General features: G+C 70.4%; 51 protein-coding genes, 3 tRNA genes and 1 pseudogene (1 of these 55 cut by a window edge). 20 read left to right on the top strand and 35 right to left on the bottom strand.

What is annotated here, in order from left to right; translation table 11 throughout:
- The 14 genes in view from FN821_RS12495 to FN821_RS12430 are tightly spaced (at most 18 nt apart) and all read right to left on the bottom strand, a layout consistent with a single transcriptional unit that may run on beyond the window.
- On the bottom strand, positions 1-1,106 hold the 5' portion of the coding sequence (locus FN821_RS12495; RefSeq protein WP_131171660.1) for a phage tail protein. Its footprint begins 478 nt before the window's first position; 1,106 of the gene's 1,584 nt are visible here — the first part of the coding sequence; its start codon is at positions 1,104-1,106; its stop codon lies off the left edge, out of view.
- Positions 1,103-3,079, bottom strand: coding sequence for a putative baseplate assembly protein (locus tag FN821_RS12490; protein WP_131171661.1), 1,977 nt, complete (start codon positions 3,077-3,079; stop codon positions 1,103-1,105). Before FN821_RS12490 ends, FN821_RS12495 begins: the two co-directional genes overlap by 4 nt.
- Before the next feature lie 2 nt (positions 3,080-3,081).
- Positions 3,082-3,498, bottom strand: a complete 417-nt coding sequence (locus tag FN821_RS12485) for a GPW/gp25 family protein (protein ID WP_131171662.1) — start codon at positions 3,496-3,498, stop codon at positions 3,082-3,084.
- A gap of 1 nt (position 3,499) precedes the next feature.
- Positions 3,500-4,252 carry a hypothetical protein gene (locus FN821_RS12480; protein ID WP_131171663.1) on the bottom strand — a complete coding sequence of 251 codons (753 nt, stop codon included), beginning with the start codon at positions 4,250-4,252 and terminating at the stop codon, positions 3,500-3,502.
- 11 nt (positions 4,253-4,263) lie between these two features.
- Positions 4,264-4,806 carry a phage baseplate assembly protein V gene (locus FN821_RS12475; protein ID WP_131171664.1) on the bottom strand — a complete coding sequence of 181 codons (543 nt, stop codon included), beginning with the start codon at positions 4,804-4,806 and terminating at the stop codon, positions 4,264-4,266.
- On the bottom strand, positions 4,803-5,975 hold the full coding sequence (locus tag FN821_RS12470; protein WP_131171665.1) for a phage late control D family protein: 1,173 nt from the start codon (positions 5,973-5,975) through the stop codon (positions 4,803-4,805). Before FN821_RS12470 ends, FN821_RS12475 begins: the two co-directional genes overlap by 4 nt.
- On the bottom strand, positions 5,972-6,664 hold the full coding sequence (locus FN821_RS12465) for a CIS tube protein (RefSeq protein WP_131171666.1): 693 nt from the start codon (positions 6,662-6,664) through the stop codon (positions 5,972-5,974). Before FN821_RS12465 ends, FN821_RS12470 begins: the two co-directional genes overlap by 4 nt.
- Positions 6,661-6,849, bottom strand: a complete 189-nt coding sequence (locus tag FN821_RS12460; RefSeq protein WP_131171667.1) for a hypothetical protein — start codon at positions 6,847-6,849, stop codon at positions 6,661-6,663. The genes FN821_RS12465 and FN821_RS12460 overlap by 4 nt, the downstream gene beginning before the upstream one ends.
- Complete coding sequence (locus tag FN821_RS12455) at positions 6,849-7,361, bottom strand: phage tail protein (protein WP_206662017.1); 513 nt, start codon at positions 7,359-7,361, stop codon at positions 6,849-6,851. Before FN821_RS12455 ends, FN821_RS12460 begins: the two co-directional genes overlap by 1 nt.
- On the bottom strand, positions 7,361-9,418 hold the full coding sequence (locus FN821_RS12450; RefSeq protein WP_131171669.1) for a phage tail sheath C-terminal domain-containing protein: 2,058 nt from the start codon (positions 9,416-9,418) through the stop codon (positions 7,361-7,363). The genes FN821_RS12455 and FN821_RS12450 overlap by 1 nt, the downstream gene beginning before the upstream one ends.
- Positions 9,418-9,861: a phage tail protein gene (locus FN821_RS12445; protein ID WP_131171670.1), complete on the bottom strand. Its 444-nt coding sequence runs from the start codon at positions 9,859-9,861 to the stop codon at positions 9,418-9,420. The genes FN821_RS12450 and FN821_RS12445 overlap by 1 nt, the downstream gene beginning before the upstream one ends.
- A gap of 16 nt (positions 9,862-9,877) precedes the next feature.
- The gene (locus tag FN821_RS12440) at positions 9,878-11,947 is read right to left on the bottom strand and encodes a phage tail sheath C-terminal domain-containing protein (protein ID WP_131171671.1); all 2,070 of its coding nucleotides are present in this window, start codon (positions 11,945-11,947) and stop codon (positions 9,878-9,880) included.
- 18 nt (positions 11,948-11,965) lie between these two features.
- A complete protein-coding gene (locus tag FN821_RS12435) occupies positions 11,966-12,991 on the bottom strand; it encodes a carboxypeptidase-like regulatory domain-containing protein (protein WP_131171672.1) in 1,026 nt (341 codons plus the stop codon).
- Complete coding sequence (locus tag FN821_RS12430) at positions 12,988-13,608, bottom strand: Pvc16 family protein (RefSeq protein ID WP_131171673.1); 621 nt, start codon at positions 13,606-13,608, stop codon at positions 12,988-12,990. Before FN821_RS12430 ends, FN821_RS12435 begins: the two co-directional genes overlap by 4 nt.
- A 198-nt stretch (positions 13,609-13,806) precedes the next feature.
- On the opposite strand from FN821_RS12430, the gene FN821_RS12425 reads away from it, so the two are divergent.
- Positions 13,807-14,634: an AfsR/SARP family transcriptional regulator gene (locus FN821_RS12425; protein WP_131171674.1), complete on the top strand. Its 828-nt coding sequence runs from the start codon at positions 13,807-13,809 to the stop codon at positions 14,632-14,634.
- Positions 14,631-15,653: a pirin family protein gene (locus FN821_RS12420; RefSeq protein WP_131171675.1), complete on the top strand. Its 1,023-nt coding sequence runs from the start codon at positions 14,631-14,633 to the stop codon at positions 15,651-15,653. Before FN821_RS12425 ends, FN821_RS12420 begins: the two co-directional genes overlap by 4 nt.
- Here the strand turns inward: FN821_RS12420 and FN821_RS12415 are convergent.
- Genes FN821_RS12415 through bcp form a run of 4 tightly spaced genes read right to left on the bottom strand, consistent with a single transcriptional unit; the run spans position 15,650 to position 19,380 of the window.
- On the bottom strand, positions 15,650-17,512 hold the full coding sequence (locus FN821_RS12415; protein WP_131171676.1) for a Na+/H+ antiporter: 1,863 nt from the start codon (positions 17,510-17,512) through the stop codon (positions 15,650-15,652). The genes FN821_RS12420 and FN821_RS12415 overlap by 4 nt on opposite strands.
- A gap of 14 nt (positions 17,513-17,526) precedes the next feature.
- On the bottom strand, positions 17,527-17,985 hold the full coding sequence (locus tag FN821_RS12410) for an NAD(P)/FAD-dependent oxidoreductase (protein WP_131171677.1): 459 nt from the start codon (positions 17,983-17,985) through the stop codon (positions 17,527-17,529).
- Positions 17,982-18,896 carry an NAD(P)-binding protein gene (locus FN821_RS12405; protein WP_165489264.1) on the bottom strand — a complete coding sequence of 305 codons (915 nt, stop codon included), beginning with the start codon at positions 18,894-18,896 and terminating at the stop codon, positions 17,982-17,984. Before FN821_RS12405 ends, FN821_RS12410 begins: the two co-directional genes overlap by 4 nt.
- Positions 18,897-18,903: 7 nt before the next feature.
- Entirely contained in the window at positions 18,904-19,380 is a 477-nt protein-coding gene (bcp, locus tag FN821_RS12400; RefSeq protein WP_131171679.1) for a thioredoxin-dependent thiol peroxidase, read from the bottom strand.
- A 65-nt stretch (positions 19,381-19,445) separates the two neighbouring features.
- Here bcp and FN821_RS12395 point away from each other — a divergent pair, with 65 nt between their 5' ends.
- A complete protein-coding gene (locus tag FN821_RS12395; protein WP_131171680.1) occupies positions 19,446-19,733 on the top strand; it encodes a DUF3618 domain-containing protein in 288 nt (95 codons plus the stop codon).
- A gap of 53 nt (positions 19,734-19,786) precedes the next feature.
- Here the strand turns inward: FN821_RS12395 and FN821_RS12390 are convergent.
- From FN821_RS12390 to FN821_RS12380, 3 genes are all read right to left on the bottom strand, one after another.
- Positions 19,787-19,862, bottom strand: a tRNA-Lys gene (locus FN821_RS12390).
- Between the two features lie 50 nt (positions 19,863-19,912).
- Positions 19,913-20,683, bottom strand: coding sequence for a type 1 glutamine amidotransferase (locus FN821_RS12385; RefSeq protein ID WP_131171681.1), 771 nt, complete (start codon positions 20,681-20,683; stop codon positions 19,913-19,915).
- On the bottom strand, positions 20,680-21,834 hold the full coding sequence (locus tag FN821_RS12380) for a Mur ligase family protein (RefSeq protein WP_421958043.1): 1,155 nt from the start codon (positions 21,832-21,834) through the stop codon (positions 20,680-20,682). The genes FN821_RS12385 and FN821_RS12380 overlap by 4 nt, the downstream gene beginning before the upstream one ends.
- 421 nt (positions 21,835-22,255) lie before the next feature.
- Between FN821_RS12380 and FN821_RS12375 the strand changes: the two genes are divergently transcribed.
- Both FN821_RS12375 and FN821_RS12370 read left to right on the top strand, forming a co-directional pair.
- On the top strand, positions 22,256-22,798 hold the full coding sequence (locus FN821_RS12375) for a type IV toxin-antitoxin system AbiEi family antitoxin domain-containing protein (RefSeq protein WP_131171682.1): 543 nt from the start codon (positions 22,256-22,258) through the stop codon (positions 22,796-22,798).
- Positions 22,799-22,893: 95 nt separating this feature from the next.
- Complete coding sequence (locus FN821_RS12370) at positions 22,894-23,625, top strand: nucleotidyl transferase AbiEii/AbiGii toxin family protein (protein WP_131171683.1); 732 nt, start codon at positions 22,894-22,896, stop codon at positions 23,623-23,625.
- A gap of 188 nt (positions 23,626-23,813) precedes the next feature.
- On the opposite strand, the gene FN821_RS12365 is transcribed toward FN821_RS12370, so the two are convergent.
- Positions 23,814-23,889, bottom strand: a tRNA-His gene (locus FN821_RS12365).
- 77 nt (positions 23,890-23,966) lie between these two features.
- Entirely contained in the window at positions 23,967-24,593 is a 627-nt protein-coding gene (gene orn, locus FN821_RS12360; protein ID WP_131171684.1) for an oligoribonuclease, read from the bottom strand.
- Positions 24,594-24,690: 97 nt separating this feature from the next.
- Between orn and ppk2 the strand changes: the two genes are divergently transcribed.
- Positions 24,691-25,632 (top strand): polyphosphate kinase 2, encoded by a 942-nt coding sequence (ppk2, locus tag FN821_RS12355; protein ID WP_131171685.1) that lies wholly within the window; start codon positions 24,691-24,693, stop codon positions 25,630-25,632.
- On the opposite strand, the gene FN821_RS12350 is transcribed toward ppk2, so the two are convergent.
- The gene (locus tag FN821_RS12350; protein ID WP_241660118.1) at positions 25,629-26,852 is read right to left on the bottom strand and encodes an MFS transporter; all 1,224 of its coding nucleotides are present in this window, start codon (positions 26,850-26,852) and stop codon (positions 25,629-25,631) included. The two genes, ppk2 and FN821_RS12350, sit on opposite strands and share 4 nt — an antisense overlap.
- A gap of 71 nt (positions 26,853-26,923) precedes the next feature.
- On the opposite strand from FN821_RS12350, the gene FN821_RS12345 reads away from it, so the two are divergent.
- The 6 genes from FN821_RS12345 to FN821_RS12320 all read left to right on the top strand — a co-directional run bounded on the left by FN821_RS12345 (position 26,924) and on the right by FN821_RS12320 (position 33,600).
- Positions 26,924-26,996 (top strand) — tRNA-Arg (locus tag FN821_RS12345).
- Positions 26,997-27,118: 122 nt separating this feature from the next.
- On the top strand, positions 27,119-27,859 hold the full coding sequence (locus FN821_RS12340) for a suppressor of fused domain protein (RefSeq protein WP_131171686.1): 741 nt from the start codon (positions 27,119-27,121) through the stop codon (positions 27,857-27,859).
- A 35-nt stretch (positions 27,860-27,894) separates the two neighbouring features.
- Complete coding sequence (locus tag FN821_RS12335) at positions 27,895-29,328, top strand: PrsW family intramembrane metalloprotease (RefSeq protein WP_165489265.1); 1,434 nt, start codon at positions 27,895-27,897, stop codon at positions 29,326-29,328.
- 12 nt (positions 29,329-29,340) lie between these two features.
- A complete protein-coding gene (locus tag FN821_RS12330) occupies positions 29,341-31,356 on the top strand; it encodes a GTPase domain-containing protein (protein ID WP_131171688.1) in 2,016 nt (671 codons plus the stop codon).
- Positions 31,349-32,968: a GTPase gene (locus FN821_RS12325; protein WP_131171689.1), complete on the top strand. Its 1,620-nt coding sequence runs from the start codon at positions 31,349-31,351 to the stop codon at positions 32,966-32,968. Before FN821_RS12330 ends, FN821_RS12325 begins: the two co-directional genes overlap by 8 nt.
- Positions 32,969-33,072: 104 nt before the next feature.
- Entirely contained in the window at positions 33,073-33,600 is a 528-nt protein-coding gene (locus tag FN821_RS12320; RefSeq protein ID WP_131171690.1) for a single-stranded DNA-binding protein, read from the top strand.
- Positions 33,601-33,905: 305 nt separating this feature from the next.
- Here FN821_RS12320 and ettA read toward each other — a convergent pair whose 3' ends face one another.
- Positions 33,906-35,588 (bottom strand): energy-dependent translational throttle protein EttA, encoded by a 1,683-nt coding sequence (gene ettA / locus FN821_RS12315; RefSeq protein ID WP_131171691.1) that lies wholly within the window; start codon positions 35,586-35,588, stop codon positions 33,906-33,908.
- Between the two features lie 131 nt (positions 35,589-35,719).
- On the opposite strand from ettA, the gene FN821_RS12310 reads away from it, so the two are divergent.
- Complete coding sequence (locus tag FN821_RS12310) at positions 35,720-36,250, top strand: DinB family protein (RefSeq protein WP_131171692.1); 531 nt, start codon at positions 35,720-35,722, stop codon at positions 36,248-36,250.
- 62 nt (positions 36,251-36,312) lie between these two features.
- Positions 36,313-36,849, top strand: coding sequence for a DUF308 domain-containing protein (locus FN821_RS12305; protein WP_131171693.1), 537 nt, complete (start codon positions 36,313-36,315; stop codon positions 36,847-36,849).
- Positions 36,850-36,862: 13 nt separating this feature from the next.
- Here the strand turns inward: FN821_RS12305 and FN821_RS12300 are convergent, their stop codons facing one another.
- The 4 genes from FN821_RS12300 to xdhA all read right to left on the bottom strand — a co-directional run bounded on the left by FN821_RS12300 (position 36,863) and on the right by xdhA (position 41,729).
- The gene (locus FN821_RS12300; RefSeq protein WP_165489266.1) at positions 36,863-37,768 is read right to left on the bottom strand and encodes an NTP transferase domain-containing protein; all 906 of its coding nucleotides are present in this window, start codon (positions 37,766-37,768) and stop codon (positions 36,863-36,865) included.
- 121 nt (positions 37,769-37,889) lie between these two features.
- Positions 37,890-38,426, bottom strand: coding sequence for a xanthine dehydrogenase subunit XdhC (gene xdhC, locus FN821_RS12295; RefSeq protein WP_131171695.1), 537 nt, complete (start codon positions 38,424-38,426; stop codon positions 37,890-37,892).
- Entirely contained in the window at positions 38,423-39,322 is a 900-nt protein-coding gene (gene xdhB, locus FN821_RS12290; RefSeq protein WP_131171696.1) for a xanthine dehydrogenase subunit XdhB, read from the bottom strand. Before xdhB ends, xdhC begins: the two co-directional genes overlap by 4 nt.
- Positions 39,315-41,729 carry a xanthine dehydrogenase subunit XdhA gene (gene xdhA / locus FN821_RS12285; protein ID WP_131171697.1) on the bottom strand — a complete coding sequence of 805 codons (2,415 nt, stop codon included), beginning with the start codon at positions 41,727-41,729 and terminating at the stop codon, positions 39,315-39,317. The genes xdhB and xdhA overlap by 8 nt, the downstream gene beginning before the upstream one ends.
- Before the next feature lie 413 nt (positions 41,730-42,142).
- On the opposite strand from xdhA, the gene guaD reads away from it, so the two are divergent.
- The 3 genes from guaD to FN821_RS12270 all read left to right on the top strand — a co-directional run bounded on the left by guaD (position 42,143) and on the right by FN821_RS12270 (position 46,043).
- Complete coding sequence (gene guaD, locus FN821_RS12280; protein WP_131171698.1) at positions 42,143-43,501, top strand: guanine deaminase; 1,359 nt, start codon at positions 42,143-42,145, stop codon at positions 43,499-43,501.
- 120 nt (positions 43,502-43,621) lie between these two features.
- The gene (locus FN821_RS12275; protein WP_131171699.1) at positions 43,622-44,908 is read left to right on the top strand and encodes a guanine deaminase; all 1,287 of its coding nucleotides are present in this window, start codon (positions 43,622-43,624) and stop codon (positions 44,906-44,908) included.
- Positions 44,909-45,017: 109 nt separating this feature from the next.
- On the top strand, positions 45,018-46,043 hold the full coding sequence (locus tag FN821_RS12270; protein ID WP_131171700.1) for a hypothetical protein: 1,026 nt from the start codon (positions 45,018-45,020) through the stop codon (positions 46,041-46,043).
- Between the two features lie 49 nt (positions 46,044-46,092).
- On the opposite strand, the gene FN821_RS12265 is transcribed toward FN821_RS12270, so the two are convergent.
- From FN821_RS12265 to FN821_RS12255, 3 genes are read right to left on the bottom strand one after another with little or no spacing between them, the layout of a single operon-like run.
- Entirely contained in the window at positions 46,093-46,641 is a 549-nt protein-coding gene (locus FN821_RS12265; RefSeq protein WP_131171701.1) for an NUDIX hydrolase, read from the bottom strand.
- The gene (locus FN821_RS12260; protein ID WP_131171702.1) at positions 46,638-49,484 is read right to left on the bottom strand and encodes an FAD-binding and (Fe-S)-binding domain-containing protein; all 2,847 of its coding nucleotides are present in this window, start codon (positions 49,482-49,484) and stop codon (positions 46,638-46,640) included. The genes FN821_RS12265 and FN821_RS12260 overlap by 4 nt, the downstream gene beginning before the upstream one ends.
- A 5-nt stretch (positions 49,485-49,489) precedes the next feature.
- Positions 49,490-49,948, bottom strand: a complete 459-nt coding sequence (locus tag FN821_RS12255) for a MarR family winged helix-turn-helix transcriptional regulator (RefSeq protein WP_131171703.1) — start codon at positions 49,946-49,948, stop codon at positions 49,490-49,492.
- A 123-nt stretch (positions 49,949-50,071) separates the two neighbouring features.
- On the opposite strand from FN821_RS12255, the gene FN821_RS12250 reads away from it, so the two are divergent.
- Genes FN821_RS12250 through FN821_RS12240 form a run of 3 tightly spaced genes read left to right on the top strand, consistent with a single transcriptional unit; the run spans position 50,072 to position 53,583 of the window.
- The gene (locus tag FN821_RS12250) at positions 50,072-51,892 is read left to right on the top strand and encodes an AMP-dependent synthetase/ligase (protein ID WP_165489267.1); all 1,821 of its coding nucleotides are present in this window, start codon (positions 50,072-50,074) and stop codon (positions 51,890-51,892) included.
- The gene (locus tag FN821_RS12245; protein WP_131171704.1) at positions 51,893-52,741 is read left to right on the top strand and encodes an acyl-CoA thioesterase; all 849 of its coding nucleotides are present in this window, start codon (positions 51,893-51,895) and stop codon (positions 52,739-52,741) included.
- Between the two features lie 29 nt (positions 52,742-52,770).
- Positions 52,771-53,583 (top strand): shikimate dehydrogenase family protein, encoded by an 813-nt coding sequence (locus tag FN821_RS12240; protein ID WP_165489268.1) that lies wholly within the window; start codon positions 52,771-52,773, stop codon positions 53,581-53,583.
- Here FN821_RS12240 and FN821_RS12235 read toward each other — a convergent pair.
- The 3 genes and pseudogenes from FN821_RS12235 to FN821_RS12225 all read right to left on the bottom strand — a co-directional run.
- Positions 53,580-55,253, bottom strand: coding sequence for a glycoside hydrolase family 13 protein (locus FN821_RS12235; protein ID WP_241660119.1), 1,674 nt, complete (start codon positions 55,251-55,253; stop codon positions 53,580-53,582). The two genes, FN821_RS12240 and FN821_RS12235, sit on opposite strands and share 4 nt — an antisense overlap.
- Before the next feature lie 28 nt (positions 55,254-55,281).
- The gene (locus FN821_RS12230; RefSeq protein WP_131171706.1) at positions 55,282-55,596 is read right to left on the bottom strand and encodes an alpha/beta hydrolase; all 315 of its coding nucleotides are present in this window, start codon (positions 55,594-55,596) and stop codon (positions 55,282-55,284) included.
- Positions 55,597-55,728: 132 nt separating this feature from the next.
- Positions 55,729-55,905: pseudogene (locus FN821_RS12225) on the bottom strand (MBL fold metallo-hydrolase RNA specificity domain-containing protein); the annotation flags it as partial.
- Between the last annotated feature and the right edge of the window lie 118 nt (positions 55,906-56,023).

Genomic DNA, 56,023 nt, shown 5'->3' with positions numbered 1-56,023 from the left:
TGCTCCAACACGTTCGTCCGGCGGCCAAGCCACAGGCCCGCATGCCGGGCGACGCCGTCCGGGGTGCCCCGGCGCCGATAGAGGTCGGCGGCGGCGGCGATCAGCCGGCGCTGCCGGGTCACGGGGAGGGCCGTGATGTCGTCCATGCCGACCCAGCCGCCCAGCCAGCCGAGGAAGTCGCGACGGTCGTCGGCGTCCGCCGAGCGCGGGTCGAGCTCGTTCGGCAGCCGGTCAAGCAGCAGCGTTACCGAGTCGCGGACGGTGTCGGTGAGGGCCAGGAACCGCTCCAGGAAGTCGGACTCGCCGGCCGCGAAGATCGTCGGCAGGTAGCGCAGCGAGGTGTTGCGCGGCAGGTGGACGGCCGCCTCGGTGAGCTCGGGCGTCCGGGTGCCGTCGCCGCGCAGCACCAGCCGCAGCCAGAGGTAACGGCCCGGGGCCGACATCACGAGGGTGTCCCAGGCGCCCGGCTGGGCGGCCGTTCCGGACGCCTCGTCGCGCGGCGTCCCCAGCTCGCCGAGGACGCCGGCGCTCACCCAGCCGGACCCCCCCAAGGCCAGTTCGGCCGCCGTCAGGTCGGCGTCCGTGGTGAGCGTGGCCACCTCGACCTGGAAGCCCTGCGGGACGACCCCCGACAGCCCGATCCGGTGCCAGCGGGTGCCCGGCAGGCCGGAGTCGAGGGCGACGGTCGCGAACGTGCCGACAACTGGGTTGACGATCGGGCCGGGGTCGGGGCAGGGCACGTCGTCGAGGTCGCGGTCGAACGCCAGCTTGGGCGCCAGGACGTGGACGACGCGCGCGGCGTCCACGACGCCGACGCAGCCGCCGGACAGCGCGACGAGACCGGTCGGACGCCACGCCGGGTCGGACGCCGTCGCCAGGATCTGCCCGGTCCCGGCCAGCAGGACCACGCGACCGTCGGCGTCCAGGACGACGCGGCAGCAGCCGGGCAGGTCCAGCGAGAGGACCGGCGGGCAGTCGAAGATCGAGCGCGGCGCCGGACGCGTCAGCCGCAGGACGCCGTCGGCCACCTCGGTGTCGACCACCAGCAGCGGCTCGGCCCGCCAGCCGGGCCGGCGCGCGAGGAGGAAGAACGGCTCGGCGGTCATGCGTAGGCCACCGTCAGGGCGGGGTCGAGCGGCCGGATCAGGTCGCCGCGGTCCAGCTCGACGTCGCGGCAGTAGGGCTGCCGTTCCTCGTCGAGCTCGACGGTCAGCTGGTTGTCGCGGATTCGCTGCACGCCGGGCACCGTCAGCACCACCCGGAACAGGTCGGACGAGAACACGGTCCCGCCGAACGGCCAGCCCTGCCCGGTCGGACCGCCGGTGAGCGGGTGCAGCCACCCGGTCAGGGCGTCGGCGACGCCCCGGCGCACCGTGGCCAGGTCGGCGTCCGGGGCGATGACCAGGTCGGCGACCACGCGGACGTCGCGGTAGCGCGTCGCCGTCGCGAACACCTCGGTGGTGATCAGGCGGTGGGCGTCCAGCCAGGCGCAGACGGCGGCCAGCGTCGACGGCACCGGCGTCGGGGACGCCCCGGGCGCGTTCGGCACGACCAGCACGGTCACGGCGCCGGGCACCTCGATGCCGGGGAACGACGGGTGCACCAGCGGCAGCGCGCAGGCTCGGGCGACGTTCGCGGGCGCGGTCCGGGCGAGCAGCTCGAAGTCGTCGGCGGTCACCGCGCGGCCCTTGGCCTTGAGCTCGGCGGGGGCGCGCAGCTTGGCGGCGTCCACGGTTTCGCCGTCGGCTCCACCGGCGGACGCCAGCGCGTTGGTCACCTTGCCCAGCCCGGGCACCGCGGTGACCAGGGTGGTGACGGTGGCCGCGCCGAGGTTGGTGCGGCCCCCGCCGCCGGCCCGCCAGCTGCGGGCGACGATGTTGGTCATGGGGGCGGCCGGGTTCGCGGTCGGGATGGCGCCGCGGCGTCCGTCGCCGAAGCGCACCTCGCCGGTGGCCGGGTCGAGGGTGTAGACGAGGTCGTCCGGGCCGTGGACGCCGAGGTCATCGGTCTGCTGCCAGACCCGCCAGCCGCTGCCCTCGTCGACCTCCAGCCGCAGGCCGGTCACGGTGACCACCGAGCCGTCGGCGTTGCGGACCGTCAGGGGCCGATCGAGGGGGACGACCGGCGTCTTGGAGAGCGTGAACGGCCCCTGGTTGGCGAGGCCGTTCGAGCCGCCGAGCACCTCGTCGCGGACCGTTACGGCGGCCGTCGCCGGCACCGTGTTGATCGCAAGGCGGTCCAGCTGCGGGCCGCGCTCGTAGGCGCCGGTCAGCATCCGGACGCGCAGCCAGTACAGCGGCGTCCCGACCTGCCCCAGCGTGGCCTTCGCGGCCTTGACGCCCGGGCCGAACAGCACGAGGCGTCCGGACGCGGTGAACGCGGCCGTCTCGTCGCGCTCGACGCCGAGCGGCTGCCAGCCGACGCCGTCGAAGTACTCGTAGGCGAACGTCGCCGGCGGTGGCACCTTGGCCGCGCCGCACTGGGCGACCGGACGCCCGCGTCCGGCGGCCACGTACGCCATCAGCGTGATCGGGTTGGCCGTGCAGACGGCGGCGGTGCCGAGGCCCAGCAGCAGGGACGCCCCCGGCTTGGGGTAGGCGCCCAGCGGCTCGAACAGCTGGCTGGCCGTGGCGTTGGCCGTCGTCACGTCGCGGTAGGCGAAGCCGTCGAAGGTCTGCAGGGCGGTCAGCGGGGCCGCGATCGCCGTGAACCCCTCGGCCAGCTCGAAGACCACGGGCTTGCCGTCGGCGCCCGGTCCGGACGCCTGCGTCCCGGTCGGCACCACGACGTCGACCGTGGGCTTGGCGGTCGTGAAGGTGAGGTCGACGGACGCTGGCGTCGCGGGCGCGGTCTGGATGCCGAGCAGCTGCAGGAACTTGACGAAGCTCAGCTCGGGGGTCTGGTTGACCCGGTAGACCAGCAGGTCGGTGAACCAGGCGAACAGCTGCAGCAGCGTGATGCCGGGGTCGGCGTCGTTGTGGTTGGTCCACTCGGGCAGGTAGCGGGGGATCAGCGAGCGGGCCTGGGCGACCAGGTCGTCGTAGCGCCGGTCGTCGAGGTTGGGTGCTACTAGCGGCATGGTCAGGCCCCCGTCCGGCCGAAGCCCTCGGTGACGTAGAACGGGTACACCAGGTTGTTCAGCGTGTTGTTGTCGCGCACCCGGTAGTCGATGGAGATCAACAGCACGTTGTCGAGGTCTCCCGCGCTGGTGACCCGCACGTCGAGCACCTCGATCCGCGGCTCGAAGCGCAGCAGCGCCTCGTGGACGTGGTGGGCCACCTCGGCGTGGGTCGCGGCCGAGTTCGGCGCGAACACGAGCGTGTTGATGCCGCAGCCGAACTCGGGGTTCATGACCCGCTCGCCCGGGGCCGTCGAGAGCACCAGCCAGATGGCCTCGGTGATCGACTGCTCCGCCGAGCTGAGGCTCAGTCCGCCGTGCGGTCCTACCCGCACCGGGAACGCGATCCCGGTGCCGAGGAAGCTGCGGTTGTCGGCCATCTCAACTCCCCACGATCGCGTCGATGGCGTCCACGGCCGACCGAAGGACCGTGATGACGGCGTCCAGCGCCTCGGTCGACTCGGGCGGGGCGCCGCCGGTCTCGAGTTTGATGTCGAGCTGCATCCCGGCGATGCCGGCGATGGTCGTGACCAGGGCGAGGATGCCGGCGATCGGGTCGATGGACGACGTCAGCGCCGCCGCCTGCGCGTTCGCGTTCTTCTGCGCGCAGTCGAGGGTGGCGAGCAGGTCGGGGTTGCCCTCGGCCTCGCCGAAGCGCAGGGCCAACCCGTTCATCAGGTTGCGCAGGGTCTCCAGCTGGCCGAGCAGGCAGTTCAGCACCGACCGGATCAGCCGCAGGATGTCCATCACCATCAGCGGCACCTTCGCGAACGCCACGAAGCAGGCGCTCACGTCGAGCGCCGCGTCGAGGAACTCCGGCATGGCTTCGCCGATCTTGATCGGGTCGAGGCTGGGCACCGCCTTGATGATGTCGATCAGCGGCTTGAGCAGCTTGAGGATCTTCATCGGGCAGTCGAGGGCGGCGAGCAGCGGCGCCATCTGCAATAGCAGGTTGAAGTTCATCGAGCAGTCGTTGGGGATGCCCTTGCTCATGTCGACAAAGGCGTTCATCGAGCCGCCGAACGGCAGCTCGACCTTCAGCGGGGTGGCGTGCGGCAGCTCGATGACCGAGCACGACAGGGGCTCCAGCGCGGTCTGCAGCGCGGGGCTGACCGGGATATCGATGTTGACCATGTCCGCCCTCCTCAGACCGGATTCGCGTTGGGAGTGACGACGCGTCGGACGCCGTTGCTGGTGAGCACGATCGTCGCGGCGTCCAGCTCGAGGACGCCGACCGAGTGGATCGTGACCTTGCCGTTGGCCAGCACGATCGAGTTGCCGGACGCGTCCTCGATGGCCAGCGCGCCCGCGTTGCCCCCGGAGGTCGGCGTCGAGTCGATGAACCGGATCGTGTGGCCGTTCAGCGACCGGATCATCCGCTCCCGGACCGCCGTGGACGGGGCGGCGTCCACCCCGTTCCAGAGGAAGCCCAGCACGATCGGGTGCGAGGGGTCGCCGCGGTCGAAGCCCACGACGCACTCGTCGCCGACCTCGGGGATGAACCAGCAGCCGCGGTCGTTGCCGGCCATCGGGGCCGCGATCGGGGCCCAGTTCGAGGGGGTGTCGTCGCCGAGCCAGGCCAGCCGGACGCGGACCCGGCCCTGGCCCTCGGGGTCGTCCACGTCGATGACTTGGCCGAGGACTAGGCCGTCGAGGCGTCCGGCGGTGTGGGTGGGGGTGCTGGTCATGTCGTCCCCGCCTGCCTGCCCTCCATGCGGGCCTTGAACTGGGTGCGGTATCCCGAGTCGTTGATCGTGTGCTTGGTCCAGGTCACGAGGTACGTGCCGGACAGGTGCGGGCCGACGCGTCCGAGCTGGACGTTGCGTCCGGCGCGCAGGTCGGGCAGCCCGACCACCGTCCCCTCGACCTCGATCAGCCGGGACGCGTTGTGGGTCAGCAGGTCGGCGGCCTTCTGCTGCGCCTGCGCCTCGGTCGAGACCACGTGGTCGGTGACGACCTCCTCGCGCCCGGTGGCCCGCGCCAGGGCCCGCACGGTGTCCGGGACGTCCACCTCGTCGATGGTCTTCGAGCCCGAGACGGCCTGCTTGGTGGTGCGGTTCCAGCCCAGCACGGTCATCTTCTTGACCTGGCGGGACGTCGAGATGGTGGCCTTCAGGCGGGTCAGCGTCTTGCCCCACTCCAGCAGGTAGGTGACGTCGCGCAGTTGGTCGGAGGGCCCGAAGTACAGCTGGGGCTGATCGTCGACGAGCTGGTAGACCACCTCGTAGCCGTTGCGCCGGGCCAGGCTCATCAGGAAGACGATCGGGTAGGCGTTGTTCATGAACACGTGGTCCTGGGGCTGCTCGCGGCCCTTGGCGGCGGCGTTGGTGACGACGCGGGTGATCCCGGCCAGGCCGGGGTGGCCGGCGGGGGAGCCCGGGGGCTGGCCGAAGTCTTCGGCGATCTCGGAGTCCTTCTTGGGGGCCTCGTTCCCGGACGGCCACGACCACGTGTACTGGGTGTCGCGGAACCGGTCGAGGATGTTGAGCCCGCGCACCGTCGCCAAGGTGGCACCGCTCTCGGGGAACTCGACCTCCAGCGCGGTGAAATACCCCGTGGTCATCAGCCGCAGGTCGCCGCTGTAGCCCATCCGCAACTCGACGCCGTTGCCGGGCTGCACGTCGGCCCAGCGCGCCTCGTCCGCGCCCTCGCCCACGAACGTCGGCCGCAGGTGGTCGGTGTCCCAGTTGTTGAAGCTCAGCGTGAACGAGTCGATGGCGTCCAGCGAGTCCTCGTAGACGACCTCGGTGAGGTCGCGCACGGTCTCTCGGCCGGCGGGGCGTCCGTTGACCTTGAGCTCGAACGCCGGCACGTAGAACGCCTGCCCGGTGCGGTTGAGGGGGATCACGGCGGTCATCGGCCGGCCCCCTTCGGGATCCTCAGGATGCGTCCGGGGGCCAGCGACAGCGGGTCGGTGACGCCGTTGGCGTCCGCGATCAGCCGCCACGAGCGGTCGTCCGCGTACTCGCGGTAGGCGATCGAGGTGATCGTGTCGGACTCCCGGACGACGCACGCCTTGGTGTGGTCGGCCGACTGGAAGCCCAACTCGGCCAGATGCAGGGTGAGCGGCTTGTACTCCTTGAGCTCGACCGTGAGCTTGGCGCGCAGCGGCTTGCCGTCGGGGGAGAACAGCGTGAACTGCTGCCGCACCGATGTCACGACGCAGCGGAAGCCGTTGTCGCGCCGCTTGCCTGGGAACGATGTCCCGCCCCACAGGAACAGCAGCACCGGCGGTGCGTGGGTGGCCTGCTCGGCCTTGATCAGGGCGTAGAACTTGTCGGTCTGCTCGGTGACGGCCTTCACCGACGAGCCGGTCGTGCCGTCCTCGGTGGAGTCGAAGAACAGCTCAAGGGTGAGGGTCTCGGCCTGCCCGCGCACGTACTGCAGGAGCGGGGTGTCCAGGCCCGGGATGCCGATCTCGGCGACCTGGGCGGCCTTGCTGAAGTTCAGCTCGGTCGGGTTGAACTGGACGCGCAGGGACGGGCCGCCGGACGAGGCGTCCGGGGTCGGCAGCCGGACGAAGGTGGCCTTGGCCAGGACGGTCATCGCGCGTCCTCCCGCACCGAGTTCCACACGGTCGCGTCGGCGCGACGGGCTGCCTCGCTGGACTGCCGGGACTCGAGCCGGCGCAGCACCTCACGGGCGATGACGTCGACGACCTCGGGGCTGACCAAGGTCCGGTCGTCGACCGCACGGACCTCGGCGTCGAAGGTGCCGATGTGGACGTCCATCACGACCCCCCGAACACGGAGGCGACGGTGTTCAGGAACTCTCCGACCGCCCCGCCCGCCTGGGTGAACAGGCCCTCGTGGGCGATCTCGACCTCCTCGACGGCCAGCGTCGAGGTGTTCGCGTTGAAGGCTGGTCCGGCCCACCGGACGGGCAGCCCGCGCCGGAACCGCCAGGTCCGGACCGCGTTGCCGGTCTCGTCCAGCAGCTCGATCACGCCGTCGCGGCGCTTGCCGCGGCCGAGGATGAACTGCTCGTGCCAGCGCCACAGGTCCTCGGTGACCAGGCCGCGGCGCAGCCGCAGGTTCGGGTGGGTGATGCGTCCGGGGAAGCGCAGCACGGCGTCGTTGCGGCCGCCCTCGCGGTATTCGTCGACGGCCAGGGACGCCTCGAGCCCGGTGCACTCGCTGAAGCCGCCCTCGACCGGTGGCGAGAACGCGCCGACCATGGCCGAGACGGGCTTGGCGGTCTCGATCAGCTTGATCGAGAAGTTGAAGGCGCCGAGCAGGGCCATCACGCACCCCCCGCCGGGACGAGTGTCGGCAACTCGGCGATCTCGAGCCGATTGCCGGTGCGCGTGACGCGGGCCAGCACGAACTCGGCGGGGCGCGCCAGCGCGACGCCGACCAGGATCACCAGCCGTCCGGACGCCGCCGCCGACTGGTCCACGGCCAGCGCGAACGCCTCGTCCGGGGTGGCGCCGGCCAGCCCGCCGGCCTCCCAGACGTCGGTCAGCAGGCCTGCGATCGCTTGGGAGACCAGGGACGCCAGCGCCGCGTCGTTGGGCTCGAACGGCACCCAGGCCAGGTAGAGCCGGAGCGTGCGACGCAGGAAGATCATCGCCCGCCGCACCGACACGAACCGCCACTGCGCGTCGGCCGACAGGGTCCGGGAGCCCAGCGGGACCAGGCCGCGGCCGGGCAGCGCGCGGACGACGTTGATGCCGTCGTCGTTGGCGACGGCGTGCGCGGCGGCGTCCAGGGGGAGGGTCACGCCGTGCGCCCACGGCAGCGTCCGGTTGGCCGGGGAGAGCCAGGGCCCGAACGCCGCGTCGCACGCCGCGATCAGCCCGGCCAGGTGCCCGGACGCCGGGATCGCCCGCACGGCCGCGCTGTTGGCGGGCTCGACGACGGTGACCCAGGGCGCCGTCGTGACCGCGTAGGAGGAGGAGTGGCGGGCCGCCCAGCCGCGCAGGGCGGCGAGGGTGGTGGCGGTGTGCGGCGGGTCGAGCAGGGCGATCCGCTCGGTGTTGCGCTCGCAGTGCTCGATCAGGGCCCGCTGTGCGGCCACGACGTCCTCGTCGCCGAAGGACGCGCCCGCCTCGATCAGGGTCGCCTCCAGGGGCGCGAGGGCGGCGGCGTCCGGGGTGCCGCAGGGGTCGCAGGGGTCGACCGGCGGCGGGGGATCGATGACCCGCGCCGGGGTGGGGGCGGCCACCAGGTCGGGGATCGCGATCACGCCCGGCTCCTCGACCTCGACCAGCGTGGCGAGCCCGCGGGCCACGTCGGCCAGTTCGTCGCCGATCAGGTCGGCGGTGGTGAGGGCGGCCGTGCCGTCGCGTCCGCCGGCGAGCCGCGCGCGGGTGGCGTCCGGCTGCCGCGGGGCGGCGACCGTGCAGCGCACGAAGCGGGACGCCGTGAGCGCGGCCTCGGCGAAGGCCGGGTGGCTGGGCTCGGACGACAGGTCGGGCCAGGTCTCCACGACCGCCCCGCGGCGCAGCACGGCGAGGGCGAACGTTGCGGCCTCGATGGTGAACGGGCTGGTCAGCACGAGGGTCCCGGGGAGCGGGGCCGTCCAGCTGAGGAGTCGCTGGGCGGCGTCCACGGCCGCCACGACGGCGTCCACCCCGACCGGCCCGCCGCCGGCGTCCTGGGTGATCCGGCAGGCGTCCCCGACCCGGAAGCCGGAGGCGTCCTGGACGGCGGTCACCAGCGACCCGCTGGGCTGCCCGGGCCTGGTCGCGGTGGCCACCCGGCGTCCGGGGCCGCTGACGACCTCCAGTTGGTCGCCCCAGGCACCCGGCGAGGACGCCGTCACCGTGATCGCCGGCAGGCCGCCGGCCGTCAGGCCCACGGCGGCGGCCGAGGCGCCGGTCGCGACGTCGAGGGTCAGCGCGAGGTTGAGGTCGGGGTGCAGGGGACGGTCCCAGGTGACCCGTCCGGTGCCGGCGTCCACGGCCGTCACCAGGTAGTCGCGCGCGATGCCGGGCTGGGAGAGAGTGGCGACGGCGCCGACGACCAGGCCGTCCAGCGCGGCCACCACACTGGACGCCCGGTCGGCCGGCTGGATGCCGGTGGTCGTGGTGGTCCGGACGGGCGCCGCCGCCCGCACCACCCAGGCCGGGCCGCCTCCCCCGTCGAAGTAGGCCTTGGCCGCGTAGGCGCCCAGGCCGTTGGGCACGAACTCGCCGAACGTCTCGGCGAAGGCGCGCCAGGAGCCGACGCGCGTCGGGGCGTCCACCGGGCCGCGCTCGGTCACGCAGACCAGAGCGACGACGTCGACCCGCGTCGGGGCGAGGGCCGGCGGTGGCTCGACGAACTCGATGTACGCACCCGGCGCGCGGCCGTCCATCAGACCAGCTCGATCTTCTCGACGGCCAGCTCGAGGGTCTCCACCGCCACCTCGTTGGTGGTGGCGTTGAAGGCGGGCCAGTCGAGCTTGCACGGCCAGGCCTCGTAGAAGTTCCAGCGCACCGTGTCGTTGTGCTCCTCGTCCAGTAGGACGATCGCCCCGTTGCGCCGGTCGGCGATCCCGTTGACGAGCTGGCGGTACCAGGTCCACAGCTCGGTGTTGGTGGTGATGCCGCGCTTGAGAACGATGTTGGAGTACTTGCGCAGCCCGAACAGCTTCTTCGGGTGCAGGTCGCGGCTGTTGCCGTCGCGGTACTCCGCGATGTCGATGTTGGTCGTCAGGCCGGTCACTTCGCGGAAGGCGGCCACCACATCAGAGGTGCCCGTGATCTCCACGCGGAAGTTGAAGCCCCGGAACGGGTCGACGCGATCTCCGGTTGGCATGGGGGACGCCCTCCTCTCACAGTTCCTGGACGGACGAGCCGCCCAGCCATTGACCGATGCGCAAGATCACGAACTCGGCCGGTCGCACCGGCGCGATGCCGATCTCGGCGACGAGGCGTCCGTTGAGGATGTCGTCGTCGTCCATGGTCGAGCGGTCGCAGTTCACGAAGAACGCCTCCTGCTGCTTGGCGCCCATCAGGGCGCCGTCGCGCCAGACGCCGGTCAGGAAGATCGAGATCGAGTCCTTGACCCGCTGCCACAGCCGCTGGTCGTTGGGCTCGAAGACCACCCACTGGCAGCCCTCCTGCAGCGACTCCTCGACGAAGATGAACAGCCGCCGGACGTTGACGTAGACCCAGTCGGCCTCGCTGGTCAGGCAGCGGGCGCCGTAGATCCGGAGCCCGCGGCGTTGGGCGCGCAGGTCTCGGAGCACGTTGATGCCGCGCGGGTTGAGGATCTCCTGGGCGCCGTTGGAGACGAACGTCTCGAGGTCGGTGATGCCCAGCAGCACCTCGTTCGCGGGCGCCTTGTGGACGCCACGGGTGTTGTCGACGCGGGCGTAGACGCCGAGGACGTGCCCCGAGGGTGCCACCACGCGTGAGCCGCCCGACAACGGGTCGGTCACCACCACCCGGGGGTAGTAGATCGCGGCGTACCGGGTGTCGAAGTTGGCCGCGTGTGTCTGCATCGCGTCGAGCGTCGCCGGGGTGTTGGAGCTCCCGTGCGGCGGGTCGAGGACGGCGAACCGATCCATGAGCCGGGTGGCCTGCTCGATGAGCGCCCCCTGGACGGCCACCGTCGTGACGCCCGGGGCCGCCAGCAGGGCGACCTCGTCGACGTCCTCGAGGGCCAGCAGGCCGGTCTTGAGGTTGGGTCCGCCGTCGGTGCCGATGTACTCGGCGTCCGTCGCGGCCACCGTCCCGTCGCTGCCGCCGGCCAGGGCGTCCGCGAGGCCGTCTGCGGGGGCCGGGAACCGGAACGGGTCGTCGGCGGGTGCGGCGACGCCCGGGTCCACGGTGGCCAGCGTGGACGCCGAGAGCGCGGTCACGTAGTACCGGCCCGGGATGTTCGCCAGGGTCAGCCCCGGGAACCGCTCGGTGACCGTCGTGCCTTCGACTGGGTCGCTGTAGGCGAGTGTCAGGTCGAACTCGCACGTCGAGATCGCGGTCTCGGTCAGCGGTACGACGGGGTTCCAGGCGCCGGCGGCGATGTTGGCGCCGTCCAGCACCAGCGAGCCGCCGGCGATCGCGGTGACCTTCCGGTAGACCCGCTGGGCGGACGCCGGACCGAATGTCACCTCGACCCACGCTCCGACGTAGAAGCCCGCGGTCGTGGTCACCGGGACGACGGTGTTGCCGCCGGCGATCAGGGCGTGCTTGACGACGCCACGGCCCGCGGAGCGGTAAGCGACGGACGCCCGCAGGTCGCGTCCCCACGTGCCCTTGCTGGTGGCGATCAGGCCGAAGGACCCCGGCTTGGCCGCTCCCGGATCAGCCAGGGCGGACGGCACTCCTCCCGCCAGCGTCCCGACGTCGGTGAGCACCATGGTGTAGCCGGACGCGAACGCCACGGTCAGCGCGGCCACCGTCACCTCGGAGGTCGCCAGGTTGACCGCGGTGAGGGGGAGATCGGCGCTGGTCGTGGTGATGCCGTCCTTGACCTGGACCAGCCGCACCTTGCTGCCCACCCGCAGCCCGCGGACGGTGCCCAGGGCCAGGACCGTGGCCCCGACCAGGGCGTCGCGGCGCAGCCGGGTGACGACGCCGCCCGCCAGGGTGGCCTTCGTCACGGACGCCGTCGCCGGGGCCACCCGGCTGACGTAGAGGCGGCGTCCGCCGTTGCCGAAGAAGCCCTTCACCGCGTACGGCAGGTCGGACTGGTCGGCGTAGACGCTGCCGAAGTCGAACGGGCCGCCGAAGGCGCGAACGAACTCGGAATAGTTAGTGACCAGGGTCGGGGGGCCGGCGGTCGGGCCGCGCCTGGTCAGCCCGATCATGCCGGTCGTGGTGGTGCCGACGCCGGCGATGGGCGGCGGCCCGGAGGAAACCTCCTCCACGAACACGCCGGGGGCGAGGTACTCGGGCATGGCGGCTCCTTTCTCGGGTCAGGTCCGTAGGGCGACGTCGATGACGAACGGGTTGGTGGGCGCGAGCGGGTGCTCGGTGGGGCCGTCGGTGAGGAACCCGGCGGCCGAGACGGTGAGGCGAAGGGCGGCGACGCCGCGGACGCCGGGCTGGCGCCAGCGGCCGTCCGGGTCGGTGGTCAGGCCGAGGGTGCGGTACTCGGTGGCGGCGCCGTCCACGACCTCGACGGACGCCCCCGCGAGCGCGGCGGCGACGGGCCAGACGGCGTCCCCGGCCAGGGCGTCCCGGGTCAGGGTGGTGGCGGCGCCCGGCGCGCCGGGCGTGACGATCGCGACCGCCGAGCCGTCGGCGGGTGAGGTGCGCAGCGGGCGCCGCAGCAGGGCCAGGGTGCCGGTGACGGCGTCCACGATGGTGTGCTCTCCGGTCGCCAGCCGCAGGACGGTTCCGGCGCCGATCCCGGCGGTGGACGCCAGCGTCACGGTGGCGTCGCCGGCTCGGGCGGCCTCCGTCAGGCTCGTGGTCGGGACCGCGGGCAGCGGGCGCAGCCGCACGGTGGTTCCCGCGGGATGGGCGGACGCCAGCGGGACGCCGACGGCGACGACCGGGGCCGTCGGCGTCCCGGACAGCGTGATCGAGGCGCCCACGACCGGACCGTGCGGGAAGGCGGACGCGGTCACGCGGCCGGCCAGGGCGATGGTGGTCGACGAGACCGGCAGGGGCGCCGCCCGGTAGGGGAGCGCTGAGGCGGCCGGAATCCTGATCCGGGCGTGCTGCTCGGCGCGTCCGGGCCGGGTCAGGACGACGTCGACGAACTGGTCGGTGGTGGACAGGTGGGGCCAGGCGCGCTCCGGCAGGCCGGTGAGGACGAGGGTCCCGCGGGTGACGTGCGCACCCACTCCGGCGGACAGTGAGCGGGCGGACGCCACGGGCGGGGGGCGTCCGGTCCACTCGTCGGCGAGCGGGACCAGCGCCAGGGCGCCGGTGTGCCACGGCTCGGCCGGGACGACCCGGAAGGTGCCTGTGTCGGTGACGACGAGTTGTGTCATGCGGTGGCCCCAACGATCTGCGCGAGGGGGATGGTGGCGTCCAGGACGGGGGCGGAGGCCAGGTCGTCCAGGTGGCTGTCGATGACGACGCCGGCGACCCGCAGCCCGACCGACGGACGCGCGTTGGTCTGCTGCCCCGACCACAGCAGGTTCAGCTCGTAGGCACCGTGCAGGTCGAGCCCGAGGGTCAGCACCGTTCCCGAGGACGCCAGCGTCCCGGCCAGTTGGGCGCCGGTGAGTCGGCGGTGGTCGGACAGCACCTGGAGGACGCGCCCCAACAGCAGGTTGGCGACGGCCGCCTCACCGTTGATCGGGACCACGCTGACCGCCAGCTCGACCGGCAGCGGCCGGTGCGACTCGCGGTCGGACGAGGGGCGGGGCGGCGTGGCGTTGAGCAGGTCCGCCGCGACGTCGACGCGGTGCAGCCAGACCGCGACGGCGCTGGACACGTTGGCGAGTTCCACCTCGCGCGGCGAGTTCACCCGCACCGGGACGCCGGCGAGCCCGGCCTCCCCGGAGTTGGTGATGTGGGCGCGCAGCAGGGCAGCGAGGGACTCCATCGCGTCCCTGATCGCCCCGTAGCCGGCCATGGGCACAGAGAAGTCGGCCGTCGTCACCGGACCGTTGCGCAAAGTCGTATAAATCGCCTTCCGTCAGGTTCTCGAACGCCCTTAGATTGGGCCTGGTCAGGGGGTGGCGGATCAGGGGGACCGCGGTCTTTGGCGTTGTCCGGTCGAGGGGGGACCGCGTGGCGGACCGGTGACGGCCCCGTGACGCGAGGGACACGAGACATGAACGGCTGACAGGTGGTGGACATGGCGATTCCCGTTCGACCCAGCCCGGTCGTCGGCTCACGCCGCCCTCGGGCGGGGCCGCTGTACGAGGTCAAAGTGTTGGGGGACTTCGAGGTCACCAGGCGGGGGACTGTGGTGGCTCTACCGGAGTCGACCTGGCGCCTGGTGGCGCTGCTGGCGATCTCGGGGCAGGCGTTGCGTCGCCACCGGGTGGCTCTGACGCTGTGGCCTGACGTCGACGACGAGCGGGCCCAGGGCAACCTGCGCTCGTGCCTGTGGCGGCTGCGCAAGGTGGCGCCCGGCCTGCTCGGGTCGTCGTCCGATCTTCTGGGCCTGGACGCCGGCGTCCGGGTCGATCTCGCGGACCTGACCTCACTGTCAACGCGTGTCGAGGCCGGTGATCCGCTGGACGCCGCGATGCTGCAGGGATTGCAGGTGGACGCCGATCTGCTGCCCGACTTCGACGACGACTTCGTCGACGAGAACCGGGAACTGGTGCGCCAGCTGTGGCTGCGCACGGTCGAGGCGGTCGCTCAGCGGCTCCTCGACGGCGGGGCGGTGGGTCCGGCGCTGCGGCTGGCCCTGGTCGTCGTATCGCAGGCCCCGATGCGCGAGACTGCGCACGAGTTGATCCTGCGCGCGCACCTGGCCGAGGGCAACACGTCCGAGGCGCTTCGCCACTACCGGGCCCTGTCGAACACCCTGTGGGCCGAACTCGGGATCCGGCCGTCCGGGCGGATGCGGGCCACCATGGCGCCCTGGACGCACGCCGAGGAGCGTGCGGAATATTCGGCCTCCCCGGGCCGTTCCACGAGATGCTTGAACGTTAAAGGAAAGGGCATTCCGTGAGCCGCCTGATCCAGGCCTTCGACATTGCCGCACCCCAGTGGCCGACGGTCGACCCGTTCCTGTTCGTCGCCCATCACCTGGACGCCTATCCGGCGGCCGACGGCCAGACCCAGGGCCCGCCGCGCGCGTTGCTTAGGGGCCGCGACCTCGGCATGGACTTCGCCGGACGCGAGGGCTGGAACATGTACCACGGCGACGTGGTCCCGGGCTTCCCTCAGCACCCGCACCGCGGATTCGAGACGGTGACCCTGGTCGAGGAGGGGCTCGTCGACCACACCGACTCGGCCGGCGCGGTGGCCCGCTACGGCGCCGGGGACGCTCAGTGGCTGACGGCGGGCTCGGGGGTCGCGCACGCCGAGATGTTCCCGCTGACCAGGGCCGACGGGCCGAACCCGCTGCACTTGTTCCAGATCTGGCTCAACCTGCCGCTCGCCACGAAGGACGCCCCGGCCGACTTCTCGATGTTCTGGGCCGACCAGTTGCCGATCGTCGAGACCTCGGACGCCGCCGGCCGCCTTAGCCGGGTCAAGCTCGTCGCGGGCCGCTTCGGGGAGGCCACGCCTCCGGCGCCGCCGACGGCGTCCTGGGCGGCGAGACCCGAGTCCGACCTGGCCATCTGGCACGCGACCCTCGACCCGGACGCGGTCCTGACGCTGCCGGTGTCGGCCGGTCCCGACACCATCCGCGTGCTGTACCCCTACGAGGGCACGCTCACCGTCGACGGCGAGACGCTGGCCGGCCGGGGTGCCGTCGTGGACGCCGCGACCCCGCTCGAGGTCACGGCCGGCTCGGCCGGCGCCCGGTTGCTCGTGCTGCAGGGGCGTCCGATCGGCGAGCCGGTCTACCAGCAGGGGCCGTTTGTGGCGGCGTCCAAGGACGGCCTACGGGCCGCCTTCGCCGACTACAACGCGGGCAGGTTCGGCCGGTGGCCGCATGCGTCGGACGCCCCGGTCCAGCCGCACGGGACGGGGCGCTTCGCCCGCTACCCGGACGGCCGCGTCAGCACCCCGGCGCGCTAACCGGGCAGCGCGTCCACGTAGCACCAGCGCCACTCCTCGCCGGGCTCGAACGAGCGCATGACAGGGTGCCCTGTCTGCTCGTAGTGCCCGGTGGCGTGGCGGTCGGGGGAGGAGTCGCAGCAGCCGACGTGCCCGCAGTCGAGACAGATCCGCAGGGCGACCCAGTTGGTCTTCCCGTCGGCGAGGCACTCGGCGCAGCCCTCGGGCGTCAGCGGGACGACTGAACGGCCGTCGTCGGCGTCCCGGAGGTGCTCACAGTCGCCCCGGTTGCGCTCGGGGGTCCGTAGGACGCCGCGGGCCGCGATCTGCCGCTGGTGGAGCGTCGTCAGCATGGACTCCTCGAGGTCGGCGTCCCCGAGCGCCTCGTCCAGCACTTCGCTGGAGACGTTGCCCGTGTCGCGGATCTTGAGCAGCTTGCCCCGCTCGGCCTCCAGCATCGCCATGCGGAGGCGCCGGTAGGCGTCCGTGGGGCTTTCGACATCGGCGGTGGTGCCGAGCCGCTCCCACGCCGCGTGGCGCCGGCGCTCGCCGACGCTGCGCAACGCGCCGACGACCTCGGTCGGGACGCCAGCCACCTCGAGCGCGTCGAGCGCGTGATCGCCGGCCGCGACCGCCCTCTCGATCACGGTCGCCCGCTGCAGTGCCTCTTCGCGGGGGTCTTCGCCGCGGATGTCCATCCGGCGGGCCACCCAGGGCAGCGAGTACCCCTGCAGCAGTAGCGTCCCGGCCACGACCACGAGGGCCAGGAGCACCAGCAGGTCGCGCGCGGGGGCGTCCTCGGGAATCGACAGGGCGGCCGCCAAGGTGACCACGCCGCGCATCCCCGCCCAGCCGGTGACGGTGGCCGCGCGGGCCGCCTCGCTCCACGGGAACGATCCGCGCCACAGCGGGATCGTGAGGTACATGAACGCCAGCCGGACAGCGATCACGGTCGCCAGGAGCGCGGCGCCCACGCCGACCACGACGGCGAGCCCGATGCCTTCGTCCTGCACGCGTTCGACGATGCCGTGCGCCTGCAGGCCGATCAGCAGGAACACGCCGTTCTCGAGGATGAACTGGATCGTCGTCCAATTGATGCGCTCGGCCAGCCGCGAGCGAGCGGACTGGAACGAGTGCGCCTTGTGGCCCAGCAGGACGCCGGCCGTCACGACTGCCAGCACGCCGGACGCGTGGACGGCTTCGGCGGGCAGGTAGGCGATCCAGGGGCAGATGAACGAGACGGCGACATCGCTGACCGACGACTGGATCATGCCCCGCACTCGCCGGATCACCCACATCGCCACCAGGCCGATCGCGATCCCGCCGCCGGCCGACCACAGGAACTGGACCCCGACGTCGCCGGCGGTCACGGCCGCGCCGAGTCCGACGAGCCCGAGCTTCACGATGACGAGGGCGGTGGCGTCGTTGAAGAGCGACTCGCCTTCCAGCAGTGTCACGATCCGGCGCGGCAAGCCGATGCCTTTGGCGACCGCGGTCGCGGCGACGGCGTCCGGGGGAGCGACGACCCCACCGAAGGCCAACGCGAGCGGCAGCGGGATGCCCAGCAACTGCCAGAGCAGGACGCCGACAGCCGCCGCGGTCACCACGACGAGCGCGACCGAGAGCATCGCGATCGACTTGAGGTTGGCGCGCAGGTCGATCAGAGACGTCCGGATCGCGGCCGCGTACAGCAGCGGGGGCAGCAGCCCGAGCAGCACGATCTCGCGGTCGATCTCGATGACGGGGAAGCCGGGCAGGTAGCCGATGACGATGCCGACCAGCGTCAGCAACAGGGGGGCCGAGGTGCCGAGGCGTCCAGACACCCCCGAGACGGCGACGACGACAGCAACGATCCCGACGACGAAGAGGGCTGCTTCCACGCGGCGATTCTGCCCTAGTCGCCGAGGAAGGCGTGGACCAGCCCGACCACCGACGATCCTTCGCCGGTCGCGGCCGCGACGCGCTTCATGGAGCCGGACCTGATGTCGCCCGCTACGAAGACGCCCGGCACGGCCGTCGCCAGCGGCGCCGGGGGGACGCCGTCGGTCCAGAACCGTTCGGGGACGTCGCGTCCGGCGAGGACGAAGCCGTACTCGTCGCGGCAGACGTCCTCGGGTAGCCACTCGCAGTGCGGCTCGGCGCCGAGCAGCAAGTAGAGGCCGGACGCCTCCACGCGCGCGGTCGACTCGTCGTTGAGATCGCGCAGGACGAGCCACTCCAGGACGCCGTCGCCGCCCCCGTCGATGACCTCGGTGCAGGGGCGGACGACGACGTTGTGGCGTCCGGCCAGTTCGTGGATCAGGTAGGTCGACATGGTCTCGTCCAGGCTCGGACGCCGGATGACGACCGTCACGGACGCCGCGAACCGCGACAGTGCACCGCGGACGGGCCCGCACTGTTGCCGCCGCCCACGACGACGACGTGTCGTCCGCGCATCGAGCTCGTGCCGGCCTGTCCGCCCACGGCGTCCGCCTCGATCACGACGGTCGACAGGCCTTCGGACGCCCCATAGACGGCGGCCGCGAGGCCGGCGGGCCCGGCGCCGACGATCAGCAGGTCGGCCACCTCGTCGCCGTCGGGGGCCGTGCTGCGCGCCGCCCGCTGCATGAGGCCGGCCAGGTCGGCGGTGGACGGGCACGGCAGGATGGCGCCGCCGACCAGCTGCACCAGCGGCAGGGCGGCGTCCGGGCCGACCTCGGCCAGCATCTCGGCGGCGACCGGCGAGTCGGTGGGGTAGACGCGGTGGGGTACGCCGCTGCGGTCGAGGAAGTCGATGATGCGGGCGGAGTCGGCGCTCGGGGCGTCCATGAAGATGCGGACGACGTCGATCGAGACGGCCCCGCTGACCCAGGTCCACTCGGACAGTTGCTCCGAGATGCCTCCGTGGAATTCCTCGTCGCGGGGACCCTTCGGAATGACGAAGTAGCCGTCGATCTGGCCGGACGCCTGGGCGTCCATCAGGTCGCCGACGGCGTCCGCGAACTGCTCGGACGGGACAAAGACGAGCCGGCGCGCGGTGGACAGGGTCGAGGCCAGCTTCCGGAAGACGTCGACGGCCGTGAACTCGCCCAGGCGGTACTCGCAGGCGATGACGGCCACCTTGTGCTGGGCGGCGAGCAGGTTGAGCAGCACCGGCTTGGCGGCGTCCAGGTCGGGCGCGACCAGGTCGTAGTCGCGCGCGTAGCGCGCGGACAGTTCGTCCAGCAGGACGCCCCTCGAGGCGTCCGCGATGACGACGATGGCGGGGCGAAAGTCGGCTCCCACGTGTCGCCTAGAGGCCGAGGTCGCGGAACAGCTTGGCGACGTGGCCGGTGGCCTTGACGGCGTACTGGGCGACATCGATCGTGCCGCGGCCGTCGGCGTCCACGGCGACGACGAACGTCGAGCGGATGACGCCCACGACCTCCTTGCCGTAGAGCTTCTTGGGTCCGTAGGCGCCGTAGGCGGTCATGACGGAGCGGTCGGCGTCCGAGAGCAGCCGGACGCTCAGGTCGTACTTGTCGCGGAACTTCGCGAGCTTCTCGGGGGCGTCCGGGGAGATGCCCAAGACGGTGAGGCCGGCGGCGTCCAGGGACTCGCTGGCGGCGGTGAAGTCGACGGCCTGCGTGGTGCAACCGGGCGTCAGGGCGGCCGGGTAGAAGTAGACGATGACGCGGCGTCCGGCGAAGTCGGACAGGCTGACGGGTGCGTTGTCGGCGTCCGGCAGCGTGAACTCGGGTGCGGGATCTCCCACCATCAGCTGGGCCATGGGTGCAACCATAGTGCGCGGGCGACTAGGCTCGTCCACGCAGTGTCGCCGAGAAAGGACCCGTCGTGGCCGCTACCCGAACCAAGGCTGAGATCGAGGCTGAGATCGCCGCTGCGCGCTCGCGGTTGGCCGGCAACGTCGAAGATCTGATCACCGCAGTGCACCCGCAGGCGGTCAAGACGCGGGCGGTCAACGACGCCAAGGACTTCGTGGCCGGCGAGCTGAACACGGCTCGCTCCCAGTTCGTCGACGACTTCGGAGCCGTCAAGTGGGACCGCATCGCCTACCTCGCCGCCGCCGTCGTCGGCACGTTCGCATTCATCGGAGTCGTGCGCTCCATCGTCCGGCGCTGACGCCCCTTCAAACAACGACAAGGCCCTTCGCGATGCGCGAAGGGCCTTGTGCTTGGTACACCGCCAGGGACTCGAACCCTGAACCCGCTGATTAAGAGTCAGCTGCTCTGCCAGTTGAGCTAGCGGTGCGTGCCCGGACGATGTTAGTGCATCAGTGCCGACAGAAGAAAATCGGACGCCTACGCGCGGGTCCGCCGGACGAAGGCCATGCGCTCGGCGCGTAGTCCGTCGTGCTCGGGCTGGGGTCCGGGGAGCGGTTCGAGGACGCGTCCGGTGGCCAGGTGCAAGAGGTGATCGGCCAGTTCTGGGTTGCGGGCCAGGACCGGACCGTGGGGATAGGTGCCGATCACGCGACCCTGGACCGCGCCCTCGGTGCCCTCGTCGGCGTTGCCGATGCCCACCTCGACGCGGGCCAGCGGGGCGGCGTCCGGGCCCAGGGTGGTGAAGCCGCCGTGGTTCTCGAAGCCGGTGAGGTAGGTCTGGGTGCCGTCCGGCTTGGTCCAGCGGGTGAGGATCTCGCCCACGGCGCGGCGGCTGCCGCGGCGGGTGGTGACGTCGAGGACGCCGAGGCCCTCGCGGACCTCGTCGTTCTCGCCGATCGTGAAGGTGTGCCCGCAGATCTGGTAGCCGGCGCAGACGGCGAACAGGACGGCTCCGTCCGCGAGGGCCGAGAACAGGGCGCCGTCGGCCTTCAGCTCTCGGACGGCTGTCGTCTGGGCGTTGTCCTCGCCGCCGCCGAGCAGGTAGATCGCGCCGTCGGCCGGGAGTCGCTGACCTGGCTCGACGAAGATCACCTCGGAGTCGATGCCCCGCCAGGCCAGGCGCTGGTGGAGCACCTTCGCGTTGCCCTGGTCGCCGTAGATGCCGAGCAGCGACTGGTAGACAACGACGATCTTCACCGGTCCTTGGCCGTCGCGAAGGGCGGGTCCCTGAGCTTGTCGAAGGGTCATCGCAGGCCGCCCATCTTGAGCAGTTTCTGGAAGGGGGTATACGTGGCGATCACGTCGACCGTGCCGGGGCCGGTGGCGGCGCCGAGCGCTTCCGTCAGGTCCGGGATCACCGAATGCTCGACCTCGGCATAGGTCAGCCGCACGGCCAGGTCGTAGGCCCGCGGGCCGGACGCGACGACGCGGCGTCCGCGGAGCTGTTCGAACTCGACGTCCCAGAGCCACGACACGTCCTTGCCGTCCGCGGCGACCGAGTCGATCATCAGCACGCAGGGGTCGGTGGTGAGCAGCGGCAGCGATTCCGCCCAGCCGGCCGGGTTCTTGGACAGGATCAGCCGGTAGCTGGACCCGCCGATCGTCGCCACAGAGAAGCGTCCGGCGGGGGCCTTGACCGACCGGAACCCCCGCAGCGCGGTCTCCGCGTCGACTCCCAGTTCGGCGACGGCGGCCAGAGCCATGGCGGCGTTCGCGATGTTGAAGACGCCGGGCACGTTGAGCTGGGGATCGATCGCGGTGCCGTCCGGGAGCCGGATGAAGCCGTCGCGAACCACGTAGTCAGCATCGTGCTGGGTGAGTTCGCAGGAGGGGCAGTCCCAAGTCGAGGTGCCATCGGACGCCGACGCGCGAGTCAGCATGGCGCCGCAGGCGGGGCACATGGCGGCGTCGGCGTTCCAGGTGGTGGCGGTGCTGACCCATACGACCTTGGGCGCCTTCTCGGCGGCCCAGGTGACCAGCGGGTCGTCGGCGTTGGCGATCACGACGGGACCGTCGGCGCCCGCGCGGTCGAGGGCGCTGCGCCAGTCGCGTCCCAGGAACTTGATCTCGTGGTTGCGGTCGAGCTGGTCGCGGCTGAAGTTCAGCAGCACCAGGACCTCGGGGCGTCCCTTGGCCAGCAGGTCGGCGACGACGCGTTCGTCGGTTTCCAGGACGGCGACGTCGGCCCGGGGCGCCTTGGCAAGCGCGGATGCGATGCCGTAGTGCAGGTTCGCGCCGTCGGCGTTGTGGACGAGGCGTCCGGCGTCCGGTCCCAGCGCCTCGCGCAGCGCGGAGGCGACGAAGTGCGTCGTGGTGGTCTTGCCGTTGGTGCCGCTGACGGCGACGATGCGGCGTCCCTTCACGAGGTCGCCGAAGGCGTCCGGCGCGATCCGGGTCAGGATCTGACCGCGGATGGACGCGCCCGATCCCTTCCCCAAGAGTCTGGACGCCGTCGCCGCCAGATCACCGGCGACGGTTCCGGCGACGAGCCTCGCCCGGTGGGGGAGGCTCAGCTTCGCGGGATCCGCCTTGCGGCGCAGGTCGTCGGATGGCACGCCGCCATTCTGCCGCGTGACAGGAGTGGCTGACGATTCGTACGAGGACGGCGCTCGCGGATGTCCCTGCACGGGCAATAGCGTTGCGCCATGGTCTGGTCTGCGGTGCGAACCCCCACGACCCAGCCCACCCGGACCCGACCTCAGCCCCGGCTGGTGATCCTCTCTGGACGAGTCGTCCGCCTCGATGGCGTCAGGTCTCTGGCCTCGCTCGGCCGCGGTAGTGAACGAGTCACAACGCTACCGTTTTCGGTATAGTTGTGGCATGGCCGCAAAGGTGAAGTACCGGGAGATCGTGCGGGAACTCGCGCTCGATCGGTACGGGTATGTCACCACCAAGGATGCCGTGATCGCGGGCGTCCCCGCGATTGAGCTGCCCAAGCTCGCTGCTCGAGGGGGGCTGCAGAACGTGGCCTACGGCTTGTATCGGGTACCTGACGTTCCGGTGACGGCGCTCGACCAATTCGCGGAGGCCCTGCTGCGAGCGGGTGATGGTGCCTACCTGCACGGCGAGTCGGTGCTGGCTCTGCTCGGGCTGGCGGACGTCAACCCGAGGCGGATCAAGGTCGCCATCCCCAGGCGTGCCCGGTCGAAGCTGCCCTCTTTCATCGAGCTGACCCGGGTGGCGGGTGGCCTGCCGACGACCCTCTACGGGGCCCTGCCTGCCCAGCCGATTGCCGACGCGATCCTGGAGTGCCGCGGACGAATCGAGACCGAACGCCTCCTGGAGGCGGCGAGGCAGGCGCGCGCCGAGGGTTTGCTCACTACGACCGAGTGGCAGCGGGTGTGGAAGGAGCTTCAGTCGTGAGCTACTCGGATCCCCCGGCGAGCGTGCGTTCGCTGGAGCAGCGCATCCGCAACCTCGAAGGTGACGACGGTCTGGCGCTTCGTCGCCGCGTCGGGATGGCGCTGGTCGTGGTGGGCCAGATGCTCCCGGAAGGCGCAATCAAGGGTGGGAGTGCGATGGCGCTGCGCTACGGCAGCGGAACCCGCTTCACCCGGGATCTGGACGCCGCGAGGGTGCAGTCACTGGCCCGGTTCCGCAGCGACTTCGAGGAGTCCTTGGCGACGGGCTGGGCGGGGTTCACCGGACGGCTGATCGAGAAGGCGGCGCCCCGCCCGGCTGGTGTGCCGACCGCCTACGTGATGCAGCCCTTCGACGTGAGGCTCGACTACCGGGGTCGCTCGTGGTGCACGGTCGCCTTCGAACTCGGCCACAACGAACTCGGCGACGCCGACGAACCCGAGTACCAGCTTGCCCCCGATCTCGCCCGCCTGTTCACCGAAGTCGGGCTTCCAGCGCCCGAACCGGTGCCCGTGATGCGCGCCGATCACCAGATCGCACAGAAGCTCCACGCCGCGTCCGAGGATGGCAGCGAGCGTGCGCGCGATCTGGTCGACCTCCAACTCCTCGATCACGGCGAGGAGTTGGACCTGGCCCAGGTCGCCTCGACCTGCACGCGCCTGTTCGAGTACCGACACCGGCAGGAATGGCCGCCGACCATCGTTACCAGGAACCAGTGGGACACCCTCTACGAAGAAGCTGCCGACGGCCTGGACGTGCTCGCCGACGTCGACGAGGCGGTTGGCTGGACCAACGAGTTCATCCAGCGCATCGATGCGGCGCGCAGATAGCGCCGTCCATCGCGTGTCGATTTCGGCGGTTTGGCGGCCCTCACCGCAGCGCCGCAGGGTACTCGTCCGAGAACGCTCCGCGGGCATACGGGCTCGGGTTGGCTCCCCTCAGGGAGGGCCCTTGTTGCACGCATGTTGCACGAGAAAACCCGCCCCAACTATTTTACCTAGTCAGAACGGGTTTCACTTGGGGTGAGTAACGGGACTCGAACCCGCGACATCCTGGACCACAACCAGACGCTCTACCAACTGAGCTATACCCACCATGTGCCGCCGAGGCGACAGCGACGCTGATCTTAGCGAACCTGCGGCGCCGGATGAAATCGTCAGCCCAGCCGGGTTCAGCCCGCGGACGCGACGGTGTGGCCGGTCAGCGCGCCCTGGTGGCGGGCCGCGATCGCCTGCAACTCGGACCCGCCCAGCCCCGGACGCTCCACGAAGATCGCCTCCCGGTAGTAGCGCAGTTCCTCGATCGACTCGCGAATGTCGGCCAGGGCGCGATGCCCGCCCGACTTCGCGGGCGTGTTGAAGAACGCCTTCGGGTACCAGCGCCTCGCCAGCTCTTTGATGGACGACACGTCGACGTTGCGGTAGTGGACGAACGACTCCAACGCCGGCATGTCGCGGGCCAGGAACATCCGGTCGGTGCCGATCGTGTTGCCCGCCAGCGGCGCCTGCCGCGGACCGTTCACGTACCGCCGGACGTAGTCCAGCACCTGCTTCTGCGCCTGTTCCAGCGTCACCCCGGACTCGAACTCCTCGATGAGCCCCGACTTGGTGTGCATCTCTCGCACGAAGTCACCCATGGCCGCCAGCGCGGCGTCCGAAGGCTTGATGACGATGTCGACGCCCTCGCCCAGCACGTTCAGCTCGCCGTCGGTCACCAGCGCCGCTACCTCGACGAGCGCGTCCGTCCCGAGGTCGAGCCCGGTCATCTCGCAGTCGATCCACACCAGCTTGTCGTTCACGGCCGCAACTCTACGGCGTGTCGCGCCTCCCCCCGGACGCCGCAGGTCCCAGGCACTAGGGTGGTCAGACCCGCTGATCAGCCCGGAGGAGCAGACCATGGTCGACGCTGGACACCCCCTGTTGGACCCACTTGAGGTGCCCGGCCAGCGGCAGAACCTGCGTGAGTTCATCGACAGGCTGATCGACGAGGGCTACACCGTCGGTGACGCGCAGACGGCGGACGATGCCGAACTGATCGACCCGGGTGGCCGCGCCGTCGAAACGTGGCGGCAGGACTACCCGTACGACGAGCTCATGCAGCGCGAGGAGTACGAGAGCGAGAAGTACCAGCTGCAGATCGAGCTGTTGAAGCTGCAGTACTGGGGGCAGGACCACGGCCAGAAGCACATCATCGTCTTCGAGGGCCGCGACGCCGCCGGCAAGGGTGGCACGATCAAGCGCTTCACCGAGCATCTCAACCCCCGCGCCGCGCGCGTGGTCGCGCTGAACAAGCCGACCCACACCGAGGCCGGCCAGTGGTACTACCAGCGCTACATCCAGCATTTCCCGACCTCCGGCGAGATGGTCCTGTTCGACCGCTCCTGGTACAACCGGGCCGGCGTCGAGCGGGTCATGGGCTTTTGCACCGACGAGCAGTACGCGCTGTTCATGAAGCAGACCCCCGAGTTCGAGCGGATGATCATCGACTCCGGGACGCACCTGACGAAGTTTTGGTTCTCGGTAACGCAGCGCGAGCAGCGCACCCGGTTCGCGATCCGCCAGATCGATCCCGTGCGGCGCTGGAAGCTGTCGCCCATGGATCTGGAGTCCCTGGACCGCTGGGAGGACTACACCGCCGCCAAGGAGGCGATGTTCGCGGGCACCGACACCGACCACGCGCCCTGGTTCACGATCCGCAGCAACGACAAGAAGCGCGCCCGCATCAACGCCATGCGCGCCTTCCTGAATCAGTTCGACTACGAGGGACGCGACAACTCCGTCGTCTACGATCCCGACCCGTTGATCGTCCGGCTGGGTCGCGACGCGGTCGGCGACTAACCGTCGAGAGTCGATTGGACGCCGTCGCGCACGTCCCCGTCCCTCGGCTTGGCCCAGTACCAGAGCCAGCCGCCGCCCAGCCAGGCAGCCGCGGCGACGGCCAGGCTCGCGGCCATGAGGGGAGCGGTCGCCGCGATCGCGGTCACAAGGAGCGGCCCGGCGGCTTGGCCCAGGCCAGCGGTGAGCCGCCAGCCCGCCAGGAAGCGCGATAGGCCGACCCGTGGCGCTTGATCCGAGCCGAGGGTCATCACCACGCCGGAGCTGATGCCGTTGCCCAGGCCGAGCCCCATGCCGACGGCCATGATGGCGAAGAAGGAGTGGGTGAGCGGCAGGAGCGCGTAGCTGATCCCCATGATCACCATGGCCGGCAGGGCGACCCAGCGCCGCCCGAAGCGGTCCATCAGCGAGCCGCCGACGTAGAACAGCAGCATGTCGACGCCAGACGACGCGGCGTAGATGAGGCTCGTCTCGGCGGGATGCAAGCCTGCGGCGTCCGACCAGAGCGGCAGCAGGCCATCGCGCGCGGTCCGCACCAGGTTGAGGGCGGCGGCCCCCAGGCCGACTGTCAAGAAGACGCGCGCGTGCCGACGCAGGATGGACCAGGTGGTCACGCTCGCTCCCTCCGCTGCGGAAACTGCCTTGTCGGACGGCAGTTCGGGCAGGCCAAGGGTGATCAGAGCCGCTGCGATGCTCGTAACGGTGGCCGCGAGGTAGGCGGCCTTGATGTCCCACACGGACACCACGGCGGCACCCATGAGCGGCCCGACGAAGGATCCCATCCGGAACACCCCGCCCAGGGTCGACAGCGAACGAGCGCGGAACTCGAAGGGCACGGCCACGGTCAGGTAGCCCTGGCGAGCCAGCCCGAACACCGCACCCGAGACACCCGCACCGAAGGCAGCAAGCATCAGCAAGGGGACCGTGGGGGCGAAGAAGGCGCCCATCAGGCAGGCCGCGTCCATCAAGCAGGCGCCGATGATCGCTCGCTTCTCCCCGAATCGATCTGCCAGTGCACCGCCGGGGAGGGCGCCGACCAGTCCGCCGAGCCCCATCACGGCCACCACGGACGCGGCTTCGGCGACGGACGCGCCCAACGCGCGGGCAGTCAACGGCAGCAGCGGGATGACGGCGCTGAAACCGATCATGGAGACGAGCGTCGGCAGGTAGGCGGAGATGGCCAGACGGCGCCACTGCGCTCTCGTCAGTCCGTCGGATTCCACCCGGGCGACGCTACACCGGGGACGCCGACGCGTTCGTCGCGTTCGGGCTGGCCCTACAATCGTGCCCACCGGCCCTCGTAGCTCAGGGGATAGAGCAGCAGCCTTCTAATCTGTCGCGCGGAGGTTCGAATCCTCCCGGGGGCGCCGAAGAACACCTAGTCAACAACCATCTAGGGGCACTCGTCCGGCTGAGCTGATCGGCCACGCTATCCGCCCGAGGCGGCCTGGGAAATCACCTGGTCTCCATGCCCTCTACGATCTGCACCATGACTGAACCCGATGACACCGCAGCCGACGGCGTCCTGGACCCAGAGTTCTACGGCGACAAGGTCGCCGAGCGGTCCGCACAGCCGGACGCCGAACTGTCCGACGACTTCTCGCTGTACCTGTGGCGGCACGCCTGGGGTGACTGGTCGGTCCGGGTTTTCGATGTCGAGGACATCCAGGGCGTGCCGACCGATGAGCCGGCGCCCCGCATCGTCCGGGTCCGGGACGCGCCCTCGCCGGGCCTCACCACCTTCGCGACGCTGACGAAGAGCCGGTTTGCCGACGTGGACGGCCGCACCGCGCCGAACATGAACGGGGTCGAGGTGCCGATTCACGACGAGTACTCGCTCATCGTTCAGCGAGAGTTCGAGGCGCAGGGGCTGGCGGCCCTGAAGTTCATGCTGACGTCGCTCTACGCGGCGGGGGCGTCCATTCCGCAGGGCACGTCCGGCGGCCCCGTCTTCACGCACGAGGCACTCGGCACCAGCGTCAACGCGTCGCACATGATCGTGGTCGAGAACATCTACGGGTTCGGCCATCAGCCCATGCGCGACCGCGTGCTCGAGATGCTGCAGCTGCTGCCCATCACCCCGGACGAGGAGCAGTACGCGGCGGATCACGGCTACAGCGGCATCATCGGCGCGCTCAACGGACGGCTCTTCGACCCGGCCGACCTGCAGCGGGAGTCGATCGTCCGGAAGGGCCCCCGCGGCACCTGGGAAGCCACGGTCGAGCTCTGACGGTCGCCCTGGAGTCGACCGGTACCCTGATGGCCATGTCGTCCAAGGTTGCGTTGCACGAGCGCAGGCAAAACGGCCTGCCATCGACGCGCACCTCCACCGGCCCGCTGGGCAAGCGCATCCTGCTGAACCGCTGGACCTGGGTCTTCGTCCTGATGACCCTCGTCTACGCGGGCTGCCTGCTGTTTCAGTACCGCATGGTCACGGCCCCGGTGAAGATCGAGGGCGGCGAGGTCGAGGGCATCAACTTCTCGGCCGTCCGGGACGCCGCCAAACTCGCCTTCCCCACGCTGCTGTTCTGGATCGTGGCGTACGCCTGGCTGGACCGCTTCCGGCCCCAGCGTCCGCTGGTTTGGTGGCTCGCGCTCGGCTGGGGCGGCTCGGTGGCGACGGCCATGTCCATCGTGATCAACACCTGGGCGGCGCTCGAGATGCAGGTCACCGGTGGGGCTGATCCGTCCCAGGGCGCTCGCTCGGCGATCTTCGTCGCCCCGTTCGTCGAGGAGGCGGCGAAGGCGTCCGTGCTGTTCGGCATCGCGATCGCGTACCGCTACCGCCTGGTCTCCAAGGTGTCGGGGATCGTCCTGGCCGGCCTGTCGGCGGCGGGATTCGCCTTCACCGAGAACATCATCTACTACGCCCGGGCCATCGTCTTCACCTCGACGACCATCAGCGCGGGCGACCCGGACCAGGCCATCAACACGCTCGTCATGCTGCGCGGCGTCTGGCTGGCGTTCGGCCACCCCCTGTTCACGACCATGACCGGCATCGGCGTCCTGGTAGCCGTCCGGACGCCCAGCAAGGTCGTCCGCGTGCTCGCACCGCTGGTGGGCTACCTCGCAGCCTCGTTGCTGCACATGGCGTTCAACACCGCGGCCACGTTCTTCAGCGCCGGGTCTCAGGGGGTGTTCCTTTACTTCCTGGTCATCATCCCGCTGGTCCTGGCCGTCGTCATCTGGATCCTCCGTCAGCTCATCGTCGAAAGCCGGCGCCACCGGGATCGCCTCGCTGACTTCGTCCGGATGGGCTGGCTCACGGACGCCGACGCGTACGTCTTCTCGCGCCAGCGCAGCCGCACTCGCGCCGCCTTGATCGCGGCCACCCGCGGCTGGGCGTGCCTCGTTGCGACCCTGCGACTCCAACACGCCGTGACCGAGCTCGTCTACCTCCGCGACGCTCAGGTCCGCGGCACGGTGGACGCCGCGGGCGACGTCCGCGCTCACGAGCTCCTGGCGCAGATCCGGCAGTTGAAGGCCACCGCGGTCTCGGACCCGCGGGGCCGCCGCCTCAACCTGCCCGATGTGAGGGCCCTCGGCGCCCGGCTGCGTGCGCTCGCGGGGCAGCTGCCCTGGCGGCGCCGCGCCACAGTTCCCCCGCAGGCGGGGCCCTACTCCGGAGGCACCCCGGCGCCAGTAGGATCACCCGCGTACTCACCGGTTGACCCGCGGTGGGGGCCGCCGACGTCCTAGGAGCAGTCTTCGATGAGCACAGCCACCCTTGTGGAGTCGTTGACGCAACTGCGCCAGGCGCTCGCCGGCGTCCGGCTGCCGCTGACGCTGCCCGGCAGCGCCGAGGCTGACAAGTCCGCGCGCGAGATGGTCGCGCAGCTGGACGACTACATCCTGCCGCGCCTGGACCGCCTGGACGCCCCGCTGCTCGCCGTCATCGGTGGCTCGACCGGGGCGGGCAAGTCGACGCTGGTCAACTCGCTCATCGGACGCGTGGTCTCGCGTCCGGGCGTGATCCGTCCGACGACGCGCAGCCCAGTCCTGGTGCACAACCCGGCCGACCTCGACTTCTTCTCGTCCGATCGCGTCCTGCCCGGGCTCGCCCGGTCGTTCGATCAGGCCAACGACAGCTCGACCCTGCAGCTCGTCGCCGAGCCCACGCTGCCGCAGGGGCTGGCCTTGCTGGACGCCCCCGACGTCGACTCGGTCGTCAGCGAGAACCGCGCGCTGGCGTCCCAGCTGCTCGCGGCCGCGGACCTGTGGCTGTTCGTCACGACGGCCGCCCGCTACGCCGACGCCGTGCCCTGGGAGTACCTGCAGGCGGCGGCCGAGCGGTCGGCCGCGGTGGCGGTCGTCCTGCAGCGCGTGCCGCCGGCCGCGATGCACGAGGTGCCGAGCCATCTCGGACGCCTGATGCTCGAGCGCGGCCTCGGCAACTCGCCCCTCTTCGCGGTGCCGGAGACCACCACGGACGCCGCCGGGCTCCTGCCGGACGCTGCCGTGACCCCGATCCGCGACTGGCTGGCCACGCTGGCCGCCGACAAGGCGAGTCGGCAGGCCGTCGTGATGCAGACCCTGGACGGCGCGATCGGCTCGTTGACCGCCCGGACGCCGGCCGTCGTGGAAGCGCTGCAGAGCCAATCTTCCTCCACCGCACAGCTGTGGAGCGACGCCAAGGCGTCGTACGCGGAGGCGTCCAGGACGATGGCGGTCCAGACCGCCGACGGGACGCTGCTGCGCGGGGAGGTGCTGTCGCGCTGGCAAGACTTCGTCGGCACCGGCGAGTTCATGCGCGGCGTCGAGCAGAAGATCGGCTGGCTGCGCGACCGCATCTTCGCCGCGATTCGTGGCGAGGCGCAGAAGGCCGAGGACGCCAAGGTCGCGGTTCAGTCCGGGCTCGAGGTGCTCCTGCGCGAGGAGGGCGACGCCGCCGCCGAGCGCGTCGAGAACGCCTGGATGGCCAATCCGGCGGGACGCCAAGTTCTGCAGCGCACGCGGACGGACCTCTCGCGGGCGTCCGTGGACTACCCGTCCGCGGTCGCGAAGGTCATCCGGGACTGGCAGGGCGACGTCCTGGAGCTCGTCTCGGTCGAGGGGGCCGACAAGAAGACCGGCGCGCGCATCATGGCGTTCGGCGTCAACGGCGTGGGCCTTGCGCTGATGATGATCGTCTTCCTGAACACCGGCGGCCTGACCGGCGCCGAGGTCGGCATCGCGGGCGGCACCGTCGTACTGGCCCAGCGCTTCCTGGAGGCGATCTTCGGCGAGGACGGCGTCCGACGGATGGCCAAGACGGCCAGGGACGCCCTGGACGCCCGCGTCGACGCGCTGATGGCCAACGAACTCAGCCGGTACCAGTCGGCGCTGGACGCCGTCGGACTGGAATCCGGACGCGACGTGAGCCTGCAATCGGCCCTCGACCGGCTACGGTCGGAGCGGGCCGACGATGGCGCTCTGGCCGCTGCGCCACGCCTGCCGGCGCTGGAGGGTGCTCCGGAGGAGCGTGCCCCCGAGCCAGCCTCCGAAACCCCGGCGATCGCTGCGCCCGTGGCCGACGTCGTGGTGCCGGCGGCGATCGAGGCTGGGTTGCCGTCCGGCGCTGCCGAGGTGACCACCCAACCCAGGCTCGGAGCAGGCGGCATCGTCTTCCCCTCGGACGCCCCCGCCGAGCGGGGCACGTTCGGAGTCGTCCCGGCGGAGGCCGTCGAGGGCACCATCATCGACGTGGACGACCCCCAGGGCGTCCGAGTGGAGCGGGCAGATGGCTGAGCAGCAGACCCTGGCAACGCGCATGCGGGCGCTCGGCGAGGCCGTCGAGCTGAGCCGTGGCCGGGCCCCCGAGGACGTCGTCGCTGCGGCGTCCGACGTCGTCAAACGCGCGGGGGAGCGGATCGCGATCTCCGGCGACCACACCGTGGTCGCGATCGCGGGGGCGACGGGCTCGGGGAAGTCGGCGACCTTCAACGCCCTCACCGGCACCCAGCTCGCCAAGTCGGGGGTGACCCGGCCCACGACCTCTGACCCGATGGCCTGCTGCTGGGGCTCGGAGCTGCCCACCAAGCTGCTCGACTGGCTGGACGTGCCGAGGCGGCACCTCATCCCGACCGCCGACGGCCCCATGACCAACCTGGTCCTGATCGACCTGCCCGACCACGACTCGACCGAGAAGACGCACCGGATGACGGTCGACCGCATGGTCCCGCTGGTGGACATGCTGATCTGGATTGTCGACCCGCAGAAGTACGCGGACGCCGCCCTCCACGACGGCTACCTCAAGCCGCTCGCCCCCTACGCGGACGTGATGGTGGTGGTCCTGAACCAGGCCGACCGCCTCGCGCCCGAGCAGCTGACCAAGGCCCTGACCGACCTGCGAGCGCTCCTGGACCGCGAGGGCCTCGCGAAGTCGCCGGTGATGGCCATGTCCGCGCTGACGGGGATGGGGGTCAAAGACGTACGCGCCCTCCTCGAAACGGTCGTCCGCGACAAGACGATGACGGCGAAGCGGTTCGCCACCGACGTCACCGAGCGGGCCAACGCCCTGGGCGCCACGCTGGGTGATCAGCGCCTGCCCAAGCTCGACGATGCCGTCGCTGACGAGCTCAACGAGGCGCTGGGGACGGCGTCCGGCGTGCCGATCGTCGAGCGGGGCGTCCTGGAGGCGTGGCGCTACCGGGGCACGCTGGCGACCGGCTGGCCCGTCCTGAAGTGGCTCAAGCGGTTCAAGCCTGATCCGTTGAAGATGCTCAAAGTCGGTTTCCCCACGCTCCAGCTGCCCGGTGCATCCGCGGCGGATCCGGGGGACACGACGGCGCGCACCTCGTTGCCCAAGGCAACGCCCGTCCAGAAGGCGGCGATGGACGCCGCGCTGCGCAAGCTCATCGACCAGGCCACGGCCGGCCTGCCCCGAGGCTGGATCGACTCGATCAGGACGGCCGCGCGCGGCGGGGAGCGCGTGCTGGCGGATCGGCTCGACGGCGCGATCGCGTCCGCGGACCTCAGCCTCAAGTCCGGCACGGGCTGGTGGTGGTTCGTGGACGTGCTGCAGTGGCTGCTCTTCGCCGCGGCGCTGACCGGGCTGGTGTGGCTGGCGCTGCCGCTGGCCTTCGTCTTCTTCCAGCTGCCGATCGCCTTGCCCCACGTGACCTTCTGGGGCTGGCCAGCGCCCACGGTGTTGGTGGCGCTCGGCGTGGCCGGGGGACTGGTCCTGGCGGGCATCAGCCGCATCGGCGTCGAGATCGGCGCCAGATTCAAGGCGCGGGCGGCCAGGGGCATCCTGATGGAGCGCATCGCCCGCGTGACCAGCACCGACGTGCTGGCCCCCGTCCAGGCCGAGCTGGATCGGCTCGCCGGTGCGCGCGAGGCGGTCAAACGCGCTCGATAGGACACGCGGCGGCAGGGAGTTATCCACAGATTTGCCGATCGTGAAAGAAATCGGCACTTCGCGCCCAATGTGTGGTCGACAGACCTCACGAAAAGGGAGTGGAGATGGACTGCAATGTGACGATCACCGGCAACGTCGGCTCGCCGGTCAACTTCAAGTCGGGCGAGACCAACGGCCGCAAGTGGCAGCGGGCCGAGTTCCGGGTGGCGAGCACCCGGCGCATGCGGCGCGCGGACGGTTCCTGGGGTGACGCCGGCACGACCTGGATCACCGTTCAGGCCTGGGGCACCCTGGCGGACGGCATCCGGGGCAGCGTCGACAAGGGCGATCCCGTCCTGGTCGCTGGCCGCCTCCGCACCGACGAGTGGGTCGACACCAACGGCGAGGTGCAGTCGCGCTTGATGATGGTGGCGGACGCCGTCGGTCACGACCTCAGCCGTGGGCGCACCGCGTTCCGTCGTAACGCGCCCATTGCGGTTCCGGAGCCGACCACGGAGGCAGGGGCGGAGGCTGTGGGGATGGCGTCCTCTGTGTCGACGCCGGACAACGTGGTTCGGGTGCTGGAGACCGGCGAGCCCACGGACGAGCTCGAGGAGCTGGACGACGAGTACGACTACGTCGCGGTGGGCTGAGGACGGTGCCTGCCGCAACCTCGGTGGGTCAGCGGGCGTTGAGGCTGGCGACTGACTCTTCGGCCAGTGTTGCCAGGAAGGCATCCTGCGCTGCCGCCAACGCGGCCCGCAGTGGACAGCCATGGTCCAGCAGCGGGCACGGCGGCTCGGTGTGCGCTCTCGGGGCGGCGCGTGGAGCTTCTCCACGCTGTTCGAGTGTTCTTTGGAGTACATGCGAGACCCCGAGCTGGCGCCCGTCCAGGGCCAGCAGACGCAGAACGCCGCCGCGAGAAAGGGTCTCGCGGCGGCGTCCGGCTTGCTGAAACTCAGTCGCGCGTGAGGCGACGGTGCTTGGAGGCGTGGGGGCGGGCGGCCTCCGCGCCGAGACGGGCCAGCTTGTTCTCTTCGTAGTCGGCGAAGTTGCCCTCGAACCAGAACCAGTTGGCTTCGTCGGCGTCCGAGCCCTCCCAGGCGAGGATGTGCGTGGCGACGCGGTCCAGGAACCAGCGATCGTGGGAGATCACGACGGCGCAGCCCGGGAACTCGAGCAGCGCGTCTTCCAGCGACTGCAGCGTCTCGACGTCGAGGTCGTTGGTGGGCTCATCGAGCAGCAACACGTTGCCGCCCTGCTTGAGCGTCATCGCCAGGTTGAGCCGGTTCCGCTCGCCGCCGGAGAGGACGCCGGCCAGCTTCTGCTGGTCCGGGCCCTTGAAGCCGAAGGACGCCACGTAGGCCCGCGACGCCATCTCGAAGTTGCCGACCTTGATGAAGTCGAGGCCGTCCGAGACGACCTCCCAGACGTTCTTCGCCGCGTCGATGCCGGCTCGGCCCTGGTCCACGTAGCTGAACTGGACGGTCTTGCCGACCTTCAGCTCGCCCGAGTCCGGCGTCTCCTCGCCGACGATCATCTTGAACAGCGTCGTCTTGCCGACACCGTTCGGTCCGATGATGCCCACGATGCCGGCGCGGGGGAGCGTGAACGACAGGCCGTCGATCAGCACGCGGTCGCCGAAGCCCTTGGTCAGCTTGACCGCCTCCAGCACGTCCGAGCCCAGGCGGGGACCCGGCGGGATGTTGATCTCGGCCGGATCGATCGCGCGGTTGCGCTCGGCCTCGGCCGCCAGTTCCTCGTAGCGGGAGAGGCGGGCGCGGTTCTTGGCCTGACGTGCCTTCGGGTTGGCGCGGACCCACTCCAGCTCGCGCTCCAGGATCTTGGCGCGCTTGGCGTCCTTCTTGCCCTCGATCTGCAGGCGCGAGCGCTTGGTCTCGAGGTAGGTGGAGTAGTTGCCCTCGTAGGGGTGCAGCTTGGTGCGGTCGATCTCGCAGATCCACTCGGCCACGTTGTCCAGGAAGTAGCGATCGTGGGTCACGGCCAGCACGGCGCCGGGGTAGGTCTTGAGGTGGCCTTCCAGCCAGTTCACGCTCTCGGCGTCCAGGTGGTTGGTGGGCTCGTCCAGCAGCAGCAGGTCGGGCTGCTCCAACAGCAGCTTGCACAGGGCGACGCGGCGGCGCTCACCGCCCGACAGCACCTTGACGGGGGTCTCCGGCGGCGGGCACTGCAGGGCGTCCATCGCCTGCTGCAGCTGGGACTCCAGCTCCCACGCGTTGTGGTGGTCCAGGTAGTCCTGCAGCTCGCCCATCTCGGCGAGGAGCTTGTCGTAGTCGGCGTCCGGCTCGGCCATCTCCATGCCGATGGCGTTGAAGCGGTCGAGCTTGCCCTTGGTCTGCGCGACGGCCTCCTCGATGTTCTCCATCACCGTCTTGTCCTCGCTCAGCGGGGGCTCCTGCTGCAGCATGCCGACGGTGGCGCCCTTCTTGAGCATCGCCTCGCCGTTGTTCGGCTTCTCGAGCCCGGCCATGACCTTCAGCAGCGTCGACTTACCGGCCCCGTTCGGGCCGACCACGCCGATCTTGGCGCCCTCGTAGAAGGACAGCGTCACGTTGTCCAAGATGAGCTTTTCGCCCAGCTTCTTGCGGACGTTGTGCATCGTGAACACGAACTCGGGCATGCGGCACACCTTACGAACGGAGGAGTTGAGAGACGGCGTCGGACGCCTCAGGCGTCGGCTCGCCATCTTAGCCGTGAGCCGTCCGGACGCCGAATGTGGACCGATCTGCCGAGGACGCCTACCGTCGGGGCATGACCACCTCACCGGAAGCCATCGTCCCCGAGAGCAAGGACTGGACCTACGTCATCACTGACGGCTGCGCCGAGTGCGGCTTCAAGCCCACCGTGGCGCCGCTCACCGGCGCGCTGTTGCGGGCGACGATCCCGGCCTGGCGGGCCGCGCTGGCCGATCCCGAGGCGAGGACGCGCCCGGCCGCGACGGTGTGGTCGCCCGTCGAGTACGCGTGCCACGTCCGGGACACCTGCCGGATCTTCCGCGAGCGGCTCGGGCGGATGCTCACCGAGGACGACCCCCGGTTCGCCAACTGGGATCAGGACGCGACCGCGATCGCCGACGACTACTTCCACGCTGACCCCGCTGTCGTGATCGCTCAGCTCGAGCGCGAGGCCGAGGCGACGGCGTCCGCCTTCGACGCGGTGGCCGGGGCGCAGTGGCGCCGTCCGGGACGACGCAGCGACGGAGCGTCCTTCACCGTCGAGACCTTCGCCGTCTACTTTCTGCACGACGTGGTCCATCACGTCCACGACGTCGCGCGGCGGTGAGCCGCGCGTCGGCGTCCGTGTGTCGAAGGCCCTGGACGCCTCGGCGGCCGTAGCGTGAGCGCGTGACCACGCGCCGTCAGTCCTCGCTGTCGCCCAGCGCGACCGACGTCCTGCTGGGGCTGTTGCTCGTCGCCGCGGGACTCGTCCTGCTAGGCGGGATCTACCTCAAGGCCATCCCGTCGATGGCGGCGCTGAGCGCCTTCGTCGGAGTTGCCGGGCTCGTCGGGATCGCCGGCGCCGTCGTGGGGCGGACCTCGCCGGGCTTCTTCTCCGAAGTCGTGTCAGGCGCGCTGCTCACGGTGCTCGGGCTGGTGTTCATCCGGTTCCCCGACAGCCCGGTCGCGACGCTGCAGTTGGTAGCCGGCGCCTTCTTCGCGGTGAACGGCATCATCCGGCTGGCGTCCGCGACGGAGTACCCGTCGTTGCGCGGCCTCATGCTCGTCAGTGGAGCCGGATCGCTCGCGCTCGCAGCGGCGGTCTTCTCGGACGCCGTCAAGCCGGGCTTCCTCGCGCTCGGCACGCTGATCGCGGTGGAGTTGCTGATCGACGGAATCAGCGCCCTCGTCATCGGACGCCAGCAGCACCCGTCTCGGCGTTAGGGCGCGAGCACGGTCAGCGGCGTGGGGCGTCCGGCTTGACCATCATGGGCGACAGACTGTCCCAGAACTCCTGGAAGCCCGCGTTGACGGCCCCCAGCACCCGCTCGTTGTAGGCGTCGAAGGCGGCGATCAGCCGGCGTCCCTCGTCGCTGACGTGGGTCTTGCCGCCGCGATGGCCGCCCTGGGACCGGTTCACCACCAGGAAGCCCAGGTCGGCCTCCAGGTCGTTGATCATCCGCCAGGCGCGGGTCAGCGACAGCGACATCGAGCGGCAGGCCCCCGAGACGGAGTGGGTCTCGTCGATCAGCTTCAGCAGCAGATGGGTCCGGGCGTCGAAGACCGTGCGCGCCTTCCGGATCGACAGGCTGCAGGATGCCTGGATCAGGCTGTCGTCCGCGGCGGGCAGGAGGCGCTGGGCGTCCGACATGTCGTGAACGGTGAACCGGACGCCCGCGTCGTTGACGTCGATCCACCGCCGGTCCGCCGTCGTGGTGCGGATGAACCCTGCAAGCCCGTCGGGGCCCTGATGGGCGACGACCTCGGGGGCGAGGGCGTCCGACACCAGAATGGGGTGGCCGGAGCGCCCGCCGAACGACGGGATGACGATGTCGCCCGCGGTCGCCATCATCGCCTCGAGGGTCGAGTGCTTGTAGAGCGGGGCGTTCACCGGGGTCAGGAAGACGCGATCACAGCGCCCGCGCAGGTAGTTGAGCCCGATCCGGAAGGACTCCATCAGCTCGGGGTCCTCGTAATCGGCCAGCTGCAGGAAGATGACGCCCTTGCCCGTCAGCTCGGCCTTGATCTCCGGGTCCTCGAAGCCGGTGATGACGACGATGTTGCGGACGCCCGCCTTGTGATAGGTCAGCGTCAGCCGCTGGATGTTGGTGATCCCGCCCAGCTTGATGATGGGACGAGCCACGCGGTGGCTCGCCGCAGCAATGATCGCGCCAACTGTCATGGTTCACCCCCGTTCGTGCCTCGTTGCAGTCTCGTGGCGCGCCAGCGTAATGAAGAGCGCGTCCCGAGGGAATGGGCGGGCGTCAGCGGGTGACGGCGTCCCAGAACTCGGAGCTGCCGATGTGCGCCTGGGTCTGGTGCCGCTCTTGGGCCAACTCAACGGCGTTGAGGATGTTCTGGTAGCCCGTGCAGCGGCACAGGTGCCCCGCCAGCTCGGTGCGCAACTCGTCACGCGTGTAGGTCTGCCCGGAGTCGAGGAGCTCCGTCGTCGTCAGCAGCAGCCCAGGCGTGCAGAAGCCGCACTGGACCGCGGTCGCGTCCACGAAGGCCTGCTGCGCGATGCTCAGCGTCCCGTCGGCGTCCGCGAGGCCCTCGGTGGTCACCAGGTCCTTGCCGTCCACCCAGACGGCCAGGTAGATGCAGGAGTCGATCGCGATGCCGTCGATCAGGACGGAGCACGCGCCGCACTCGCCGACCTCGCAGCCCTTCTTGACCGACGTCAGCCCGAGCTCGTCGCGTAGGAGGTCGGACAGGCTGGAGCGCACGTCGACCGACCGGGTCGTCGGGCGTCCGTTGATGGTGAAGGAGATGTTCCGGAAGGCTTCGGCGGTCTTGGTCATTTCGAGCTCGATTCGATGAGGCGTCCGCCTGCGCGGGTGATGGACTTGACGAGGCAGCGCCGGGCGATCTCGGCGAGCATGTGCTCGCGGAAGGCCTTGCCGGCGCGCCAGCTGTCCCGGGCCCTGGTGTCGGACAGGGCGGCCGTGGCGGCGGCATTCACCGTGGCCATCGAGACCGGCTTGCCGCGCAGCTCCGCTTCGCCGTGCGGGGCCCGGATCGGGGTCGGGGCGGCGACGCCGAACGCGATGCGGCCTTCCTCGATCGTGCTGTGGTCGGCCGACAGCTTGACCACCGTCGAGCAGTTGACGGTCGCGATGTCCATCGCGTTGCGCATCGCGTACTTGTGATAGGCGCCGAAGCAGCCCTCGTACGACTCGCGCCGGATCAGGATGCCCGTCACGAGCTCGCCCGGACGCAGGTCCACCTTGCCGGCGGTGATGTAGAACTCCGGGATGGGGACGACCCGGACGCCGTCGGCGGAGCGCAGCTCCATCTGCGCGTCCCAGGCGTAGCAGGTCGAGGCGGAGTCGGCCGACGGGACGCCGTTGCACAGGTTGCCGCCGATGGTGCCGATGTTGCGCACCTGGGGGCCGCCGATCGTCAAGACGGCGTGGGCTAGCGAGGGGATGTGGGTGCGGACGATCTCGTGGCGCGCGACCGTGGCGAAGTTCACCAACGGGCCGATCCGAATGGTGCCGTCGTCGTCCAGCGTGATCTGCCGCAGCTCGTCCAGGCCGAAGATCGAGACCCACTCCAGGCCAAGCAGGTGGCCGTCGCGGAGCTTCACCAGGTTGTCGGAGCCGCCCGCCATGACGCGGGCCTCGGGGCGCTCCTTGAGCAGTTCGAGCGCCTCCTCGACCGTGTCGGGGATGTACAACGCCTTGAGATCAAACATGGAGCGACTCTCCGATCAGGCCCGTTTCGGTGAAGCGGGCGAACAGTTGGTGGGGGGTCATGGGCGCGTGGTACAGCGGGACGCCCGTGGCCTGCAGGATGGCGTTGCGAATGGCCGGTGCAGGCGAACACGTCGGCGGCTCGCCCAGAGCCTTGGTGCCGAAGGCGCTCGTCGGCTCGGGGTTCTCGATGAACATGGCCTCGAGATCCGGATGGTCGACCGTCGTGCACAGCTTGTAGTCGAGCAGGTTGTTGTTGAGCGGCTTGCCGTTGCGCGGATCGAACAGCAGCTCCTCTTGCAGGGCCAGACCGATCGACATCGACTGGCCGCCGTGCACCTGCCCCTCGGCGAGCGCCGGGTTGATCAGCGTGCCGCAGTCGTGGACGTTCAGCAGCCGGACGACGCGCGCCTGGCAGAGATCGACGTCGACCTCGACCTCGGCGAAGCTGCAGCCGAAGCTGTAGGCGTTCGTCTTGATCTGGTAGGTCGACTCGGCCGCGATGTGCTCGGAGTGCTTCATCGAGTAGAGCACCTCGGTGGCCAGCTCCTTCAGCGTCATCAGTTCGCGTCCGTCGGTCGTGCGGACGATGCGTCCACCGACGAGGTCGAGCTGGGCGACCGGCATGTTGGTCAGCTCGTGGGCGTGGGCCAGGATCTTCTCGCGCAGCAGGTTGGCCGTCTGGCGGATCGTGAAGCCCGCGACGTAGGTCTGCCGGGACGCGTACGCGCCGGTGCCGAACGGGGCCACGTCGGTGTCCTGGGTGGAGACCACGTGCACGTCGGAGAACGGGACGCCGACGGCGTCCGCTGTCATCTGCGAGAACACGGTGTCGCCGCCCTGCCCGATCTCGGTCTCGCCGAGCGACAGGCTGACGCTGCCGTCCTCGTTCAGGACCATGCGGCTCGCGGAGGACTCCAGCGCGATCGGCCAGACGCCGGTGTTGTACCAGAAGGACGCCACGCCGGCTCCGCGCCGGATGCGGGCCGCCGGGTCCTGCGCTTCGCACTCGGCGTGCAGCTGCCGGAAGCCGAACGCCTCGGCGCCGGCGAGCAGCGTCTGCCGCGGGCTGTCGAAGTAGTTCTCGTTGCCGCTGAACTTGTTGACGTGGCCGTCCGCCATGATCATCTTCAGCCGGTAATCGAGCGGGTCGAAGCCGAACTGGCGGCAGATGTCGTCGATGTGGCCCTCGCCGGCCCACATGGCCTGCGGGATGCCGTAGCCGCGCATCGCGCCGGACGTCGGCTTGTTCGTGTACACCGTCCAGGTGTCGCCTTCGACGTTGGGGCACTGGTACAGCTCGTGGAAGCAGTTCATCGCCTTGGCGGCGATCGAGTGGCCGTGCGAGGCGTAGCCGCCCTGGTCGGAGTAGCTCTCGTACTTGCGGGCCGCGAACGTGCCGTCGGGGCGCAGCCAGGACGTCACCTTGATCTGCATGGCGTGCCGGACGCGCTGGCTCACGAACGTCTCTTCGCGGGTGGTGTCGAGCTTCACTGCGCGGCCGCCGACCTGCAGGCACACCCAGGCGCACAGGGGCTCGGAGAGCACGTCCTGCTTGTTGCCGAAGCCGCCGCCGATGTAAGGCTTCACGACCCGAACCTTGCCCCAGCCGATGCCCAACGCCTGCCCGACGACGCGGCGGACGATGTGCGGGATCTGCGTCGACGTGGTGACGGTGATGCGGTCGCCCTGCGCCTCGGCGAAGCAGATGGCGTTCTCGATGTGGCAGTGCTGGACGGTGCCGGTGTCGTAGGTGCCCTCGACCTTGATCAGGCCAGGCTCCTTGATGGCCTCGGCGTAGTTGCCGACCGACAGGCGCGAGTGGGCGAGGACGTTGCCGGGGTAGTCCTCCTGGATCGTGGCCATGCCCTCGGCCATCGAGTCCAACGGGTTGAGCGCGAACGGCAGCTCGTCGTAGGTCGCTGTGAGCGCGGCGACGCCGGCCTTGGCGGCCAGCTCGGTCTCGGCGACGACGACGGCGATCTCGTCGCCCCAGTAGCGGACGTGGCGGTTCAACAACAGGCGGTCGGAGACGTCCTGGTGGCTGGGATCGGTCGACCACGGGTGCCCCGCGGTCGGGAAGGGGCGGTCGGGGACGTCGAAGCAGGTGAGGACCTTGACCACACCCGGGATCGCCTCGGCGTACGAGGTGTCGATCGCGGTGACGTAGCCGTGAGCGATGGTCGAGTGCATGACCTTGATCCACAGCGCGTTGCGGGGGCACAGATCGTCGGTGTACTTGGCGCGACCGAGCACCTTGTCGCGGGCGTCGACGCGGGTAACGCTCTGGCCCACGGCGGGCGCGTCGCCGGACTCGAGGTCCTCGGCGTACAGGGCGTCGAGTGGGTGGGCGATCGTGGCGCTATCCGGCTCAACGATCGTCGCGGCTGGGTGCGATACGGGTGTCATGTCAGCCCCTTTGGTCAAACTTGCTCACCGGACCAGTCGTCCAGGTCGCCGCAGACGGGTCATCGCTGACTCCGATGCTGCTTCGCGCTCACTCTACACAGAGCCGGATGGTTCATAACCGGGTCGCGCAAGTACCACCTTGTTGGCATTTGGACGCCGCCGGCGCGGCGTCCGTCATTCGCGTCTTGACTACGCCGGGAGGTCCGGCCCGGCGGCGAACGGGCGCCGAGGGCGGGCGTTGGAGCGCCATTGTCGAGGAGCTTTTCGGTGCACCGCGGGCATTTGCAAATAGAAGTCGAAAAGTACTTGCGACTTTTGTTTCCAGTGCAATAGCGACGCATTGGCGACGTTATCGTCTGACCGTCGCGCAGTGTCGTCGCTGGTGGCGGCGCGCTCGCCGGAGGGAGCCATGGATGCCTGATCGGACGGTGTTCCGCGGCACGGCGTTCAGCTGCGATGCCGACGATCGCGTCCAGGCGTTGGTCGATCATCTCTTCGTCGTCGAGGACGGCTTCATCACCGCCGTTCTGCCCGCGGACGACCCCGCCGCGGCGGAGGCCGTCGGCGATGCCGAGGCGGTGTCTACGCAGCCCGGCCAGTATTGGCTCCCCGGCTTCGTTGACCTGCACGTCCACGCGCCCCAGTGGGCGCAGGCCGGGACGGCGCTGGACCTGCCCCTGGCCGACTGGCTGCGCCAGCACACGTTCCCGCTAGAGGCTCGGTTCGCCGACGTGGACTTCGCCCGGCGCGTCTACGCGAGCCTCGTGGCCGAGCTGCTGGCACGTGGCACGACGACCGCCCTCTATTTCGCGACAGTGCACCCCACCTCCAGCCTCGAACTCGTCTTGGCCTGCGCGGCGGCGGGCCAACGGGGGCTGGTGGGCAAGGTCGTCATGGACGGGCCCGACAACCCCGACTTCTACAAAGACGCGGACGCCTCCGCCGCGGTCGCCGACACCGGATGGTTCATCCGGCGGGTCCAGGAGTTGCGCGCGGCGACCGGGGCCGAGGTGTACCCGGTGATCACCCCGCGCTTCATCCCGAGCTGCACCGACGAGGCCCTGGCTGGGCTCGGTGCCTTGGCCCGCGACTTGGGCGTCCACGTGCAGTCCCATTGTGCCGAGAGCGACTGGGAGTCTTCCCACGTCCGCGAGCGGACCGGCCGCAGCGACTCCGCCGCCCTCGACGGCTTCGGGCTGCTGGGGGAGCGGTCGGTGCTGGCCCACTGCGTCCACCTGGACGACGACGATGTGGCGCTGTTCGCGTCCACGGGGACGGCGGTCGCCCACTGCCCCCTGTCGAACGCCTTCTTCGGGGACGCCGTCGCCCCGGTCCGTCGCTACGCCCGAGCCGGGGTCGATGTCGGCCTGGGCACCGACATCTCGGGCGGCTTCGACCCGTCGCTGTGGTCGGCCATCCGGCAGACCGTCACGAGTTCGCGGATGCTGGAATCCGGCGTGGACGCCGCCCAGCCGCCCGCGGCCCGCGGCGTCCCGGACAGTCGCGTGACGTTCGAGCAGGCCTTCGCCCTCGCCACCGCGGGCGGCGGCCGTAGCCTGAGCCTGCCGATCGGTCGGCTGGCCGAGGGCTACGCCTGGGACGCCCAGTTGATCGACGTCGTTGGCCATCGGCCGCTGCCGATCTTCGACGACGATGAGCCGGAGCGCATCCTGCAGCGGATCATCACCCTGGCGACGCCGGCGAACATCCGGGCGGTCTGGGTGCAGGGACGAAAGGTCGTGGCGGACGGCGAGGTGGTGGTCGGCCATTGAGCTGACCGGCGTCTCGGTAGACTGCCGAGACGGTGTGGTCGATGACATCGCGCGGTGGCGTCCAACGACGGATGCCCCCGCGACCGTCGCGGGGCGACGCCCCGCGGAAAGGACTGGGACGTGACGATCTATCGAGGCACGTTCGTCGACTGCCCGGACGACCCCTTTGCGGGCGGGGCGCTTCGCACGCTGACCGAGGGGGCAATCGTCGTCCGCGACGGCGTGATCGTCGCTCGTGGCCCCTGGGACGTCACGGTGGCCGATTTCCCCGACGAACCTCGGGTCGAGTTGACCGGCGGGCTGGTCGTGCCGGGCTTCGTCGACACCCACGTTCATTACCCCCAACTCCGGGTCATCGGCGCCCTGGGGCGTCCGCTGCTCGAGTGGCTGGACAAGCGCGCCCTCCCCGAGGAGATGCGCCTGGCCGACGACGACTACGCCGCCGAGATCGCGCTGGAGTTCGTCGGCTCCCTGGTCCGGGCCGGCACCACGTCGGCCCTGGTCTTCGGCTCGCACTTTCCTGGGGCGGTCGATCAGTTGTTTGCGGCGGCGGAGGCATCCGGACTGCGCATCGCCAGCGGACTGGTCGTCAGCGACGGCGTCCTACCCGAGCCGCTGCTCACGACGGCCGAGCGGTCCCTCGCGGACGCACTGGGCCTCGCCGAGCGGTGGCACGGCCGTGGACGCCTGCGCTACGCCGTCACGCCCCGGTTCTCGCTGTCGTGCTCAGACGCACTGTTGGCCGCTTGCGCCGAGACCCGGGCGGCCGTGCCAGGCTCGCTGTTCACCTCCCACGTCAACGAGAACGTCGCCGAGATCCGCCAGGTCGAGGCGCAGTTCGGCACCGACTACGTGGGCACCTACGACCGGCACGGCCTGCTGGACCAGCGATCCGTTCTTGCCCACAACGTGCACCCGACGGACGCCGAACTGGCCGTGCTGGCGTCCCGGGGGAGCGCAGTGGCGCACTGCCCGTGCAGCAACTCGGCGCTGGGCTCGGGCATGTTCCCGCTGCGGCGTCACGTCGAGGCGGGCGTTCGCTTCGCGCTCGGGACGGACGTCGGCGCAGGCGTGTCATTCAGTCTCCTCCGCGAGGGACTGCAAGCAGCCTTCATGCAGCTGTTGATGGGTGCCGAGGGCCTCCGGCTCAACGCCGCCCCGCTGCTGTGGCTCGCCACCAAGGCCGGAGCGTCCGCGCTGGGGCTCTCCGACGCCGGCGACCTCTCCGTCGGGCAACAGTTCGACGCAGTGTGGCTGAGCCCGGTGGAAGGCACGACCTTGGACATCGCGCTCCGCAACGCGGCCGACGAGGGCGACGCCGTATCGAAGGTCTTCGCCCTGGGCGGCAGCAGCGATGTGAGACGGGTCTGGGTCGGCGGGGGCGAGGTGTGGAACCGGCGACACTGAACGCCGAGATCGACGCCCGAACTGTGATCCGCGCACCCCTGCGACGCCACACAGGTGAGACACTGGCTCCTGCATGACACCCCACCGGCTGCCAGAGAAGGAATGCCTCGTGCGAAAGCTCTTGATCCCCGCGGTTGCGGCCGCACTGTTGTTCACCGGTTGCGCTGCCCCCGTGACCCCTAAGCAGGCCCTCAGCGATGCCGCCACCAAGACGGCCCAGGGCAAGGACCTGTCCTACTCCATGAAGATCGACACGACCGCTGACGATCTGAAGAAGGTGATGACGGCCACGAGCAGTTCGGCCGTGGACGCCCAGACCCAGTCGATCATCGACGTCGCGACGTCCATCATTCCCAAGACGGTGATGAAGGTCTCCATGCACTCCAACGGTGCCGACCTCAACACCGAGAAGGATCCGCAGAAGCTCGACATGGCGATGTCGCTGGCCGTCGACTCCAAGCCGATCGAGATCATGTGGGTGAAGGGTGAGGCCTTCCTGCATGCCGACGTCGAGGGCATCGGGCAGGCCACCGGGCTGTTCACCGCTGCCCAGGTGAAGATGCTTGCCAGCTCGGCCGCTGCGTCGATGCCGTGGATCAACGACGTGGTGGGCGGCAAGTGGGTCGCCCTCGACAAGACCGCCGTCAACGCGCTCATCGAGAAGGCCAAGCTGCAGATGGCGAGCGCCGCCCCGTCGGCCGCGCCGTCGATCGACGCCGCCAAGGCGACGGCCGCGTTCATGGACGCCTCCGAGATCACCAAGGTCGACGACAAGACCTACAAGTCGGTGACCGACGCCAAGAAGCTCATCAAGGCCATGGCGGCCATGGATCCCAACGACCAACTGACGGATGCCCGTGCTGACGAGTCCATCGCCAAGATCAACGACGGTGCGAACCTCGACGTCACCTACACCCTGACCGACGGCAAGGTCTCGAAGGCGGTCATCGACGTCGCCGACATCATGCGGACGTGGCCGAAGGCTGATCCGGCCCAGCCGGAGCTCGCCAAGCTCGCCGCGACCGACTTCAAGATGGCCCTCGTGGTCGAGATGGCGAACGACGTCAAGATCACGGCGCCGTCCGCGGCCTCGACGATCCCGGCGTCCGATCTGGAAGGCCTGACCCAGGGCTGATCGCCGACGCACGTGCGATGCCCCCCGCTCCACCGAGCGGGGGGCATCGTCAGGTTTGGGCGGAGAGGCGCTGGTGGCCCAGCTCGATCAGCTCGCGCACCTCGTCGAAGAGCGGAGGTAGGGCACTGAGTGGCCACCAGGAGACGTCGTGCGACTCTGCTGAGCACGTCAGCTCCGCGCCCGCGTGGGCGCGCGCGACGAAGCGGACGTCGAAGTGGCGCGTCGGCGTCCGATAGCCGCGGCAGGTGATCGGGTGGCAATCGAGGGAGACCGGCACCGGGTCGAGATCGATCTCCAGCCCGAGCTCCTCGGCCACCTCACGCGCCGCTGCGGAGGCCAGCGAGGAGTCGGACGCCTCCAGGTGTCCGCCTGGTTGGATCCAGACCTTCACGATGCGGTGCAGGACCAACGCCACGGCGTCCAGCTCGTGGCTGAAGACCATCGCGGACGCCGTCAGGTGCCCGGGTGCACAGGTGCGCTCGCAGGCGTCCGGACGCGCCGCGAGGAAGCCCAAGAAGGCCTCCCGCAGCCCGGCCTGGGACGCCGCCGGTGCGGTCCACGAGGTCAGGGTTGCGACGGCGTCCGCGTGCACTGTCATGCCGACACCGTCGTGTGCGTCACGATCAGCTCGGCGAGCGTCATCGCCTCGCGTCGGGCCAGATCGTGGATCTGGGTGCGGCAGCTGAAGCCGTCGGCGAGCAGGATGGCATCGGGTCCGGCCGCGCGGATCGCCGGCAGCAGCTCGTTCTCGGCCACCGCGACGGACGTCTCATAGTGCCCGTGCTCCATGCCGAAGTTCCCGGCCAGCCCGCAGCAGCCGCCCACCTTCACAACGGACGCCCCCGAGCGCCTCAGCAGCGCCGCGTCGGCGTCCCAGCCGATGACGGACGCTTGATGGCAGTGCGGCTGGGCGACGATCGTATGCCCGGCGAGGCTGGGCATGGCGAAGTCGGGGTCGCGGACCAGCAGCTCGGCGAGCGTGAAGGTGCCGCGCGCGACCTCCCGGACGCGCGGGTCGTCGACCAGGTCGAGGGCGTCCGAGCGCCACACCGACAGGCAACTCGGCTCGGTCCCGACGATCGGGATGCCGGCGGCCACGTACGGATGCAGCACCTCGACGGCGTTGCGCAGCTCGCGGACGGCCCCGTCGAGCTGACCGGTCGAGATCCACGTCAGGCCGCAGCACGCCTTGCGTTGTTGAATGCTGGGGGAATAGCCAGCATCCAGGAGCACCGCGATCGTGGCCGCCACGGCGTCCGACTCGAACGCGTCGCTGAACGAGTCGACCCACACCAGCACGGGCTTGCCGCTCACCCCGGACGCGAGCCCACGTCGGGCCCGGGCGATGTTCGAGCCGGACGCGAACCGCGGCATCCCGGCGCGCGCGGGGTCGAGCCCGGCGACCCGCTTCACCAGGCCGGACAGTGGGCTCTGCAGCACCAGGTTCGACAGCCACGGCAGCCCTGGAACGGACGACACCAGCCGTCCCCAGCGCGGCAGCCAGCCGAGCGCGTAGTGGCTGCGGGGGCGCAGGCGTCCGGCGAACGCGCGGTGCAGGACGTGCGACTTGTACGCCGCCATGTCGGTGCCGGTGGGGCAGTCGCGCGAGCAGCCCTTGCAGGACAGGCAGAGATCCAGGGCCTCGTGCACCTCCCTCGACCGCCAGCCGTCCGTGACGAGCGTGCCGTTGATCATCTCCTGCAGGACGCGGGCACGGCCGCGGGTCGAGTCCTTCTCGTTGCGCGTCGCCTGGAACGACGGGCACATCACGTCACCGGCCCGCTCGCTCGCCACGCACTTGCCGACGCCGGTGCACCGGTGCACGTCCTCGGCGAACTGCCGATCGGACGCCCACAGCGCGGTCCGGCTGGCGGCGGGGGCGCGCAGGTCGGCGTCCAGGGGGGCGGGGTCGACCAGGACGCCGGGGTTGAGCAGGTTGCCGGGATCGAAGATCGCCTTGATCTGGGCGAACAGGGCGATGGCCTCGGGGGAGTACATGAGCGGTAGCAGCTCGGAGCGCGCGCGTCCGTCGCCGTGCTCGCCGGACATCGATCCGCCGTAGGAGGCGGCCAGGCGGGCGGCGTCCAGGATGAACGCGCGATAGGCGTCCGCGCCGCCGGGCGACGTCAGCGGGAAGTCGATCCGGCAGTGGACGCAGCCGTCGCCGAAGTGGCCGTACGGCAGGCCGTGGAGGCCGTGCTCGACGAGCAGGGCGTCGAAGTCGCGCAGGTAGTCGCCGAGACGGGCCGGCGGCACGGCGGCGTCCTCCCAGCCGGCGTACGCCGGGGCGTCCAGGCTGACGCCGGCGAGGCCGGCGCCGTCGGAGCGGATCTGCCACAGCGCCTTGGTGATCTCCGGGTCGGTCACGACGCGTCCGTCCAGGCAGCCGGACGCCGCCAGCAGCGCGTCCGCCCGCTCGGAGAGGCGTCCGGGATCGTCGTCGGCCAACTCGACGAACACCCAGCCTTCGCCGCGGGGCAGGTCGGGCACGGCGGACTCGCCCAGCTTGCGGCGGACGACCTCGACGATGCGCCGATCCATGCCCTCCACCGCCGTCGGGGAGAACGGCAGGATCGTCGGCATCGCGTCGGCGGCGTCCGGCATCGTCGGGTAGCCCAGGGCGAGCATCGTCTTGTGCGGGGCATCGGCGACGAGGCGGACGGTCGCGCGCGTGATGACGCCCAGCGTGCCCTCAGTGCCGGCGAAGAACTTGGCGACGTCGAAGCCGTTCTCGGGCAGCAGCCACTCCAGGCTCATCCCGGAGACCTGGCGCGAGAAGTGCCCGAACTCGCGCCGGATCAGGTCGGCGTTGGCGTCCACCAGGGCCGCGAGGCTGCGGATCGTCGGTGAGTCGGACAGCGACGAGTCCGTCCTCGAGTCGAGATTCAGCCGCTCGCCCGTGCCCGTGATGACGTCGAGGGCCACGACGTTGTCGGACGCGCGGCCGTAGCCGAGCGCGCGGGGCCCACAGGCGTTGTTGCCGATCATGCCCCCGACGGTGCAGCGGTTGGCCGTGGACGGGTCGGGCCCGTAGCGCAGGCCGTGGGGGAGCGCGGCGGCTGTGAGGTCGGCCTGGACCACCCCGGGGTCGATCACGGCGACCCGGGCGTCGGCATCGATGGCGTGGATCGTCCGCAGGTGGCGGGCCGTGTCGACGACGAGACCGGGCCCGATCGCGTTGCCGGCGCAGGACGTCCCCGCCCCGCGGGCCGTCAGTGGGACGCCCGCGCGCCGGGCGGCGTCCACGATCGCGGCGAGCTCGTCGGCGCTGCGGGGATGGGCGACCGCGAGCGGAGGGATGCGGTAGATGGAGGCGTCCGAGGAGTACAGCGCGCGGACAAGGGTGGAGTCGTCGGCCTCACTCAGGCCCGCCGAGGCGAGCCGCCGGTTCAGCCCGCCGAGGGCGTCCGGGCTTGCTGCGGCGGTCTTGGTCGGGCTCACCCGCGTCAGTCTGCCACCTGCAGGACGGAGTGCATCGCGCGTCCGAGGGCCTCGAAATCGCGAGGGGAGACGGCGTCCACGAAGCAGTCGCGCACCGACTGGACGTGTACGGGGGCGGCCTGTTCGAGCAGCGCGAAGCCCTTCGGCGTCAGGACGGCGATGACCCCGCGGCGGTCCTCCGGGCAGGACGTGCGCTCGACGAGGCCCTTCTTCTCCATGCGAGCCACCGTGTGGGTCAGCCGCGACCGCGATTGCCGGACAGCCTGAGCCAGCTCCGACATGCGCAAGCGGCGTTCTTCGGCCTCGGACAGCTTGACCATGATCTCGTACTCGCCGAGGTCGAGGTCGTAGGGCCGCAGTGCGGCGTCCAGGTGGTCGTCGATGACCGCGATCGCAGCGAGAAATGCGCGCCAAACATCCTGCTGTTGGTCAGTCAGCCAGGGTGCGCTCGGACGTGTCCCCATGAACGGAAACTCTAGCAAAAGATTGACCGTTCAATAACGTAGCGGTGTGGGGCCGCTATCCCTGGCTCTTCGTGGCCCAACCCCTAGACTGTGGCGCCAACCGCTAGGGGCGATGGAGGAATCATGATCGACGTTGCAGCTGTGATGGCGCAGGCGCCGCGTTCGGTGGGGGCACTGTTCAATCGGCGTGTCGCCGCGAGCTCCAAGGAGCTCGCCTTCAAGTACCCCGAGGGCAAGGGCTGGGCCAACCTGACCTGGGGGCAGGCCAAGGAGCAGGTCGACGTCATCGCGGCCGGCCTGCTGAGCCTGGGCCTGAAACCCGAGGGCCGCGTCGCCATCGCGTCCACGACCCGCATCGAGTGGATGCTGCTCGACCTGGCGATCAACAGCGCCGGCGGCGCCACGACGACGATCTACCCGAACACGGGTCCGGACGACTTCGCCCACATCGTCACCCACTCCGACAGCCGGTTCTTCGTGGCCGAGAATGCGACGCAGTTGGCAAAGCTGACCGCCAACCCGACGCTGGCCAAGCAGGTCGAGACGGTGATCCTGATCGACGGCTACTCGACCGATCCCCGCGTCATCACCTGGGACGGGCTGCTGTCCGCCGGACGAGAGAAGCTCGCCAAGGAGCCCGCCTGCGTCCAGGCCGCCACGGACGCGACCGCGCCCAGCTCCCTCGCCACCCTGATCTACACCTCCGGCACGACCGGCCTGCCCAAGGGCGTCGAGCTCACCCACGGATCGTGGGTCTACGAGGGCGAAGTGCTGAACGCGATGAAGCTGATCAAGCCCGGCAGCCTGCAGTACCTGTGGCTGCCGCTGTCGCACGTCTTCGGCAAGGTGCTCATCTGCGCCCAGCTGTCGATCGGCTTCGCCACCGCGGTGGACGGCCGCCAGGACCAGATCGTCAACGGCCTGGGGGTCACCAATCCCGACTTCATGTGCGGCGTCCCACGCATCTTCGAGAAGGTCCGCAACGCGGTCATGACGGCGTCCCCGAAGGGCACCCTGAAGTGGCGCATCTCCCGGTGGGCGTTCTCGGTGGGCTACAAGGCGCGTCCGTACCGCCTGTCGGGCAAGCGCATGCCCGCGGGTCTCAGCGCTTCCTACAAGCTCGCGAACAAGCTGGTCTTCTCGAAGCTGCAGGCCCGGCTGGGCGGCAACATCGACTTCCTCGTGTCGGGCTCGGCGAAGCTCAGCTCGCAGGTCCAGGAGTGGTTCTACTCGGCGGGAATCCTGATCGTCGAGGGCTACGGCATGACCGAGACGAGCGCGGTCGCCTGCGTGAATCATCCGGACACGCCGCGCTTCGGCACGGTCGGGCCGGCGATCCCCGGGACGACGGTCAAGATCGCCGAGGACGGCGAGATCCTGATCAAGGGCCCCGGCGTCATGCGCGGCTACCACAAGGAGCCCGAGCTCACCGCTGAGGTGCTCGTGGACGGCTGGCTACACACCGGCGACATCGGGCAGCTTGATCGGGACGGCTACCTGACGATCACCGACCGCAAGAAAGACCTGATGAAGACCTCGGGCGGCAAGTATGTCGCGCCGCAGAAGGTCGAGAATGCCCTGGCCGCGAACATCCCCTACGTGTCCCAGGTCGTCGCCATCGGCGACGGACGCAAGTACGTCTCGGCCCTCATCACCCTGGATCCGGTCAACCTCGAGAAGTGGGCGAGAAACCACAAGAAGACCGACCTGTCGTACGCCGAGCTGAGCCAGCTGCCGGAGATTCGCGCCTCCATCGACCGCTTCCTCAAGCGGGCCAACAGCAAGCTGGAGGCGTGGGAGAGCGTGAAGAAGTACGCCATCCTCGACCACGAGTTCAGCGTCGATGAAGGCACGACGACGCCCTCCATGAAGGTCCGGCGCTCGATCATCACCAAGCAGTACGCCGACGTGGTCGACTCGTTGTACGAGACCGAAGCGGAGTAAATGGCGACGTTCGAGGTCGACGTCCCGATCCGCTGGGTCGATCTGGACGCCCAGGGTCACGTCAACAACGCGCTCGTCGTCGACTACCTGCAAGAGGCGCGGGTCGGGGCCCTGCTGCCGGGGCCGAACGGACGCCTCCTCGGCCGTGGCCTCGTGGTCGTGGGCCATCAGGTCGAGTACCTGGCGCCCATCGAGTTCAGCCACGAACCGCTGCGGGTCTCGCTGCGCCTCGGGGACGTGCGGGCGGCGTCCTATCGGTACGCCTACGAGCTGCGTCAGGGGGCTACGCCGGTCGCCCGCGCGCGCACTCAGATCTGCCTGTTCGACTTCGAGGCCCAGCGGCCGCGGCGCATCTCGGACGCGGAGCGGGTCTGGTTCGACGAGGTGGCCGAGCCGCTGGACGACCTGCCCCGCCTGGACAGCTATCGAGTGGGGGCGTCCGCGCACGAGCACGCTTTCCCGGTGCGCTGGTCGGATCTCGACTCCTACGGGCACGTCAACAACGTCCGCTTCTTTGCCTACGTGGGAGAGGCCCGCGTCGCCCTCAATCGGGGCCTGATCACGGACGCCCTCGCCGTCGGGTCGGCGTCCATGCTGATGATCGTCCGCCAAGACATGCGCTACGTCGCCCAGCTGGAGCACCGGCTGGAGCCGTATCTCGTCCGGACGGCCTTCGCGAAGGTCGGCCGCTCCTCGATCACCTTCGCCCACGAGATCGTCGACCCCCTCGCCGACGGCGCGGTCATCGCCCGCAGCACGGCGGTCCTGGTGCATGCGGACGCCTCGGGGCGTCCGACCCCCGTTCCCGACGCCGTCCGGGACGCCGCGACGCGGTGGGCGGTCGACTGATGGCCGGCTTGGGCACCCAGGGTTCGCCCATGACCAACCATCGCTGCGCGGTCCTCGGCTCACCCATCGCCCACTCACTCTCGCCACTCATCCACAACACCGCTTACCGGGTGCTGGGGCTGACGGGCTGGCGCTACGACGCGTTCGAGGTCGCCGAGGACGGTCTGGGGGCGTTCATCGCGGGCTGCGGACCCGAGTGGGTGGGCCTGTCGTGCACGATGCCGCTCAAGCGCGCGCTGCTGGACTTTGGGGTCGTCAGCGAGCGCGCAGCACTGCTGCGGTCGGCCAACACGTTCCTGTTCGGCACGCCGGACGAGCCGTCGCGCGTCGAGAACACCGACGTCGACGGGGTGCTGGACCCGCTGCGCACCGCCGGCCTGGAGTCGGCGAGGACGGCCGTCCTGGTGGGCGCCGGGGCGACGGCCCGATCCGCCCTGGCCGCGTTCGCCGCGTTGGGCGTCGAGCGCGTGGTCGTCGTGGCTCGGGACGCCGGTCGGGCACTGGCCAGCCTGGGCGACGTCGCCGGTCGGCTGGGCCTGCCGCTGGACGTGCGCGGCTGGGGCGACCCCGGAGTGCGCAGCGACGTGGTCGTGTCGGTCCTCCCCGTCGCCCTGGACGCCGACCTGGCGGCCGCGCTCGTGGCGAACACCGGCTACGTCCTGGACGCCCAGTACGGCCACGGGACCAGCGCCTTCGCCGGCCCGGCCGCCGACCGCGGGGTCGTACTGCTCGATGGGCTGGACATGCTCGTGGCCCAGGCGCGCGTCCAGCTGCGGCTGATGACCGGGCACGAGTGCCCGGCCGAGCCCCTGTTGGACGCCGTCCGCCGGCGGGACGGCTAGGGCAGGCGGTACCAGACGGTCGTCTCGGCGGGCACCGTGCCGTCGGCGGCGACCGGCTGGGACGCCAGCAGCACGTCAGCGCCGTCAGGCAGCGTCGTTGGTCCACCAAAGGTCGTGAGGCAGCCGAAGCCCGGATCGCGGGTGAAGGCCAGAACGCCGTCGCCCGCGTCCGACCAGGACAACGAGCCGGCGCCCAGGGCGTCCGTCTCGCGCCGCAGGCGCAGGGCCTCGCGGTACAGGTTGAGCGTGGAGTTCGGGTCGGGCTCCTCGGCCTCGGCGGTCAGGCTCGCCCACGCGGCGGGCTGGGGGAGCCACGGCTCGGCGTCCGGACGGGGGCTGAAACCGAACGGCGCAACCTGACCGGACCACGGCAGCGGGACGCGACACCCGTCGCGCCCCCGCGTGCGTCCGTTGGTCTTGAAGAAGGACGGGTCCTGCAGGCTGGCGATCGGCAGGTTCTCGGACTCGTCGAGGCCCAGTTCCTCACCCTGGTAGATGTACATGCCGCCCGGCAGGGCGAGGTAGAGCAGGACGATGGCTCGAGCGCGGCGGCGTCCGGTCTCGACGTCGGTCGGCCACGGGAACAGGTACTCGGCCCACACCTTCTGCGACTCGGGCGTCACCCCCGACTCGGGGAAGGGCCAGCCGGTGATCCGCTTGCCGTACCGCGTCACTGGACGAGTCTGGTCGTGGTTGCCCATGACCCACGTCGTGCCCGCCCCGATGTCGTCGTGGAGGCGGAGGTTGTGGTCGATCATGTGGCGTTGCGAGGTGGCGTCCCACTCGCAGAACACGCTGTCGAACGTGAAGGTCGTGTGCAGGCGGTCCGGGGTCAGGAACGCGAGGCGTCCGGGGCAGTTGGCCTCGGAGACGAACACGCGGTCGCCGTAGGAGTCGGCGATCGCCCGCCAGCGGCGCTGGACATCGGCGAGGGCGGGCTGGTCCCACATCGGGTGACCGTTCGACGGCATGCAGGTGCCGAAGCCGTTGGGCGCCAGGGCGGTGTCGGGGAAGGCCATGTCCTTGTGCAGCGAGTCGGCGACGTCAATGCGGAACCCGTCGATGCCGCGGTCGAACCAGAACCGCAGCACATCGTCGAACATGTCGTTGACGTCGGGATTGGTCCAGTTCACGTCCGGCTGCGTGGTGTCGAACATGTGCAGGTACCACTGGCCGGGGCGTCCGTCGGTCTCCGTGATGCGGGTCCAGGCGGGGCCGCCGAACAGCGAGCCCCAGTTGGTCGGCGGCAGGCTCCCGTCCGGGCCGAGGCCGTCGCGGAAGTGGTAGCGCGCGCGCTCGGGCGAGCCCGGTGCCGACATGAGCGCGGCGGCGAACCACGGGTGCGCGCTCGAGGTGTGGTTCGGCACCAGGTCGATCAGCACCTTGATGCCGCGGGCGTGGGCGCCCGCGATGAAGGCGTCCGCATCGGCCAACGTGCCGAAGTCGGGATGGATGTTGCAGTAGTCGCTGACGTCGTAGCCGCCGTCGGCCATCGGTGACGGATACCAGGGGCTGACCCAGACGGCGTCCACCCCCAGCTCGGCCAGGTAATCGAGCTTGGAGACCATACCGGGAACGTCGCCGACGCCATCGCCGTTGCCGTCGCAGAAGGAGCGCGGGTAGATCTGGTACACGACCGCGTCGGTCCACCAGCCGAGGTTCGAAGTCACGTCTGGAACCCTAACCGAGGAGGTCGGGTTACCCGAAGGGCTGTTTGTCAGCCGAGCAGCTGGCGCCCTCAGCGGGCAGGACGCCGTCGATGAGGAATCTGGCGGCGATCCGCTGGACGCCGCCGCTGCGGCCCAGGCCGACGTGGCCGAAGGCGTCCACGGTGAGCAGGCGCGCACCTGGCGAGAGGGACGCCAGCGCTCGGGCTCCCGACAGGGGGGTCGCCGGATCGTGGGTGTTGCCGATCACCAGGAGCGGTCGCGCGGGCCTGGTGTTGAAGGGGCCGAGGTCAGCGCGGCTGCCGGTCGGCCAGCCTGCGCACGCCGAGGTGTTCCAGGCCCACACCGGACCGAAGCCGGGGGCGGTGACGTCGAATGGATCGACCGAGACGACGCCGGGCCATGCCGGGTGTGCTGACGGCGGTCCGGGCGATCAAGGCCTGTCGGGGCTCACCCTGGGCATCGAGGGCCTGCTCGGTCTCGGCTCGCCGTGGACGGGCATCACGGTGCGCGGCTTGACGATGTTGTTGACGTACAGCAGCTCGCCGGCGCAGGCGTGGCCCGAGACGTGGACGAGCGCATTGCCCTGGTGAACGACCTTGACGCCGTTGCGCGTGAGCCCGTTGATCACCCGCGACACCGACATCTCGCCGGGATTCTCGCTCTGGTCGTTGGCTAGGAGCCTGCTGAACAAGGCGTCTATCTGACGGCGGGTTGGTCGTGGGTGGCGGGTGGGTCGCCGTCGCGGCTGTCGAGCGGCGAGGGTGAGTCAG

Source organism: Propioniciclava tarda, from assembly GCF_900182665.1.
Classification (GTDB): Bacteria; Actinomycetota; Actinomycetes; order Propionibacteriales; family Propionibacteriaceae; genus Propioniciclava; species Propioniciclava tarda.
The sequence above is the reverse complement of the archived record's forward strand: the minus strand, read 5'-3'. Positions and strand labels throughout refer to the sequence as shown.

What these genes read in the sequence shown, in the direction of transcription:
- FN821_RS12385 (WP_131171681.1), bottom strand. Translation starts at nt 20,683, where the DNA reads ATGACCCTTCGACAAGCTCAGGGACCCGCCCTTCGCGACGGCCAAGGA.
- FN821_RS12470 (WP_131171665.1), bottom strand. Translation starts at nt 5,975, where the DNA reads ATGACCGCCGTGATCCCCCTCAACCGCACCGGGCAGGCGTTCTACGTG.
- FN821_RS12335 (WP_165489265.1), top strand. Translation starts at nt 27,895, where the DNA reads ATGTCGTCCAAGGTTGCGTTGCACGAGCGCAGGCAAAACGGCCTGCCA.
- FN821_RS12460 (WP_131171667.1), bottom strand. Translation starts at nt 6,849, where the DNA reads ATGGACGTCCACATCGGCACCTTCGACGCCGAGGTCCGTGCGGTCGAC.
- FN821_RS12265 (WP_131171701.1), bottom strand. Translation starts at nt 46,641, where the DNA reads ATGACAGTGCACGCGGACGCCGTCGCAACCCTGACCTCGTGGACCGCA.
- FN821_RS12455 (WP_206662017.1), bottom strand. Translation starts at nt 7,361, where the DNA reads ATGGCCCTGCTCGGCGCCTTCAACTTCTCGATCAAGCTGATCGAGACC.
- FN821_RS12330 (WP_131171688.1), top strand. Translation starts at nt 29,341, where the DNA reads ATGAGCACAGCCACCCTTGTGGAGTCGTTGACGCAACTGCGCCAGGCG.
- FN821_RS12245 (WP_131171704.1), top strand. Translation starts at nt 51,893, where the DNA reads ATGGCGACGTTCGAGGTCGACGTCCCGATCCGCTGGGTCGATCTGGAC.
- FN821_RS12440 (WP_131171671.1), bottom strand. Translation starts at nt 11,947, where the DNA reads ATGCCCGAGTACCTCGCCCCCGGCGTGTTCGTGGAGGAGGTTTCCTCC.
- FN821_RS12325 (WP_131171689.1), top strand. Translation starts at nt 31,349, where the DNA reads ATGGCTGAGCAGCAGACCCTGGCAACGCGCATGCGGGCGCTCGGCGAG.
- FN821_RS12425 (WP_131171674.1), top strand. Translation starts at nt 13,807, where the DNA reads ATGGCGATTCCCGTTCGACCCAGCCCGGTCGTCGGCTCACGCCGCCCT.
- FN821_RS12445 (WP_131171670.1), bottom strand. Translation starts at nt 9,861, where the DNA reads ATGCCAACCGGAGATCGCGTCGACCCGTTCCGGGGCTTCAACTTCCGC.
- xdhA (WP_131171697.1), bottom strand. Translation starts at nt 41,729, where the DNA reads ATGACACCCGTATCGCACCCAGCCGCGACGATCGTTGAGCCGGATAGC.
- FN821_RS12340 (WP_131171686.1), top strand. Translation starts at nt 27,119, where the DNA reads ATGACTGAACCCGATGACACCGCAGCCGACGGCGTCCTGGACCCAGAG.
- FN821_RS12370 (WP_131171683.1), top strand. Translation starts at nt 22,894, where the DNA reads ATGGCGCTGGTCGTGGTGGGCCAGATGCTCCCGGAAGGCGCAATCAAG.
- FN821_RS12320 (WP_131171690.1), top strand. Translation starts at nt 33,073, where the DNA reads ATGGACTGCAATGTGACGATCACCGGCAACGTCGGCTCGCCGGTCAAC.
- FN821_RS12485 (WP_131171662.1), bottom strand. Translation starts at nt 3,498, where the DNA reads ATGGCCGACAACCGCAGCTTCCTCGGCACCGGGATCGCGTTCCCGGTG.
- ppk2 (WP_131171685.1), top strand. Translation starts at nt 24,691, where the DNA reads ATGGTCGACGCTGGACACCCCCTGTTGGACCCACTTGAGGTGCCCGGC.
- ettA (WP_131171691.1), bottom strand. Translation starts at nt 35,588, where the DNA reads ATGCCCGAGTTCGTGTTCACGATGCACAACGTCCGCAAGAAGCTGGGC.
- guaD (WP_131171698.1), top strand. Translation starts at nt 42,143, where the DNA reads ATGCCTGATCGGACGGTGTTCCGCGGCACGGCGTTCAGCTGCGATGCC.
- FN821_RS12310 (WP_131171692.1), top strand. Translation starts at nt 35,720, where the DNA reads ATGACCACCTCACCGGAAGCCATCGTCCCCGAGAGCAAGGACTGGACC.
- FN821_RS12375 (WP_131171682.1), top strand. Translation starts at nt 22,256, where the DNA reads ATGGCCGCAAAGGTGAAGTACCGGGAGATCGTGCGGGAACTCGCGCTC.
- FN821_RS12450 (WP_131171669.1), bottom strand. Translation starts at nt 9,418, where the DNA reads ATGGACGGCCGCGCGCCGGGTGCGTACATCGAGTTCGTCGAGCCACCG.
- FN821_RS12465 (WP_131171666.1), bottom strand. Translation starts at nt 6,664, where the DNA reads ATGACCGTCCTGGCCAAGGCCACCTTCGTCCGGCTGCCGACCCCGGAC.
- FN821_RS12475 (WP_131171664.1), bottom strand. Translation starts at nt 4,806, where the DNA reads ATGACCAGCACCCCCACCCACACCGCCGGACGCCTCGACGGCCTAGTC.
- xdhB (WP_131171696.1), bottom strand. Translation starts at nt 39,322, where the DNA reads ATGTTTGATCTCAAGGCGTTGTACATCCCCGACACGGTCGAGGAGGCG.
- FN821_RS12250 (WP_165489267.1), top strand. Translation starts at nt 50,072, where the DNA reads ATGATCGACGTTGCAGCTGTGATGGCGCAGGCGCCGCGTTCGGTGGGG.
- FN821_RS12255 (WP_131171703.1), bottom strand. Translation starts at nt 49,948, where the DNA reads ATGGGGACACGTCCGAGCGCACCCTGGCTGACTGACCAACAGCAGGAT.
- FN821_RS12480 (WP_131171663.1), bottom strand. Translation starts at nt 4,252, where the DNA reads ATGGTCAACATCGATATCCCGGTCAGCCCCGCGCTGCAGACCGCGCTG.
- FN821_RS12490 (WP_131171661.1), bottom strand. Translation starts at nt 3,079, where the DNA reads ATGCCGCTAGTAGCACCCAACCTCGACGACCGGCGCTACGACGACCTG.
- xdhC (WP_131171695.1), bottom strand. Translation starts at nt 38,426, where the DNA reads ATGACCAAGACCGCCGAAGCCTTCCGGAACATCTCCTTCACCATCAAC.
- FN821_RS12240 (WP_165489268.1), top strand. Translation starts at nt 52,771, where the DNA reads ATGACCAACCATCGCTGCGCGGTCCTCGGCTCACCCATCGCCCACTCA.
- FN821_RS12435 (WP_131171672.1), bottom strand. Translation starts at nt 12,991, where the DNA reads ATGACACAACTCGTCGTCACCGACACAGGCACCTTCCGGGTCGTCCCG.
- bcp (WP_131171679.1), bottom strand. Translation starts at nt 19,380, where the DNA reads ATGGCCCAGCTGATGGTGGGAGATCCCGCACCCGAGTTCACGCTGCCG.